General features: G+C 36.7%; 55 protein-coding genes (1 of these 55 running past the window's edge). 34 read left to right on the top strand and 21 right to left on the bottom strand.

What is annotated here, in order from left to right; all coding sequences use genetic code 11:
* From lhgO to CA730_RS04690, 20 genes are all read left to right on the top strand, one after another.
* A protein-coding gene (lhgO, locus tag CA730_RS04785; protein ID WP_096664641.1) for an L-2-hydroxyglutarate oxidase crosses the window boundary here: on the top strand, positions 1 to 969 show its 3' portion. 246 nt of this gene lie to the left of the window's left edge; the window shows 969 of its 1,215 coding nt (coding positions 247-1,215); the start codon falls outside the window, past its left edge; its stop codon occupies positions 967 to 969.
* A gap of 135 nt (positions 970 to 1,104) precedes the next feature.
* Positions 1,105 to 2,142 (top strand): NAD-dependent epimerase/dehydratase family protein, encoded by a 1,038-nt coding sequence (locus tag CA730_RS04780; RefSeq protein WP_096664638.1) that lies wholly within the window; start codon positions 1,105 to 1,107, stop codon positions 2,140 to 2,142.
* Positions 2,143 to 2,357: 215 nt separating this feature from the next.
* Positions 2,358 to 3,326 carry a glycosyltransferase family 2 protein gene (locus CA730_RS04775; protein ID WP_096664635.1) on the top strand — a complete coding sequence of 323 codons (969 nt, stop codon included), beginning with the start codon at positions 2,358 to 2,360 and terminating at the stop codon, positions 3,324 to 3,326.
* Positions 3,327 to 3,382: 56 nt separating this feature from the next.
* On the top strand, positions 3,383 to 4,396 hold the full coding sequence (locus CA730_RS04770; RefSeq protein WP_096664632.1) for a glycosyltransferase family 2 protein: 1,014 nt from the start codon (positions 3,383 to 3,385) through the stop codon (positions 4,394 to 4,396).
* A 159-nt stretch (positions 4,397 to 4,555) separates the two neighbouring features.
* On the top strand, positions 4,556 to 5,380 hold the full coding sequence (locus CA730_RS04765) for a phytanoyl-CoA dioxygenase family protein (protein ID WP_096664629.1): 825 nt from the start codon (positions 4,556 to 4,558) through the stop codon (positions 5,378 to 5,380).
* Between the two features lie 129 nt (positions 5,381 to 5,509).
* Positions 5,510 to 6,055 carry a dTDP-4-dehydrorhamnose 3,5-epimerase gene (gene rfbC / locus CA730_RS04760; protein ID WP_096671285.1) on the top strand — a complete coding sequence of 182 codons (546 nt, stop codon included), beginning with the start codon at positions 5,510 to 5,512 and terminating at the stop codon, positions 6,053 to 6,055.
* Between the two features lie 2 nt (positions 6,056 to 6,057).
* A complete protein-coding gene (locus CA730_RS04755) occupies positions 6,058 to 7,371 on the top strand; it encodes an NAD(P)H-dependent oxidoreductase (RefSeq protein ID WP_096664626.1) in 1,314 nt (437 codons plus the stop codon).
* Positions 7,372 to 7,752: 381 nt separating this feature from the next.
* Positions 7,753 to 8,847, top strand: a complete 1,095-nt coding sequence (locus CA730_RS04750) for a glycosyltransferase (RefSeq protein ID WP_096664623.1) — start codon at positions 7,753 to 7,755, stop codon at positions 8,845 to 8,847.
* A gap of 142 nt (positions 8,848 to 8,989) precedes the next feature.
* Complete coding sequence (locus tag CA730_RS04745) at positions 8,990 to 11,218, top strand: GumC family protein (RefSeq protein ID WP_096664620.1); 2,229 nt, start codon at positions 8,990 to 8,992, stop codon at positions 11,216 to 11,218.
* A 722-nt stretch (positions 11,219 to 11,940) separates the two neighbouring features.
* Positions 11,941 to 12,654: a heterocyst development glycosyltransferase HepC gene (gene hepC, locus CA730_RS04740; protein ID WP_096664617.1), complete on the top strand. Its 714-nt coding sequence runs from the start codon at positions 11,941 to 11,943 to the stop codon at positions 12,652 to 12,654.
* A gap of 128 nt (positions 12,655 to 12,782) precedes the next feature.
* On the top strand, positions 12,783 to 13,727 hold the full coding sequence (locus CA730_RS04735) for a hypothetical protein (RefSeq protein WP_096664614.1): 945 nt from the start codon (positions 12,783 to 12,785) through the stop codon (positions 13,725 to 13,727).
* Positions 13,728 to 13,793: 66 nt separating this feature from the next.
* Positions 13,794 to 15,623 (top strand): heterocyst formation ABC transporter subunit HepA, encoded by a 1,830-nt coding sequence (gene hepA, locus CA730_RS04730; RefSeq protein ID WP_096664610.1) that lies wholly within the window; start codon positions 13,794 to 13,796, stop codon positions 15,621 to 15,623.
* Positions 15,624 to 15,723: 100 nt separating this feature from the next.
* A complete protein-coding gene (locus CA730_RS04725) occupies positions 15,724 to 16,713 on the top strand; it encodes a glycosyltransferase family 2 protein (RefSeq protein WP_096664607.1) in 990 nt (329 codons plus the stop codon).
* 28 nt (positions 16,714 to 16,741) lie between these two features.
* Positions 16,742 to 17,944: a glycosyltransferase family 4 protein gene (locus CA730_RS04720; protein WP_096664604.1), complete on the top strand. Its 1,203-nt coding sequence runs from the start codon at positions 16,742 to 16,744 to the stop codon at positions 17,942 to 17,944.
* Positions 17,862 to 18,806 (top strand): glycosyltransferase family 2 protein, encoded by a 945-nt coding sequence (locus tag CA730_RS04715; RefSeq protein ID WP_096664601.1) that lies wholly within the window; start codon positions 17,862 to 17,864, stop codon positions 18,804 to 18,806. The genes CA730_RS04720 and CA730_RS04715 overlap by 83 nt, the downstream gene beginning before the upstream one ends.
* 84 nt (positions 18,807 to 18,890) lie before the next feature.
* Positions 18,891 to 20,315, top strand: coding sequence for an O-antigen ligase family protein (locus CA730_RS04710; RefSeq protein WP_096664598.1), 1,425 nt, complete (start codon positions 18,891 to 18,893; stop codon positions 20,313 to 20,315).
* A gap of 128 nt (positions 20,316 to 20,443) precedes the next feature.
* Positions 20,444 to 20,887: a hypothetical protein gene (locus tag CA730_RS04705; protein WP_096664595.1), complete on the top strand. Its 444-nt coding sequence runs from the start codon at positions 20,444 to 20,446 to the stop codon at positions 20,885 to 20,887.
* Between the two features lie 26 nt (positions 20,888 to 20,913).
* On the top strand, positions 20,914 to 21,387 hold the full coding sequence (locus CA730_RS04700) for a PIN domain-containing protein (RefSeq protein ID WP_096664593.1): 474 nt from the start codon (positions 20,914 to 20,916) through the stop codon (positions 21,385 to 21,387).
* Complete coding sequence (locus CA730_RS04695; RefSeq protein ID WP_197705499.1) at positions 21,377 to 21,592, top strand: hypothetical protein; 216 nt, start codon at positions 21,377 to 21,379, stop codon at positions 21,590 to 21,592. Before CA730_RS04700 ends, CA730_RS04695 begins: the two co-directional genes overlap by 11 nt.
* 27 nt (positions 21,593 to 21,619) lie before the next feature.
* Positions 21,620 to 21,844 (top strand): type II toxin-antitoxin system RelE/ParE family toxin, encoded by a 225-nt coding sequence (locus CA730_RS04690; protein ID WP_157750057.1) that lies wholly within the window; start codon positions 21,620 to 21,622, stop codon positions 21,842 to 21,844.
* 95 nt (positions 21,845 to 21,939) lie between these two features.
* On the opposite strand, the gene CA730_RS04685 is transcribed toward CA730_RS04690, so the two are convergent.
* Positions 21,940 to 23,526, bottom strand: coding sequence for a DNA methyltransferase (locus tag CA730_RS04685; protein WP_096664590.1), 1,587 nt, complete (start codon positions 23,524 to 23,526; stop codon positions 21,940 to 21,942).
* 197 nt (positions 23,527 to 23,723) lie between these two features.
* On the opposite strand from CA730_RS04685, the gene CA730_RS04680 reads away from it, so the two are divergent.
* The gene (locus tag CA730_RS04680) at positions 23,724 to 25,070 is read left to right on the top strand and encodes an nSTAND1 domain-containing NTPase (RefSeq protein WP_096664587.1); all 1,347 of its coding nucleotides are present in this window, start codon (positions 23,724 to 23,726) and stop codon (positions 25,068 to 25,070) included.
* Positions 25,071 to 25,468: 398 nt separating this feature from the next.
* A complete protein-coding gene (locus CA730_RS04675; protein ID WP_096664584.1) occupies positions 25,469 to 26,350 on the top strand; it encodes an aspartoacylase in 882 nt (293 codons plus the stop codon).
* Here the strand turns inward: CA730_RS04675 and CA730_RS04670 are convergent.
* Complete coding sequence (locus CA730_RS04670) at positions 26,333 to 27,442, bottom strand: glycosyltransferase family 4 protein (RefSeq protein WP_096664581.1); 1,110 nt, start codon at positions 27,440 to 27,442, stop codon at positions 26,333 to 26,335. The genes CA730_RS04675 and CA730_RS04670 overlap by 18 nt on opposite strands.
* A 59-nt stretch (positions 27,443 to 27,501) precedes the next feature.
* Positions 27,502 to 28,284, bottom strand: coding sequence for a PIG-L deacetylase family protein (locus CA730_RS04665; RefSeq protein WP_096664578.1), 783 nt, complete (start codon positions 28,282 to 28,284; stop codon positions 27,502 to 27,504).
* 802 nt (positions 28,285 to 29,086) lie between these two features.
* Here CA730_RS04665 and CA730_RS04660 point away from each other — a divergent pair.
* Entirely contained in the window at positions 29,087 to 30,880 is a 1,794-nt protein-coding gene (locus tag CA730_RS04660) for a WD40 repeat domain-containing protein (protein ID WP_096671283.1), read from the top strand.
* A 200-nt stretch (positions 30,881 to 31,080) separates the two neighbouring features.
* Here the strand turns inward: CA730_RS04660 and CA730_RS04655 are convergent, their stop codons facing one another.
* From CA730_RS04655 to CA730_RS04630, 6 genes are all read right to left on the bottom strand, one after another.
* Positions 31,081 to 31,614, bottom strand: a complete 534-nt coding sequence (locus CA730_RS04655) for a YqeG family HAD IIIA-type phosphatase (protein ID WP_096664575.1) — start codon at positions 31,612 to 31,614, stop codon at positions 31,081 to 31,083.
* 293 nt (positions 31,615 to 31,907) lie between these two features.
* On the bottom strand, positions 31,908 to 32,480 hold the full coding sequence (locus tag CA730_RS04650) for a DUF3727 domain-containing protein (RefSeq protein WP_096664572.1): 573 nt from the start codon (positions 32,478 to 32,480) through the stop codon (positions 31,908 to 31,910).
* Between the two features lie 127 nt (positions 32,481 to 32,607).
* Positions 32,608 to 33,099, bottom strand: a complete 492-nt coding sequence (gene ruvX / locus CA730_RS04645) for a Holliday junction resolvase RuvX (RefSeq protein WP_096664569.1) — start codon at positions 33,097 to 33,099, stop codon at positions 32,608 to 32,610.
* Complete coding sequence (locus tag CA730_RS04640) at positions 33,086 to 34,333, bottom strand: GNAT family N-acetyltransferase (RefSeq protein ID WP_096664566.1); 1,248 nt, start codon at positions 34,331 to 34,333, stop codon at positions 33,086 to 33,088. The genes ruvX and CA730_RS04640 overlap by 14 nt, the downstream gene beginning before the upstream one ends.
* A gap of 513 nt (positions 34,334 to 34,846) precedes the next feature.
* Complete coding sequence (locus CA730_RS04635) at positions 34,847 to 35,059, bottom strand: hypothetical protein (protein WP_039200714.1); 213 nt, start codon at positions 35,057 to 35,059, stop codon at positions 34,847 to 34,849.
* Positions 35,060 to 35,326: 267 nt separating this feature from the next.
* Positions 35,327 to 35,857: a DUF29 domain-containing protein gene (locus CA730_RS04630; RefSeq protein ID WP_231939976.1), complete on the bottom strand. Its 531-nt coding sequence runs from the start codon at positions 35,855 to 35,857 to the stop codon at positions 35,327 to 35,329.
* A gap of 44 nt (positions 35,858 to 35,901) precedes the next feature.
* Between CA730_RS04630 and CA730_RS04625 the strand changes: the two genes are divergently transcribed.
* Positions 35,902 to 37,668, top strand: coding sequence for a M61 family metallopeptidase (locus tag CA730_RS04625; RefSeq protein ID WP_096664563.1), 1,767 nt, complete (start codon positions 35,902 to 35,904; stop codon positions 37,666 to 37,668).
* Positions 37,669 to 37,806: 138 nt separating this feature from the next.
* Here CA730_RS04625 and CA730_RS04620 read toward each other — a convergent pair whose 3' ends face one another.
* From CA730_RS04620 to CA730_RS04605, 4 genes are all read right to left on the bottom strand, one after another.
* On the bottom strand, positions 37,807 to 38,547 hold the full coding sequence (locus CA730_RS04620; RefSeq protein ID WP_096664560.1) for a 2-phosphosulfolactate phosphatase family protein: 741 nt from the start codon (positions 38,545 to 38,547) through the stop codon (positions 37,807 to 37,809).
* Positions 38,548 to 38,732: 185 nt separating this feature from the next.
* Positions 38,733 to 39,113: a DUF423 domain-containing protein gene (locus CA730_RS04615; protein ID WP_096664557.1), complete on the bottom strand. Its 381-nt coding sequence runs from the start codon at positions 39,111 to 39,113 to the stop codon at positions 38,733 to 38,735.
* A gap of 8 nt (positions 39,114 to 39,121) precedes the next feature.
* Positions 39,122 to 39,604, bottom strand: a complete 483-nt coding sequence (locus CA730_RS04610) for a hypothetical protein (RefSeq protein WP_096664554.1) — start codon at positions 39,602 to 39,604, stop codon at positions 39,122 to 39,124.
* Positions 39,605 to 39,709: 105 nt separating this feature from the next.
* Positions 39,710 to 40,486: an ABC transporter permease gene (locus tag CA730_RS04605; protein ID WP_096664551.1), complete on the bottom strand. Its 777-nt coding sequence runs from the start codon at positions 40,484 to 40,486 to the stop codon at positions 39,710 to 39,712.
* A 148-nt stretch (positions 40,487 to 40,634) separates the two neighbouring features.
* Here CA730_RS04605 and CA730_RS04600 point away from each other — a divergent pair, with 148 nt between their 5' ends.
* Complete coding sequence (locus tag CA730_RS04600) at positions 40,635 to 41,783, top strand: DegT/DnrJ/EryC1/StrS family aminotransferase (protein WP_096664548.1); 1,149 nt, start codon at positions 40,635 to 40,637, stop codon at positions 41,781 to 41,783.
* A 95-nt stretch (positions 41,784 to 41,878) separates the two neighbouring features.
* Here the strand turns inward: CA730_RS04600 and CA730_RS04595 are convergent, their stop codons facing one another.
* On the bottom strand, positions 41,879 to 42,622 hold the full coding sequence (locus tag CA730_RS04595; protein ID WP_096664545.1) for a DUF561 domain-containing protein: 744 nt from the start codon (positions 42,620 to 42,622) through the stop codon (positions 41,879 to 41,881).
* A 292-nt stretch (positions 42,623 to 42,914) separates the two neighbouring features.
* Here CA730_RS04595 and CA730_RS04590 point away from each other — a divergent pair, with 292 nt between their 5' ends.
* Entirely contained in the window at positions 42,915 to 43,763 is an 849-nt protein-coding gene (locus CA730_RS04590; protein WP_096664542.1) for a CemA family protein, read from the top strand.
* Between the two features lie 84 nt (positions 43,764 to 43,847).
* The gene (locus tag CA730_RS04585) at positions 43,848 to 45,089 is read left to right on the top strand and encodes a hypothetical protein (protein WP_096664539.1); all 1,242 of its coding nucleotides are present in this window, start codon (positions 43,848 to 43,850) and stop codon (positions 45,087 to 45,089) included.
* 55 nt (positions 45,090 to 45,144) lie between these two features.
* Here CA730_RS04585 and CA730_RS04580 read toward each other — a convergent pair whose 3' ends face one another.
* Together CA730_RS04580 and CA730_RS04575 are read right to left on the bottom strand one after the other, a co-directional pair.
* Positions 45,145 to 45,852: a molybdopterin-dependent oxidoreductase gene (locus tag CA730_RS04580; RefSeq protein ID WP_096664536.1), complete on the bottom strand. Its 708-nt coding sequence runs from the start codon at positions 45,850 to 45,852 to the stop codon at positions 45,145 to 45,147.
* A gap of 25 nt (positions 45,853 to 45,877) precedes the next feature.
* Positions 45,878 to 46,471, bottom strand: a complete 594-nt coding sequence (locus tag CA730_RS04575) for a cytochrome b/b6 domain-containing protein (RefSeq protein WP_096664533.1) — start codon at positions 46,469 to 46,471, stop codon at positions 45,878 to 45,880.
* A 322-nt stretch (positions 46,472 to 46,793) separates the two neighbouring features.
* Between CA730_RS04575 and nblS the strand changes: the two genes are divergently transcribed.
* Complete coding sequence (nblS, locus tag CA730_RS04570) at positions 46,794 to 48,785, top strand: two-component system sensor histidine kinase NblS (protein ID WP_172891156.1); 1,992 nt, start codon at positions 46,794 to 46,796, stop codon at positions 48,783 to 48,785.
* A 23-nt stretch (positions 48,786 to 48,808) separates the two neighbouring features.
* Here nblS and CA730_RS04565 read toward each other — a convergent pair whose 3' ends face one another.
* Positions 48,809 to 49,180 carry a zinc ribbon domain-containing protein gene (locus tag CA730_RS04565; RefSeq protein WP_096664530.1) on the bottom strand — a complete coding sequence of 124 codons (372 nt, stop codon included), beginning with the start codon at positions 49,178 to 49,180 and terminating at the stop codon, positions 48,809 to 48,811.
* Between the two features lie 286 nt (positions 49,181 to 49,466).
* On the opposite strand from CA730_RS04565, the gene CA730_RS04560 reads away from it, so the two are divergent.
* Positions 49,467 to 50,000 (top strand): hypothetical protein, encoded by a 534-nt coding sequence (locus CA730_RS04560; protein ID WP_096664527.1) that lies wholly within the window; start codon positions 49,467 to 49,469, stop codon positions 49,998 to 50,000.
* 128 nt (positions 50,001 to 50,128) lie between these two features.
* On the opposite strand, the gene CA730_RS04555 is transcribed toward CA730_RS04560, so the two are convergent.
* The 4 genes from CA730_RS04555 to CA730_RS04540 all read right to left on the bottom strand — a co-directional run bounded on the left by CA730_RS04555 (position 50,129) and on the right by CA730_RS04540 (position 53,021).
* Positions 50,129 to 51,136, bottom strand: coding sequence for a DsbA family protein (locus tag CA730_RS04555; protein WP_231939975.1), 1,008 nt, complete (start codon positions 51,134 to 51,136; stop codon positions 50,129 to 50,131).
* Positions 51,137 to 51,207: 71 nt separating this feature from the next.
* The gene (locus tag CA730_RS04550) at positions 51,208 to 51,651 is read right to left on the bottom strand and encodes a DUF6691 family protein (RefSeq protein WP_096664524.1); all 444 of its coding nucleotides are present in this window, start codon (positions 51,649 to 51,651) and stop codon (positions 51,208 to 51,210) included.
* A gap of 17 nt (positions 51,652 to 51,668) precedes the next feature.
* On the bottom strand, positions 51,669 to 52,088 hold the full coding sequence (locus CA730_RS04545) for a YeeE/YedE family protein (RefSeq protein WP_096664521.1): 420 nt from the start codon (positions 52,086 to 52,088) through the stop codon (positions 51,669 to 51,671).
* A gap of 45 nt (positions 52,089 to 52,133) precedes the next feature.
* On the bottom strand, positions 52,134 to 53,021 hold the full coding sequence (locus tag CA730_RS04540; protein WP_096664518.1) for an alpha/beta fold hydrolase: 888 nt from the start codon (positions 53,019 to 53,021) through the stop codon (positions 52,134 to 52,136).
* Between the two features lie 141 nt (positions 53,022 to 53,162).
* Between CA730_RS04540 and CA730_RS04535 the strand changes: the two genes are divergently transcribed.
* From CA730_RS04535 to CA730_RS04515, 5 genes are all read left to right on the top strand, one after another.
* Complete coding sequence (locus CA730_RS04535) at positions 53,163 to 53,474, top strand: carbon dioxide-concentrating mechanism protein CcmK (RefSeq protein ID WP_096664515.1); 312 nt, start codon at positions 53,163 to 53,165, stop codon at positions 53,472 to 53,474.
* Between the two features lie 88 nt (positions 53,475 to 53,562).
* Entirely contained in the window at positions 53,563 to 53,910 is a 348-nt protein-coding gene (locus tag CA730_RS04530) for a carbon dioxide-concentrating mechanism protein CcmK (RefSeq protein ID WP_039199651.1), read from the top strand.
* Positions 53,911 to 54,423: 513 nt separating this feature from the next.
* A complete protein-coding gene (locus CA730_RS04525; protein ID WP_096664512.1) occupies positions 54,424 to 55,575 on the top strand; it encodes a HetZ-related protein 2 in 1,152 nt (383 codons plus the stop codon).
* A 120-nt stretch (positions 55,576 to 55,695) separates the two neighbouring features.
* Positions 55,696 to 56,616, top strand: a complete 921-nt coding sequence (locus CA730_RS04520) for a class I SAM-dependent methyltransferase (RefSeq protein ID WP_096664509.1) — start codon at positions 55,696 to 55,698, stop codon at positions 56,614 to 56,616.
* Complete coding sequence (locus CA730_RS04515) at positions 56,609 to 57,583, top strand: PrsW family intramembrane metalloprotease (RefSeq protein ID WP_096664505.1); 975 nt, start codon at positions 56,609 to 56,611, stop codon at positions 57,581 to 57,583. The genes CA730_RS04520 and CA730_RS04515 overlap by 8 nt, the downstream gene beginning before the upstream one ends.
* Positions 57,584 to 57,671 lie beyond the last annotated feature (88 nt).

Below are 57,671 nucleotides of genomic sequence, written 5' to 3'. Positions count from 1 at the left end.
GATCATGAAGTTTGTGGTAAAGTAATTGTTGCCAGTAATCAACAAGAATTACCTCGCTTAGAAAATCTCTACACACGCGGGTTAGAAAACGGCATTCCTGTTAAAAGAATCAGTTCAGAAGAAGTTAAAGAAATTGAACCTCATGTGAGTTGTGTGGGTGGAGTTCAGGTATTTAGTACAGGGATTGTTAATTACAAACAAGTTTGTTTAAAATATGCGGAATTAATTCGCAATCAAGGGGGAGATTTACGTCTTAACATACAAGTTTTGAAAATTGTCCGCAGTGGCAAAAATCAGGTATTAGAAACTAACAATGGCAGTTTTGAAACTCGATTTGTAATTAATTGTGCCGGATTGCATAGCGATCGCATTGCAAAATTAGGTAAAGCTAATCCTGAAGCTAAAATCGTTCCCTTTCGCGGTGAATATTACGAACTTACCCCCGAAAAACGCTATTTGGTGAAAACTCTCATTTACCCAGTTCCTAATCCAGATTTCCCCTTTCTCGGCGTGCATTTCACCCGGATGATTGATAACACTGTTCACGCGGGTCCCAATGCAGTTCTAAGCCTCAAACGTGAAGGTTACAAAAAAACCGACTTTGACTTGCGAGATTTTGCCGAAGTTATCACCTATCCTGGCTTTTGGAAACTAGCAGCAAAACACGCCGACGAAGGAATTCAAGAAATTATTCGTTCCTTTAGTAAAGCAGCCTTTGTCAAAAGTTTGCAAAAACTAATTCCCGAAATTCAAGCAAAAGATGTAATTCCCACCCATGCAGGAGTTCGCGCTCAAGCATTAATGAATAATGGTTCTCTGGTAGATGACTTTTTAATCGTTAATGGTGATAATTCCATTCATGTTTGCAATGCACCTTCACCCGCTGCAACTTCTTCCTTAGAAATTGGTAAAGCTATAGTTAAGCAAATACCAGAACCTACTCATTTGCACAGTTTAGTCTCTTCGTAGAATGAACTACATTTTTTTATCAGGCTTCGCCCTGCTTCGCTAACACGCAGAGGCGCAGAGAGTAAGGAAAGAGAATTTTATCTGCGGATTTTTCAAGCAACAACATATTTTTCTACCTCAAAAGTTTTAACAATCATGAAAATTTTAGTAACTGGCACAGAAGGTTATCTTGGTTCTTTATTGCCTTCTTTATTAATGCAAAAAGGACATGAAGTTCTGGGAGTTGATACTGGATTTTATAAAGTTGGTTGGCTATATAACGGCACTAACATCACAGCTAAAACCCTAAATAAAGATATTCGTGATATCAATCCCGAAGATTTAGAAGGCGTAGATGCTATTGTTCACATGGCAGAATTATCCAACGATCCTACTGGACAATTATCCCCCACAATTACTTATGATATTAATCATTTTGGTTCAGTTCGCCTAGCTAATTTGGCAAAATCAGTAGGTGTCCGCCGCTTCGTTTATATGTCCTCCTGTAGTGTTTATGGTGTGGCTAGTGAAGGCGATATTACAGAAGAATCTTCTCTGAATCCACAAACAGCTTACGCCGAATGTAAAACATTAGTAGAAAGAGATTTACAACCATTAGCTGATGATGATTTCTCCCCTACTTTCATGCGGAATGCGACCGCTTTTGGTGCTTCTCCCAGAATGCGATTTGATATTGTTTTAAACAACTTGGCGGGGTTAGCTTGGACTACAAAAGAAATTAAAATGACCAGTGATGGTACACCTTGGCGGCCATTAGTTCACGCCTTAGATATTTGTAAAGCCATTGTTTGTGCCTTGGAAGCGCCCAGAGATATTATTCACAATGAAATTTTTAACGTTGGTGATACAGGCAATAACTACCGAGTTAAAGAAATAGCAGAAATTGTTGCCGATGTTTTCCCTGGTTGTCAATTATCTTTTGGTAATAACGGTTCAGACAATCGCAGTTATCGAGTATCTTTTGAAAAGATCAACACAATTCTCCCCGGATTCAAGTGTGATTGGAATGCTCAAACTGGTGCTAGTCAACTATTTAGTTTGTTTAAGCAAATTGATATGAATGAAGATACTTTCTTGTCTAGAGGATTCACCCGTTTGAAACAATTAGAATATCTAATTCGCACAGAACAAATTGACAAAGATTTCTTCTGGAACAAACAGGAAAATTATTAATTTATTCCGAAAATATTGTAGGTTGGGTTGAGCGACAGCAAAACCCAACATGATTAATAATTTTGTTGGGTTTCCTTGCGTCAACTCAACCTACATTTCTACATTTCCTTAACCGAACATTATTGCATCAAGGTGGATTAAATTGAATTTTCTTAATTCAAGATATTCGATTTAAAAGCCTTTTTTAGACACCAAATAATATCATTATACCAGAAATGCAAAAGTTACTAACTATTGCTATTCCTACATACAATCGCGCCGCTTTACTAGATAAACAACTGGCTTGGTTAGCAACAGCAATCAAAGGTTTTGAATCAGAATGTGAAATTATTATTTCGGATAACTGCTCAACAGATAATACACCAGGAGTTTTGAAAAAATGGCAACCTGCTTTTAGTAATACTGTATTTATAGTGAATAGAAATCGGGAAAATATAGGGTTAATGCCAAATATTGCTTTTTGTCTTCAAGCTGCTGGTAGTAAATATATTTGGACAGTGGGAGATGACGATCCAATTCAGGAAAGAACTCTAGGTTATGTCGTCAATAAAATTAAAGAGAATCCCAGTTTATCACTGATGTTTCTCAACTGTTGTGGACGAGATAAAAACACAAATAAAGTTTTGGTAGAACACTGGTTTCCTAGCGATAGTGATGAAATTATTGTTGATAGTAAACCTGTATTTCAAAGGTATTTACAAGGCAGTTTTGGTGGCGTACTATTCATGACAGCTACCATTTATAATACCGAACTTGTGCAACAAGCTTTGCAAAACTGGACTACTTCTTGTAAAAATTTAGCATCCCAAGCATATTGGACCGGATTTTGTGCGGCTCATGGAAATATCATTGTTACTCAAGATAATTATTTGGAATGTACAATGCACGCTAGTTCCCTAGAAGAAAATCCTCGCTGGTCATTAATGATGCGATATGTCTACATCCCAGAGATTTATCTAAAATTGTTAAATTTAGGATATTCTGCTAAATTTTGTCAAGGAATGATTCTAGAAAATATTTTCAAACTGAGTGATTGGAAAATATTATTTGGTGCTTTTAGAAGATGGCCTATTTTAGCAACAAATATTATAATTTCTTACTTACAATTAATAGGTAAATTTATCTATCAGCTGAACTTTAATCAGAAAAAATCAGCAATAGATATCTCACGAATAAGTAATTAAATAAAAGATAAAATCCTCTTCTATTAACCATCTAAAATATTTTCGCATCAAAAATTATGAACAAACTACTAACTATTGCTATTCCTACTTACAATCGAGCCGAGTTACTAGATAAACAATTAACTTGGTTGTCCCAAGCTATTAAAGGATTTGAATCAGAGTGTGAAATCTTAGTTTCTGATAATTGTTCTACGGATCATACTCAATCTATTATTAGTAAATGGCAAAGTATTCTCAAAAACATCACATTCAAATCTAATAAAAATCCTGAAAACATAGGCGTAATGCGAAATATTTTTCATTGCCTAGGTTCTGCCACAACCAAGTATGTTTGGACAATTGGTGATGATGATCCAATTCAGGAAAGAGCAGTTGCCTATGTGATGGATAAAATTAAAAATATTGATGATTTATCATTATTGTTTCTGAATTTTTCTGGTCGAAACAAAATTACTGGTGAACCAGTACATCCACCAAAAATATTTGGTAATCGCTGGTTTGATGCCGATACAGAAGATGGTGAAGGTGATGGTAAAGCAATATTTGAACATTGTTTTACTAAAAGTGTAGGAGCAGTAATTTTTCTAACTGCTACAGTATATCGTGCTGATTTAATTAAACGCGCTCTCCAAATTTGGCCAACTGCTAGTAATAATTGGATATCTTTAGCGTATTTAGCCGGTTATTGTGCTGCTAATGGCAAAGTAATTGTGACTAAAGATATCTATTTAGAATGTATTGTTGGTGTTAGTTATTGGCAAAAAGAACCGAAGTCTGCACTTTTAATGCAATACCAACATATACCTGAAGTTATTTTAAAACTTGAGCAAGTTGGTTATTCTAAAGCATATTGTTGTCAGATGCTTTTACAAAACTACCATGAAGTAGACCTGAAAGTTTTTTTAGGAGCGATGAGAAGATGGCCTATATCGGCTATTAAGACAGTAGTTCCTTTTTTAGGTTTAGCTAGTGTAGCAGCATTAGAATTAATACCAATGAGAGAACTTAAAGTAGCGGAAGCAGAACTGGAGAGGACAACGACTTCAGAAGTCAGAAACTATAAGGGATAAATCAGCAATTGTTTGGACAAAATAAGTTTTGATTGGGAGGGATACAGCTAACCCGCCAAAACGACCGGGACTTTGTACTCAATATTGGGATCATACTTTTCCCAAACCAGAGTTATCTAAACAAGTTAATTAGGTTCAACGAGGAAGGAAATTTCTGTCATGCTTAACAAAATTTCAACTGTAAGTTCTGAGTTGAATTATCGAGTATCACTTTGGCATCATGGCGAAAATTTACCTGCTATTAGTGCAAAAGATAAATTGATTGTTGATACTTTAAAAAAATCAGGTGTTTACATCACATCTTTGGAAGATTTAGGTTTTTCATCTACGGCTAAAATGTTAGCTACTGCTAATAGTTGTACTGATAGGATGGTAAATCCTAGAGATATTCATGCAGGATACAAGTTACCACAAATTTATACGGTTACAGATTTACCGGAATTTTTTACTTGGGGAATGGAATCCCGACTACAAAATATCATTGAGCATTATATAGGGTTGCCTATCGCTTTTCATGGTGTTCATGTGCGGAAAGACTTTCCTAATGAAAAACAATCGGAAACTTTACTATGGCATAAAGATTCTGAAGATAGACGGATGATTAAAGTCATTATCTATCTAAATGATGTAACTGAAGAACATGGACCATTTGAATATATTCCACTACCTACTAATGCTTTAGAGCAAGTTAAAAATTATCAAGTTGATTATGAATTATGGCGGGTTAATTTTTTGGGAATTAACGATGATAAAATGATGAAAGTCATTCCTAAATCAGCTTGGAAGTCATGTCCTGGTAAAGCTGGAACTGTGATTTTTGCCGATGTAAGAAATATTCTACATCATGGGACTGTAAGAACCCAAGAACGGTCAACTATATTTTTCACATACACGGCTAAATCTCCTAAACGACCTGAACTTTGTACACAATATCATGATGATACCTTTCCCAAAATAAATCCCCAATTAGGATTAAAGGTATAAACCTAAAATGCACAAATTCAGGAGTCAGAATAATTGGTATCAACCACGATCATGCCAGTTTTATTTGCTGAATTTTGCCATCTAAAATCAAAACCATTCTATTATCTTCAAAAAACTTCCGAAATAACCATGATTTTTACCTCTACTAAACTCTCTGGTGCTTTCATTATTGACTTAGAAGAAAAGCCTGATTCTCGTGGTTTTTTTGCTCGGACTTTTTGCGCTGATGAATTTATTGCTCATGGTTTAAAACCAACAGTTGCCCAATGTAACCTTTCTTTTAATCATAAAAAAGGTACATTGAGAGGAATGCACTATCAAACTCTCCCTGCCGCGGAAACAAAATTAATTCGTTGTACTCAAGGAGCTATTTATGATGTGATTGTGGATATGCGTCCTGAATCTCCTACTTATCTAGCGCATATTGGTGTAGAACTGAGTGCAGAAAATCGTCGCGCCCTTTATGTTCCTGAAATGTTTGCTCATGGTTATCAAGCTTTAACAGATGGTGCAGAAGTTGTATATCAAGTGGGTGAATTTTACACTCCTGGATATGAACGGGGTTTACGTTATGATGACCCAATTTTAGAAATTTCCTGGCCATTGAGTGCAACAGAAATGTCTGATAAAGATCGGAATTGGCCTTTACTAGAATCTAGTTTGATAGGAGTTTAATCATGATTATTGTTGATAAAGCTTTACAAGCACGGGCGGCATTAGGTAAACCAGTTAAAGTGGCCATGATTGGTGCTGGTTTTATGGGTCGAGGAATTGCTAATCAAATTATCAACTCTGTGCCAGGAATGGAGTTGGTGGCTATTTCTAATCGTCACATTGATAACGCTAAACGAGCTTATTTAGAAGCAGGAATTGAAGATATCAAAATTGTTGCTAATTTAGCTGATTTAGAAGAGGCGATCGCTCAAAATGAATATGCAATCACCGAAGATGCCATGCTCCTGTGTGAAGCTGATGGCATAGATGCAATCATTGAAGTCACCGGGACAATTGAATACGCGGCTCATTTGGTGATATGTGCGATCGCTCATCACAAGCATATCATTCTCATGAATGCCGAACTAGATGGTACAATTGGACCGATTCTCAAAGTCCATGCAGACCGCGCTGGAGTCGTCCTGAGTGCCTGTGACGGCGACCAACCAGGGGTAGAAATGAACCTCTACCGCTTTGTCAAAAGCATCGGTTTAAAACCCCTCCTGTGCGGCAACATCAAAGGCTTACAAGACCCCTACCGCAACCCCACCACCCAAGCCGGTTTTGCCCAACGCTGGGGACAAAATCCCGCTATGGTAACCAGCTTTGCCGATGGGACAAAAATCTCCTTTGAGCAAGCCATAGTCGCCAACGGCACAGGCATGAAAGTAGCCAAGCGCGGGATGTTGGGATATGACTACAGCGGTCATGTAGATGAAATGACCAAAATGTACGACATTGACCAACTCCAAGAACTAGGCGGTATCGTTGATTACGTAGTTGGCACTAAACCCGGTCCAGGAGTATTCGTATTTGCCACCCACGAAGACCCCAAACAACGCCATTACCTCAACCTTTATAAACTCGGTGAAGGCCCCCTCTACAGCTTCTACACCCCCTATCACCTATGCCATTTTGAAGTTCCCCTCTCCGTAGCCCGTGCCGTCCTCTTCCATGATGCTGTGCTTGCACCCATCGCCGGTCCCGTTGTTGATGTCGTCACCACCGCCAAAATTGACCTCCAAGCCGGAGCAACCCTTGATGGTATTGGTTATTACATGACCTATGGACAATGCGAAAATTCCCCAATTGTGCAACAACAAAACCTACTCCCAATGGGTCTAGCTCAAGGATGTCGTTTAAAGCGTGATATTCCTAAAGATCAAGTCCTCACTTATGATGACGTGGAACTACCAGAAGGTAGACTTTGTGATCAATTACGCGCTGAACAAACAGTTTATTTTGCTCCTGCGAAAACTTTAGCACTAACAAAATAGTTTTCCAAAAATAGCAACCGTCAAGGCGGTTAGGATATGAATTGTTCGTGTTAACGTACCGTAGGTATTCATGCAACTTCATCCACAACAGGTTTTTACTCCTGACTCCTGACTTCTGACTCCTGACTCCTGCTATAGCATCAAGATAATTCAGAGGTTTCCTGATATTTTCATTTAACCTCTGAATTCACATATATACAATAAATAACAGAGATTATTTTCATAATCTTGCGAGGTTTTACATGATTCAACCCCTTATTAAACAACATAAAATAATTGATACAAAACAACTGATACAACCTAGTAATACAACATTAAAAATTCAATTACTAGAAAATAAATATTAAAACCAATAATCACTTACCCAATTATAAAGAAAAAATGAAAATAGCTCTCGTCCATGATTACTTAACCCAACGCGGTGGAGCAGAGCGCGTATTTGAATTATTGTGTAAACGGTATCCCGACGCTGACATTTTCACCTCATTATACGACCCACAAAAAAGTATTGATTTAGGTGAGCGAATTATCAACACCACATTTTTACAAAAAATTCCTGGTGCAACCAAATATTTTCGGATGTTAGCCCCGCTATATTTTCCCGCATTTCGTTCCTTGGATCTCCAAGATTATGACCTAATTATCAGCAGTAGCACCAGTTTTGCCAAAGCAGTACGGAAAAATCCCCAAGCAAAACATATTTGTTTTTGTCATAATGTTACCCGCTTTTTATGGGATACAGAAACATATTTACGGGAATACGGAGACTATAGATACTTTGCTCCTCTCATCGAAAAAATCTTTCAAATGATGAGAGATGTAGACCTGAAATATGCTCAAGAACCCGATCTATACATCGCTAACTCTAGTATTGTTGCCCAACGAATTCAAAAAATTTATCACAAACAAGCGATCGCCATTAACTATCCAATTGATACTAGCAACTTTGTCTTTTCCGATACTAAAGAAGAATACTACTTGGCATCGGCGCGGATGATAAGTTATAAACGTCTTGATATAATAGTCGAAGCTTTTAATTGGTTAGGCTGGAACTTATTGATATCAGGTGATGGACCAGAACAAGAAAGATTAAAAGCCCAGGCATTACCCAACATCCAATTTCTAGGTCATGTCAGTGATAAAGAACGTAAAGACTTATTTTCTAAAGCCAAATCAATTATTGTTGCGGCTTTGGAAGATTATGGATTAGTTCCAGTCGAGGCAAACGCCAGTGGTACACCAGTCATTGCTTATGGAGCCGGAGGAGTCTTAGACACTCAAATACCAGGTAAAACAGGTGTGTTTTTCAAAAGACAAGCACCATGCTCTTTACAAGCAGCTTTACTAGAAGCTGGAGGAATATCTTGGGATTACGAAACTATCCGTAATCATGCTGTTAGCAATTTCTCAGAACAGTCATTCTTTAGTAAAGTTGAGCAAGTTATTGATCAAGCTAGTGCAGCATGGCAAAAATAAATCATCATTAAAAGTTCCTAGAAAGCTTATATAATTTGCTTTTTAATTTTTAATTCTGCCTTGCAGTATTGGAGGTGTGCATCCCTAATTCATTTAATTTTTTAGGTGTTTGCGTAGTGTATCGCAGATAAGGATAATAAAAGTGGTTCAAACTAGTCTAAATCCCAATATAAATCCAGCATCAGAAATAGAACCAGGTTATGGACAAATGTTTGCAGTAATTCTGCGAAGATTTCCCTGGTTATTATTAGTATTGCTCAGTTCTACGGCTATTGCTGGCATCATTACATTAAAAACCCCACCCAGCTTCAAAAGCACCATGCAACTGTTAGTAGAACCTAACTATCAAGGCAAGAAAGAAACAGATAACACTGAAAGTCAATTTACTGATGCTAATATCGAGGTAGATACAGCTACTCAATTAAACTTGATGCAGAGTTCTGGACTGATTAAAAAAGCAGTTGATAAACTCAAAACTGAATATCCAGACTTAACCGTAATGGATTTAAAAAAATCCTTAGTCCTCACTCAAATTAAGACTCCAGAGGATAACGTTGCTACTAAAATATTTCAAGTTGATTATACTGATAACGATCCAGAAAAAACTCAAAAAGTTCTCAAAACAATTCAGCAAGTTTATTTAGAATACAATAAACAACAGCAGGATTCACGCTTGCAAAAAGGTTTACAAGTCATCAGAGATCAATTAAGAAAAGCTACTGACGAAGTAACCGCTTCCGAAGCAAATCTCCAAAGATTTCGCAGAAGTCAAAATTTAATTGATCCAGATGCTCAAGCTAAAACCGTAGAAACAGCTTTAAATACTGTCCAACAGGAACGACAAACAACTCGTTCCCAGTATGAAGAGGCCTTAGCAAAGCAAAAATCTTTGCAAGCACAACTGAACCGTTCTCCACAAAATGCCTTAGTTTCTTCGCGTCTGAGTCAGTCTACCCGCTACCAAGGCTTACTCAATGAAATTCAAAAAACAGAATTGGCTTTAGCACAAGAACGTTTACGTTTCACAGATGATACTCCCAGCGTTCAAAAATTAAACGAACAACTGCAAAGTCAAAAACAACTTTTACAAAAAGAAGTTAGCAGAACTTTAGGAGAAAAGACGAATCCTACCTTTAATTCTGGAGACAATCTTTTAGAACAAGGACAACTGGGACAAATTGATCTTAATCTCACAAGTCAATTAGTAGAAACCCAAACAACCATCGTTGCATTAACCGCCCGCGATCAAACTTTAGCAGCCAAAGAGAAAGAATTACAAGCCGACCTCAAGCGGTTTCCTTCTCTATTGGCTTATTACAATCGCATTCTGCCTCAACTACAATTTAGCAGAGAAAGATTAGAACAATTATTAAGAGCAGAACAAAAATTACGCCAAGAACTTTCTAAAGGTGGATTCAATTGGGAAGTAGTAGAAGAACCACAAGAAGGTTTTCAAACTGGTCCTAATATGAGACAAAATCTCTTATTAGGAGGAGTAATTGGTTTAATGTTAGGAGGAGTTGCTGCCTTTATTCGTGAAGCATCTGATGACGCTGTACATACCACTGCGGAATTAGAAAAACAAGCTGCTCTCCCATTATTAGGAACAACTCCTAAATTGCCACCTGCCAAACCCAGAGAATCCATGATAAAATTGCCATTTGGCAAACCAGAAGTTCTCGCACCTTGGACAATTCAAGTATTACAATCTTCTCCCCGTTGGGAATCACTGGATCTCATTTACAAAAATATTGAACTGCTCAATAAAGTCTCAGATCTAAGATCATTAATGGTGACATCCGCATTACCAGATGATGGTAAATCAGCCTTGGCATTGGGTCTAGCCATGAGTGCGGCTCGCCTCCATAAAAAAGTTTTACTAATTGATGCCAATTTACGCGATCCTAATCTGCACAAACAGTTAAATCTTCCCAATGAACAAGGACTTTCCAGTTTATTAGAAAGTGAAGTTAATCTACCTAATCATATCAGTGTTCCTTACTCTGGGTCGTCTTACATTGATATTTTAACAGCCGGACCAACTCCGACTGATCCTGCCCATCTTTTGAGTTCTCCCCGTATGATTCAATTGATGGCTGCATTTGAAGAAAATTATGATTTGGTAATCATAGATGCCCCTTCTGTTCTTGGGTTAGTAGATGCTATGCTCACCGCATCATCTTGTCGTAGTGTGGTGATGATGGCAAGTATTGGTAAAGTGACACGCACCCAACTTAATCAAGCTACAGGGATGTTGAGTAGGTTAAATCTGATTGGGGTTGTAGCTAATGGCGTATCTCCATCTGATAGCACCTATGTACCTTATGTAAAACCAAAACAATTAGTTTTACAACCAGCAATGGAAGAATAAAGCAGAATATTTGCTGACTATTTAACCAAAGAAAATATATTAACCCCTGTCTAATGCAGGGGTTTTTGTCTTGACTATTCAAGATAAATTATTTATTGAACTCTAATTAAGATGAGTTCGACAAAAATACAACGTTTTTCGCTCTCAGGATATACAATCGAGGGTGGGAAACCCTACGGATTTGAAGATAAAAACTGTACCTTATAAAAGCAGAAAGTGTTGTAATTTGACTCCAATGACCATTAACTATACAAAACATTTTTGTTGCATAACAAATACACTTTATACTTATTTTTGTTACCCGATAAGTAATTAATAATATGTTTTTGTAGGTACAAAATGATATTTATTTTAATTTAGTTACGATTAATTCATTTCACCATATCTTAATATTATAGAGCCAAAAATAATCTTTATTTAAAGAGTGAATAAAGAAGTTGTTTCTTGATGATTTATTTATCGAGATTCTTATATTCTAGAGATTGAAAACCATGATCAAAATCTCAAATACAAAACCGAAGTAATTTTAGCAGGATTGGAAAAATTTAGTATTTTCTCTGAGATGACTACTCTTGATCATAAATACAAGTGTCCCTAATTTACTGTTGTCATATTTAATCATTGCTATAGGACTCCTATACAATACTGTTCGATCAAGGAAATATTGATTTCCTGATTGTAAATATTAAGTCAATCTTTTACTAATTTATCACTGTTAATGTATGCTAATTTCAGTCATTTCTAGTCTAAATAATAACTCTATCTTCCCCCAGCAATCTGAAAATTTTAACTTCCTATCATGTACTTTGCAATGGCGCAGAGGAAAATTATTAGTGAAAGCTGCTGGAAAGTTACCACAACCCCATTTAGCTGCACTGGAAAATCAAGAATCTTTAATAGAATGTTTAAAACATTCTCCAGTTAGTTTAGTCAGCATAGATCCCAAAATCGGTGATTCTTTATTAAAAGTTTGGGCAAATGCTTGTCAAAAAGCTAATAAGCCCATATTTATGAACATTTCTGGGCATCAAAAATTATCGAAACAGCGTAATCAAATTTTCAAGAGTTTACAAATAATAATTGATTGGACTTGGGCTTTATTTTCACTGCTATGTATGAGTCCAGTCATTGTAGGGGGATTGATAACTATACAGATATATTCTCCTAAGTTTTTGTTTGATTATGAGTGGTATGTAGGAGAAAATGGGCAACTTTTTCAAGTTATTAAGTTTAGTGCAAGGGCTAAACAGGAAATGACAGATTTGAACATTACTTTGGGTACATTCATTTTGAATAATTTATCTAATGTATTGAATCTATTGCAGGGAAAATTTTGTCTCATTAATAATCGTTGCCTGTCGTTGGAAAATGCAGTTAAATTAAGTTTGGAATTACAAAATGATAAATTAAATAAGCAAGCTAAATTCTCAGCATAAACCGTTTGTAATTGAGAATAGATATATTATTTCTGTGTTGTCAAGCATTTTTGTCTAATTGATGAATATTTCCTGTTCTCATGTTGATGACAATGAATTATGTACCTAATTAAAAAATAAGAAATATCATGGAAACAGCAATTTGTACCGTATTTGAAAAAGACTATCATTATGGTGTGGGGGCTTTAGTAAATTCCCTGTATTATCATGGATTTAGAGGCATAATTTGGGCTGGTTATCGTGGAAATACACCGCGTTGGGCTAAGGCTCTAAAAACACAAAATGGTTATCAAGAGTTTTCTGTAGGTGAAGGTTGTGCAATCCGATTTGTCAAACTAACAACTCCAAAACATTTAGGTTTTTATAAACCTGATTTTATGTCACAATTGTGGGAAAAATATTGCCCAGATATTGATGCTTTGTTTTACTTCGATCCTGATATTGTCAATAAATGTAATTGGGATTTTTACGAAAATTGGGTAAGTCGAGGAATTGCTCTTTGTGGTGATTCTTGGTATCTTGTGTCGGGGAATCATCCTCGACGGTTAGCATGGAAAGAATTTGCCGAAAATAATGGTTTTGCTTGTGAGCGCGAGTTAGATTATCACTACAATAGTGGCTTCATTGGAGTTCATAAAAACTACAAGTCTATTCTAGATATTTGGCAAAAATTAGAAGAATTAGGTGAAATGGCAGGATATGCCAATTTAGAGGATCTTTATAACGGTAATACCTTTAATCATTATCCATATCTGTATGGAGATCAGACTTATTTAAACTTAGCATTGATGCTGACTAATTATCCTTTGAGTACCGTTGGACCAGACGGGATGGATTTTGTTCCTGGTGGTACTATCATGTCTCACGCTACAGTCCCACATATTAAACCTTGGCGGAAAAAACTACTGCTCAGTGCTTTAGAAGGTAGTTCTCCCACTATAACTGATAAATTATATTGGCGACATAGCCAAACACCTATTCAATTATATTCAATGGCAAAAATACTATGGCAGAAATTTGAAATTCTTTGTGGTTCTGCTCTTGGTCGTTTTATTCGTCGCGCTCCTATGTAAGCATATTGATTTTCTTGAGATTGGTGCTTCTATACTTAATTATCAAAATTATCGGTCAAAATTTTTATGGATTCCAAATTTCTACCGTCAACAGTGAAAATATTGCAGGCTACAAGTTTGTGGCAAAATAATCGGGTAATATTACGGGAATTTAAACACTTTCGAGTTGTGGCTATTTTAGCTATCATATTTTCGGCTTTAGCGGCAAGTTTTGAAGGGTTTGGTTTAGGATTTTTGCTGGTTTTCCTACAAAGTCTAACTACTCCTGGTTCTGAACCTGTGAAAACAGGGATAGAGTGGTTTGATATTTTGATTTTAGGAATTAATGGTTCAGCAACAGAGCGATTATATCGAATATCTGCTTTAATTGTTGTTACAACCTGTATGCGGGCATCCTTTAATTATATAGGACAGATTTGCATCCAGTTTAGTGAAATTAGCTTAGTAGATAATCTGCGTAAACGAATTTTTCAACAGTTAGAGGCTCAAACTCTCAATTATTTTAGTCATAAGAAATCTGGAGAATTAGTTAATATTCTTACCAGTGAAATGGAGAGAATTAGACAAATTTTTGGTGGACTAGCTTTTTTAATTACTAGAAGTTTTACCCTGATTGTCTATTCTATTTCTTTGTTTATTCTTTCTTGGAAACTGACTATAATCTCTATTTTACTATTTAGTCTTTTGGCGGTGGCATTATCTACTTTAAATAAACAAATTAGAGAACGCAGTTTTGCGATTACTTCTGCTAATGATAATTTTACTGCTAGGGTGCTAGAGTTTATCGAAGGTATTCGCACAATTCATGCTTTTTCTACTCAAGAATTTGAGCAAAAACGCTATTATCAAGCCAGTGAAAAAATTGTTAATACTTGGAAAAGTGTTTATTGGATTTCTTTGATAGTTAAGCCTTTGGCGGAGAGTATATCTACCCTAATTCTAATTGGTATGATTATTGTGGCTTTAGCCACAGGATTAATGAAAGTTTCGGCTTTGTTAACTTTCTTTTTTGTGCTGTTCCGCATTATCCCTATGACTCAGGATTTGAATGGGGTAGTAGCTTTTTTAAGTACCCAAGCGGGAGCGGTGGAAAATATCAAGGATTTGTTAAAAACTGATGATAAAATCTATTTTCAAAATGGCGCACTGAGATTTCCTGGTTTCAAAAGATCAATTGATTTAGTGTCGGTAGATTTTGATTATAGTTCTGATCAACGAGTTTTACATAATATTACTCTCTCGATTAAACAAGGTGAAATGACAGCCTTAATTGGTTCGTCTGGTGCTGGTAAAACTACACTTGCAGATTTAATTCCTCGCTTTCATGATGCGACTGATGGCTATATTTATATAGATGAAGTTGATATTCGCAAATTTGACATTAACTCTCTGCGTTCTAAGATAGCAGTTGTGAGTCAGAATACTTTTATTTTTAATACTTCTGTTTGGAATAATATTGCTTACGGGACACCAACAGCTACAGAAGCAGAAATTAAAGAAGCTGCACGATTGGCAAATGCTCTAGAATTTATTTTAGAAATGCCGGAGGGTTTTGATACGCAATTAGGAGATAGAGGTGTGCGGTTATCAGGTGGACAAAGACAAAGAATTGCGATCGCTCGCGCATTGCTGAAAAACCCCGAAATCCTGATTCTAGATGAAGCTACAAGTGCTTTAGATTCTGTGTCTGAGCGGTTAATTCAAGAATCATTAGAAAAGCTATCTGTTGGCCGTACAGTAATTGCGATCGCTCACCGTCTCTCTACTATAGCTAAAGCCGATAAAGTTGTAGTTCTAGAACAAGGAAAAGTCGTAGAACAGGGCGCATATCAAGAACTACTGCAACAACGTGGTAAGTTTTGGCAATATTATCAAATTCAAAATGAAGTGAGATAAACAATCATTGTCAGCATTCAGCTATCAGCGGTCAGTTAAAACCAGATTTTAGGGTTTTTCAAGTGCTTTTCCCATACTTTATTTTCTCATCCTCCAAGCAATGTTAAATATTAACTCCTCCGAACCTTTGGTAAGCGTGATTATCCCTACATATAATCGCCCAGAATACCTGAAACAAGCCATTAATAGTGCTATTAACCAAACCTATCAAAATCTAGAAATCATTGTTTCTGATAATTGTAGTTCCGAAAATCCCCAAGCACTAATTGAATCATTTCAAGACTCACGGATCAAATTTTGGCGACATGAAAAAAATATTGGGATGTTAGCTAATCAGTTTCATGGTTTTAAACTTGCCACAGGTAAATATGTAGCTAGTCTCCATGATGATGATATGTGGAATGAGGACTTTTTATCTAAACTTGTTCCCAACTTAGAAGCAAATCCCGATTTAATTTTGGCATTTTGTGACCAATATATTATAGATGGTGATAGTAAAATTAATGTGGCTGCCACTGAAAACAATACCCGCAGTTATAAACGTGATCAAATCACTCCCGGAGTTCATAAAAATTTTACTCAAATTGGCTTAATTGATAAAAGTATTCCCACTGCGGCTGCTTGTGTAATTAGAAATGGAGTGCTTAATTGGGATAATATTCCTTCAGAAGTTGACGGAATGTGGGATTTATATTTAACATATCTTTGCTGTATTTCTGGTTATGGAGTTTACTATGTTCCCGAAAAATTAACAAAATATCGAGAACATGAACAAACTGATACTATGCTCAGTGGTAGTCGCAATGTTCAAGCAAAAATCCGTAAAGGTAAAAGTGAGATATTCTGTTACCAAACTTTTATGGAAGATCAACGGTTACAGGAATTTAAGTCCTACTTTAAAACCAAATGGTTAGAAGCTAATACAACTTTAGGAATTGGCTTATTACGAGATCAAAAAATTACAGATGCCCGTCGTTATTTTTGGCAAACTTTAAGTGAACAAAAATTTAATTTACGCACTTTAGCGGCTTTAATTATTAGTTTTATTCCTGCCAATCTAACGAATAAAATTTGGAAAATTTCAATTTAATAATTTATTAAATCACAAGAGGTTATGAGTGAAAATTTGTATTGTTACCCACAAAATCAGAAAAGGTGATGGTCAAGGTAGAGTTAATTATGAAGTAGTTAAAGAAGCCATCCGTCGTGGTCATGATCTGACATTATTAGCTAGTGAAATTGCCCCAGATTTAGCCGATAATAGTGCCGTTAATTGTATTTTTATTCCAGTAGAAATGTATCCTACGGAATTTATTCGCAATTTCATTTTTGCTCAAAAAAGTGCCGATTGGTTGCGTAAAAATCGGGCTAACGTAGATTTAATTAAGGTCAATGGCGCGATTACTATGGGGGCAAGTGATGTCAATGCCGTGCATTTTGTGCATGGTTCTTGGTTGAAATCGCCTGTGCATATTTCCCATAAACGTAAAGATTTGTATGGGTTATATCAATGGTTATTTACTGCGGCTAATGCCTATTGGGAAAAACAAGCTTTTCGGCAATCTAAAGTTATTATTGCTGTCTCAGAAAAAGTTGCCCAAGAATTAGTAAATATTGATGTACCTCGTTCACAAATTCGGGTTGTTGTTAATGGTGTAGACTTACAAGAATTTGCTCCTGGTGTCAGTTCTCGGACGGAATTGGGATTACCTGAGAATGTTAATTTGGCATTATTTGCAGGTGATATTCGGATTTCTCGAAAGAACTTAGATACTGTACTTCATGCTTTGGTAAAAGTTCCTGAATTACATTTAGCAGTTGTCGGTGGTACTCAAGATAGCCCTTATCCGGCAATGGCAAAAGCATTAAATATTAGTAAAAGAGTGCATTTTTTAGGTTATCGCCGTGATATGCCCCAAATTCAACGGGCATCAGATTTATTTGTGTTTCCATCCCGTTATGAACCTTTTGGACTTGTAGTGATTGAAGCGATGGCTTCAGGTTTGCCCGTGATTACCGCCACTACTACTGGTGCGGCTGATTTAGTTAATCCCGACTGTGGCATCGTTTTAGACAATTGTGATGATGTTAATGCTTTAGCCGATGCGCTTGGGTTGTTAAATAGCGATCGCTCACTGCGTCAACAAATGGGTAAAGTTGCCCGGACTATTGCCGAACAACATAGCTGGTCAACAATGGCACAAACCTATCTAAATATATTTGAGGAGTTAATCACCCATGAGAAACACAGTTCTCATCCCCACCTATCGCCGTCCTCAAGACCTAGCCCGCTGTCTGAAAGCACTGCAACAGCAAACTAAATCAGTTGATCAGGCGATCGTTGTTGTCAGAGATACAGACACAGAAACCCAGCAATTTCTCCAACAATTTCCGCCTCACCTCCTCCCCTTACAGATTGTCACCGTCACCCAGCCGGGAGTCGTCGCCGCCCTCAACGCCGGACTGGCACAAGTACAGGGAGACATTCTTTCCATCACCGATGACGATGCTGCCCCCCACCCGGATTGGTTATCAAGAATTAATACTCACTTCAGCGTCAATTATGCCATTGGTGGCGTTGGTGGCCGTGATTGGGTGTATCAAGGAGACAAACTCGAAAATGGTTCTCGTCCCATAGTTGGTAAATTGCAATGGTGGGGGCGCGTCATTGGCAACCATCACTTAGGAGTAGGCGCACCCCGTGAAGTTGATGTCCTCAAAGGTGTGAATATGAGCTTTCGTACCCAGGCGATCGGCAAATTACGCTTTGACGACAGAATGCAAGGAACAGGCGCACAAGTACATTTTGAAATGTCCTTCGCCCTCACCCTCAAACGTGCCGGATGGAAAATAATTTATGATCCCAGCATTGCAGTAGATCACTATCCAGCCCAAAGATTTGACGAAGATCAACGCCACAACTTTAACGACACCGCATTAATTAACCTAGTCCACAACGAAACCTTAATTTTATTAGAACATCTTTCGCCCCTACGTCAAATTGTATTTTTATCTTGGTCAATTTTAGTTGGAACAAGAGAAAGTTTAGGAATATGTCAATGGCTAAGGTTATTCCCACAACAAAAAGAAATTGCCAGTAAAAAATTGCGAGCATCCTTACAAGGAAGATGGTTAGGATATCAAAAATATAGAAACATAGAAAAACACCATTTTGGCTATTAACTACCCCAACCCAGATCCCCGACTTCTTCAAGAAGTCGGGGATCTATCTCCTAACTAAACTTTTTATAGAATAATCAGATCAAAATGATTTCCAAACCAATACTTTTCAATACAGTTTTAAAAGAACAATTTTCTCCCCAAGATCGATCAGCCCAAAGTTGGATCATCATCCTGGGTTTTATCTTAATCACAACAGCTTGCTACTTTACCAGTACAGCCAGTTTGCACCTTGTTTTTCCCGCCAGTACCTTTCTAGTCGCCGTATTTTTGTACTTACGACATCCCATTCACTATATCGGTTTCACTTGGTGGATTTGGTTTCTCACCCCCTTGATTACTCGTTTCGTTGACTATAAAGTTGGCTGGGACCCCACCAGACAAATGTTAATTGCACCTTATTTAGTCGTATTCCTGACCATATTCACCTTTTTAAAATACCTACCTAGCAGTCTTCGTCAAGGGGGAGTGCCATTTCTTTTAGCAGCCATAGGAGTTTCTTATGGATGTTTAGTAGGTTTAATTTACAATCAACCACTCCCTGTAGTTCGGAGTTTTTTAGATTGGTTAAGTCCCATAATTTTTGCTTTTCACCTATTTTCTAATTGGCGAGATTATCCCAGTTATCGTCAACATCTGCAAAGAACATTTATTTGGTGTGTACTCATACTAGGAGCTTACGGTGTCTATCAATTTGTTGTCGCTCCTGAATGGGATAGATATTGGCTAATCCAATCGAAAATGTTTACCAGTGCTGGACACCCGATTCCTTTTGGAATGCGTGTCTGGAGTACATTACACTCACCTGGTCCATTGGGAACTGTCATGCAAGCTGGTTTACTATTATTATTTACCACCACTGGTCCATTAATTTTCCCCGCTTCTGCTGTGGGTTATTTATCATTTTTACTTTCCCAAGTGCGGACAAGTTGGGGCGGTTGGTTATTAGGAATAATTTTGATTTTTGGTTCAGTAAAACCTAAAATTCAAATGCGATTAGTTACCATAATTTTAGTAATGTCAATCTGTGTTATTCCCTTGGTAACTATCGAACCACTTTCTAAAGTTATTACCACTCGATTTGAAAGTTTTTCTAATCTCGAACAAGATGGTAGTTTCAGAGATAGATCCGCAACTTATGACAGAAACCTGAATTTAGCTCTTTCTAATGTTGTCGGCAACGGCTTTGGTAATGTCTGGAAAGTAAATGAAAAAACTGGACAAATAGAAGTAATTGTCATTGATAGCGGCATTTTAGATATGTTTTTTACCTTGGGTTGGATTGGTGCTATACCCTATATTAGTGGGTTGGTATTAATGCTAATTACCGTTAGTAATTATACAGAAGGTCGCTTTGATAGTTTTCTCAGCGCTGCCCGCGCTATTGGTATCAGTTCTTGCGCCCAGTTAATTATTTATAGCGGGATGCTGAGTATTGCCGGGATGATTATGTGGGGATTTTTAGCAATGGCTATGGCAGGTCATAAATACTATAGCAGGCCACAGAGTTAAATTAAAACCCCTGCTTAGAGTTTAAAAATTTTAGATTTTCACATTTTATTGATAAATTGTGATAAAATTTAGTACAAATATTTTCTGTCTGAAAAGTAGTTAAACTATTAAACAAGAGGTGAAATACCATGTTAAAAATACAACCTCCAACTGTAATTGATTTTCAACCAGCAATTGCTGCTAAAGATAAGGATGATAAATCTATTTTGATGATAGATGTGAGATTTTCAGGTATGTATTCTTCCCCAGATATTAATATCTTAAAAATGGAACAATACCAGCATATTCCTTTTTTAATGTTTGTTAATTCTAATGTCATGAGAATCTTTAAGAGTCCGACTTTTACAGAAGTAGCAAGATTGGACACGAAAAAGGTTTTAGAACATTATAATCCAAAAAGCATCGAAGGAATCATCTATCAATCTACTTTAATAACTTTAACTCAATCATGGTTAAGAGATTTAGCTTATCATTGGAAAAGTGAAACCCCTCCTTACATTGAGGAAATGAAGGAAATTGGCTTATTTACTCTTTTGTTTGATGGTACGACAGAGGAGTTAGAATTATTATGATTATTTATTTATAAACTAATTCAATTATGGCAATTGCCAAAGGAAGGAACAAAGAATTAGAAGATTTTGTCTATGATTCTTCAAATAATTTACAATTTGTCATTCCTAGTATTTGTTTAATGGAAACATTAGTAGCAATAGAAAGAGAAGAAAAACGTAGTCAATCTTTTTCTCAAACTATTCAAATAGAAATGAATGAAGCTAAACGAAATAAAGAATTAAATAACTCTCAATCTTTTGTTAATTATTTAGAAAGTTCTTTAATTGATTATGATGACATATTAACTGATTTCAAAAAACGTTTTTTGAATATTATCGAATATTTAAAAAATCATGGTGAATTGATTGAACCAAGCATTAAAATGTTAGCAGATGATATTGATGTTGATGATACTCCAATTCAGGAAATAAAAGAGAGTTTAATAACAGCATTACAAGAAGCAAAAGCAGGAAAAAGAATCCCTTTAGAAAAAATGTGGGAAGGAATTGATGCAGAATGATTCTTTTTTAATTAAAATTGATTTAACTCCTGAATATCAGAGAAATTTAAAACATTTAGCCAAAAAATACCGAAATATTCGTTCTGATACTCAATCTTTCATTACAGAATTGCAAAAAGGAAATTTATTAGGAGATACAGCACTTCCCGGTGTTATGAGGTACACATCTAGCGGGCAAGATGCCCGCACCACAAGAGTTTTATGATTCAACCTTGTACCTCATTAGAGCGGAATCTGCTGTAGATTAACTGGTTTTAATGAAGATGTTTATATTTATAAAGCTAGAATCAAAAATAGTAATCTTCAAAAAGGTAAAAGTGCTGCTTATCGGGTAATGTATTTACTTGAATCAGAAACCAGCATTTTATTGTTAACAATTTACAGTAAATCTGAACAAGAAAATATTAGTGATTATGAGATTAATTCTATTTTAGATGAGTTTTACAGAGATGAATAAAAAACGCCAATAAGAGAAATATTATAAATGTTGGGTTATGGCTAACGCCTCCTGTCAGGGATACGTTACCTCAACCCAACCTACTTGAAAAATTATTAAATATCTAAGTCCATCTCTATCTGATTAACTCTGATTTCTTTGTGTTTTTCTGCACTTTTAAGAACTTCAAAAGCTAAAGTCATCATGAACTTCTGTTTATTTTCAATAATGTCTTGAACTGTAACAATCTGAATTTTATCACAACTATGAGTCATGAGTTTGTTTTGATAAAAGCCAGCAGATTTGGCAGTTTTTAACATATCTTTTGTAGGATTTTCTAAGGTGATAAATATAGCTATACTCGCATTTTCTAAGGTCATTGTTCCTAGTAAATCTCGGATATCTCCTGATTTAACTTTGCCTGATTTAACTTGAAAAATTACCTTTTCTGGTTCACCTTTATCACCATAAAATAAAACAGTTCCATCTACACCTTTATCTGCACCTTTTTTAGTGTTAATTATGGCTCGATTATTAGTATAAGTTAAAATTGCCCATTTTTCAAATTCTTTACGAGTACGATCATCTGCTTTATTTGCTAATGCTCTTGCACTTTCTATATCTTTAGGAATACCATGAAGTTTGATGTTATCTACAAATTCTTTACCAAAGCTGTCTTCTAATCTTTTTAAAATTAAACTAATACTTTGATAAGTAATATCAATTCCTATCCATTGTCTATCTAATTTTTGGCAAACTGCAACAGTTGTCCCACATCCACAATAAGCATCTAATATTATATCATTTTCATTAGAACTGGCTTTAATTATTCTTTCTAATAATGCTTCTGGCTTTTGTGTTGGATATCCTAATCTTTCTTTTGATTGTGAATTTATCATATCAATATCCATCCAAAGATTTGTAAGAGGTATACCTTTTAAATCATGTAAATATTGTTTAAATTCAGGGTGTTTAGCAGTTGGTGAAAATCTAACTTTGTTTTCTTTTTTAAGTTGTTCTAATCTTTCTTGAGAATAAGTAGCCATTACTTGCCAACGATATCTACCATATTCATCTTCATATTTAAACCTTCTAAGATATTCGCTAGGATAATCTTCATACTGAATATCAAAATAATAATTTTTTGACGATTTAACATAAAAATAAATAATATCATTTAATGTTGAAAAAGATTTAGTAATTGCTTTTACCGTGTTTGTACGTCTTTTCCAAACAATTTCGTTTATAAATTCTCCACCCTGAGAACAAAAAACAGCATCTAATATTAACTTCAAATAGTGACTAGAGGTAGGATCACAATGTAGATAAAAACTTCCTGTAGGTTTCAAAACTCGATGAATTTCTGTTATTCTTAAAGTCATACTCACTAAATAAGCGAGTAAACTTCCTTTCCCTAAAACATTACTTAAACCTGTAATTAAAGCAATACATTGTTGAGTAAATAAACCATGATAATTAGTAATGATTTCATCTATTCCCCGAATAGCGTGATCATCCCATTCCCAAGTATCAATAAATGCTTGAGCTTGTGCTTTATCTTCTCCACCAATATTATTATAAATTTGATTATAATTGCGTTTAGAATTAAAAGGAGGATCAATATAACATAAGTCAACAGACTCATCTTTAATGTAACGTCTTAAAACTTCTAAATTATCGCCATAATAAAGTTGACTAACCATTGTTTTTGTGCAATCATTTTGCTTAAATTAAACCTGATTAATCATTCTTATACTTAATTACTTTTTTGTCATACTAGAAAATATGGGATATTCTCTGATGTTTTATTAAGAAATTTTAAGAAAATACCTGAAAAACCCTGATAATCTGGAAACGGATTGAGTTATAATGGCTACAAAGGTTAACTCATCTAAGTTTTATGACTGTTACAGAAATTTTACGATTTGTGGATAATTTAGTATTTACTAAGACTGATAAACATTTAGATGATCTCCAGAAAAAGATCATTGAGGAACTATTTAATGGTAAAACTTATAGACAAATTGCCAATATTTATGATTATGATGAGGGTTATATAGGTGATGAAAGTAGGAATTTATTTAAACTTTTATCTGAAATTTTAGGTCAAGATATTAATAAATCTAATTTTTGTTGGACTATAGAAAGAGTTGTAAATTCTAAAATTATTAATTTTGAAAAAAATAATATTAATTGGTGTTCTAATAATCAAATATCAAATCACCATCAACATAATAAGAATACAGAACAAGCTAAATCTTTTTATCATGATTTAAGTTTATCACCTAAAATTACTCGTTTCTATGGACGAGAACAAGAATTAAACCTTTTATCTAATGGAGTATTAAATCAACACACTCATTTTATCTCTGTTTTAGGATTATCTGGAATTGGTAAAACTACCCTTGTGAAAAGATTTATTGATCTAAATCTTCAACAATTTGAAGTTATTATCTGGAGAAGTTTAAAGTTTCCTAAATCCCTAGATTTACTTATTGATGATTTATTGAATATTTGTCAACAAGAAGCTAAAGCAACTATAGATGATAAATTAAAACAATTATTTAATATCCTTAAAAATAAAAAATGTTTGATTATTTTAGATGATCTGGAAAATATCTTTGTTAATTGTCAATTTGCAGGACAATATAAACCTGAATATCAAGATTATAAAACCTTCCTGCAAATGATTACAGAAATTGAACATCAAAGTTGTTTAGTTCTCATCAGTCAGGAAAAATGCCAAGAAATGATATCATTAGATAGTGAACTATACCCGATTCATTGTTTAGAATTATCAGGTTTAGATAATGCAGCTACAGAGATATTAAAAAATCAAGGATTAAAAAATGAGGAAAATTGGTTAAAATTAATCAACTTATATGAAAATCATCCTAAATATTTACAGTATATTAGCATCTTAATTAAAGATGTCTTTCAGGGTGAAGTTATCGAATTTATCAAAGAAAATAATTTAATTTTAACAGAAGATTTTAAATCTCTGTTTGATTTAATATGGATGAGATTATCTGAAGTTGAAAAAGAGATATTATTAAAAATAAGTCAAAATGAGCAACCTATATCTAGAGATGAAATAAAACAGTTTTTATCATTGTCATCAATGGATATAATTAACGGGTTACAATCATTAACAAGAAGATTTTTAGTAAGTAAATTAGAAAACGATCAAAAACTATATACTATCTCTGCCGTTTTTAAAGAATATCTCAGAATTTATCATCATTAATCATACTCCCTTCCTCTTGCTATTGGCATCTGGACTCAATACTATTCGGTTAAGGCTAAAAAATGAAAATACGTAGGTTGGGTTGTTCGCGTTAGCGTTGCGGAGCAATCGGAACATTCACGAAGTGTGGCGAAGCCATAACCGAACAGTATTCCATCTGGACTGTGAGAAAATTATTTATGCAGCATCTCAGCATAAATAGGACTTACGCAAGTGTCACACTGAAAATCTGTTGTAGTTGTAGGGTGCGTCAGATATCAATAATCTGTTTATTTGCAGAATTTATGCAGTCTGACGCACCCTACCAATGTGCCAGTTGCGTAAGTCCTGATAAAGTGGCTATGGACTGATAGAATGTGTTCACTTTCATAGCTAATTTGCTTGTAACCGGGGTATTTATGAATCAAATTCATCGGGTGGCGATTGTCGGCGGAAATCACGGTAATGAGTTAACGGGAGTTTACTTGGTGAAAAAGTTTCAGCAATATCCCCATTTAATTCATAGAGGCAGTTTTGAAACTTTATCATTACTTGGTAATCCTAAAGCTATTGCTGCACGGACAAGATATATTGATACGGATCTGAATCGTTGCTTTAATCAAGATAAATTATCAAGTTCAAAAATATCAAGTTATGAAGAATTAAGGGCGCGAGAAATTCAACAAATATTACAACCAGAAAATCAAAAATCTGTAGATACAATTATTGATTTACATACAACTACTGCCAATATGGGATTATGTATTATTCTAGGAAATTGGCATCCTTTCCTGCTCAAATTAGCTGCTGATTTGAGTGCAGTTAATCCTTTGGTGAAGGTTTATATTCATGAACAACCTCAAGGTAGTGGGTTTCTGCGTTCTTTGTGTGATTTGGGTTTTGCGATTGAAGTTGGTGCTGTACCCCAAGGAATTTTAAATGCGGAATTATTTCAAAAAACTGAACAACTTATTTATAGTGTGTTAGATTATTTTGAGGACTATAATCAAGGAAAATATTTACCAAAAAATAACACACTAACAGTTTATAAATCAATTGGTGTGATTGATTATCCGAGAAATGAAGTAGGGGAAATTCAGGCGATGATTCATCCCCAACTTCAGTTCCAAGATTATGAACCTTTGCATCCTGGTGATCCTATTTTTCTGACTTTCACAGGAGAAGAAATTTTCTATCAAGGAAATTCTCCTGTTTATCCGATCTTTATTAATGAAGCTGCCTATTACGAGAAAGGAATTGCGATGCACATTAGCGAACAGCAGTTAATTAAGATTGGCTAATTCTCTGGTTTCCATGACTCTGATGATATTGTCTTTTCTCATTAATTCACGATATACACTTAGTGTTTCTTCATTTACTCTTGCGGCACTAAATCTTTCTAAATTTTGCTGGGAGCAGAATTTCCACTGATCTAAAAGTTGGCGATCTCTCAATAATTGTGTCAAAGTATTAGCTAAGGCTGAAATATCCTTGGGTGGCACTAAAATCCCTGCTTGACTATAATCTAAAGTCTCAGGAATGCCATCTACATCACTAGCGACAATGGCACAACCAGCTTCCCGCGCTTCCGTTAGCACTAAGCCAAAAGATTCGCAGTGTGAAGCCAAAACAAAGATATCTGTTGCTAACATATAGCGTTGCGGTTCTGCCTGGAATCCTTCAAAATGAATGCGAGTGCTAACATCTGTATTTTGCACTATTGCCTCGAACATCGAACGATCTGGACCATCTCCTACTAAATATAAATGTGCTTGGGGAAAGTCTGTGGCAACTATTTTAAATGCCTCAATTAACTCATAAATACCTTTACGGGTATACATCCCAGCCACAGTAGTTATAGATGGATGTGGCATTTCTAACGGTTGATAATCTTCAAGTTTTTTATGTCGAGGACTTCCTAAAGTTCCATTACTAACCACTCGCAACTTTTGAGGTGGAATACCCCGTCTAATCATGGAATTAGCTACGGCTTTGCTAACAGCAATTACTTGATCAGCTAACCCCATGAGGATAGCACTATGTTGAAATTCATTATGGACAGTAGAAACTAAATGATATTCTCGATTCTTGCGAAAAATACCTGCTAAAATTGCCCCTGTCATCATGTGTACATGAACAATATCCGGTTGAAACTCTTTAATAATTTGGCGATAATGCCAAGCAGCTTTAATGATATTTAATGGTGTCCGACATTGATTTAAATGAAAATGTTCAACACCGTGATCTGAGAATAACTTTTCATATTCTCCACCAGCAGAAGCTACAGCAATATCCAGACCACTTTTTGCTTGTAAACAAGCTAAATCTACAGCAACATTAACAATTCCATTACCGATTTTTTGAACATGATTAGTAATATGTAGAATTCGCATTTAAATTTTCTCCACTGTAATTATTTATAGCCAATCTTCAGATGCTTACTAGTCCCAACTTACTCGGATTTAAAAAATATTTCTTCCGAATATAAAAATCGGTTAATAAATCCCCGAGGTAACATCTCAAGCTGGGAAGGATAAGCGGCAATAGCTTTTTGTTTTTTCTCTTTTACTGATGTTACTGATAAGCGATAAGCCGCGGCAATATCTTGTAACTTCAACAGAATAAATAATGGCGATCGCCAAAATACCCAAATAGGATATTGAAGTATTTCTGTATGAATTTGCGATTGGATAATTGCCTCTTTCACTAAATTATAAGTAGCTTCATGATCTTGATGACAGTCTTTACGGTGAGGCACATAAACCTCTCCCGGTTGATATAAATTTAGTAGTTCTGAAATCTCAGTAATTATCTGTTGCCTTTTCTCTATATTTAAAGAAGCTAAACTGCCATCTTGGTGATTTAAAAAATGAATCTCTGAAGGGGTTACCCCCAAAATATTTAACGCCATCAAAGATTCTTGTTGACGAATCTGGATAACTTGATTTTGCATAAGTGGATCTGAGCCATGAGAACCTCTACCATCAGTCAAAAAAGTTATGGCTACCTGTGTTCCTTCTTCTCTTTTCCGTGCAATCATCCCTCCACAACCAAAGGTTTCATCATCTTGATGAGGAGAAAAAACCATTACTGATTTTTCAGAAAAATTTAAAGGCTGACTTCCCCAATGCAAAATCCACCATGAAACTAAACTACAATGAATATATTGTATTTGATTTAACAATTTATTAGGAATTATTTTTTCTAAGGAGATTAGGTTTTTTTTATGATTCATAAATTTAAAATTGATTCCAGACAAAATCCCAGTCTTCTAGATAACAAATATTGAGGTTCTTCCGTACCTGTTATGCCAAATATGAGTTTATTTACCCCATCACCCATATAAATAAAGGGTTTCATTGTTTTTGATGCCAAATTTATATCAAATTCACCGATGAATTAACGTAAAATCCTTACGGTATAAGGATTTTAGGGTTTGACAAAATTATTTAGCATAGTAAGTACCGAATAACCAATATTGATGCTTCCCATAAATCAAAATAACTATTTTTATAATAGTCAAGCCCTAGACAAAAGTATTTATTTTTTTAATAAAGTTATGCTGAACATATCAATAAGAAAGTGTTTAAAAATCAGATAGATCGTAAAAAAATCTCTCAGTATTATGGACTAAAGAAGAGGACTAGCCAAGAATAAATTTAAACTACCTATATTTTACAGAAAGCTGGATTAGCTGACGACTAACGATTGAATGCTTACTATTTTCCTACCCAGAAGTGTTTCTATAGAAACAGTAAATTATCAGTTAGATTAGTTAGAATTTATGGAAATCATCGAAATCTCTATAACCTACTATATAGCGGTATGCACTTTTTATGAGATACAGTCAGCAAATCGTAAAGTAGGGGCGGGGTTTCTCCACCCTCGATTGTATTGCTTGATGTTTACCATTAAATTTAGCTAGTTTTCGTATTCCATTGGACTGTAATGATTACTAAATTTTAGCTGAAGTTATAAATTGAGTAATTATTGCATTAGTATAAGTTATCTTGGGTATGCAATGGTGTGCCACTATCATGCAGATGAATTGGATTAGTTTACTAAAAGCGCAACAAACTGACTTCTTAAACCGGGTAAAAAAACCGAAAACGGCGGATCTTTCTCTTTTAGAAAGTCGAGTTAAAGGTTATCACAGTGAGGTAATGGCATTTGCGGGGGATTCATTAACGAAAATTCTTGAATTTTCCCGTCAGCAAGCTGAAATACTCGCCAAAAATCCCCCACCGATACCACCTGAATATCCTGAATATCCTGATTGGATCATTCCTTTTCAGACCTATTTTCAACGCCAAGCAGAAGATTATCTTGTCCGTGAACAAATTGTTGATTGGATGATTACGGAACGGTTAGGAAAATTGGTGAGAAAAGTACCACAAGATACTTTAGGTAATATGGTTTTGGATGATGAGGGAAATTTACGTGGTGAAAGTAAGTTTACTTATTTGTTAGCAAATAACCCAAAAGTGAGTATTCAAATTCACGTAGCAGATGGAGAAAGTTTTAACGGCATTAAAAAAGATAAAATTCGTTGGTCTGTTAGTCAAGAAGATATCAATAACCACCAAGTATTGATTTTTCTGTGTTTGTTTTATCCAGGAAATACCCAGTCAGGATACCACAAGCAAACAGTGATTACTGGTTTTTTACCAACAAATCAACTAGATTTTTCAGACTCAAAGATTTATCTAACTCCTAGTAGTCTATTATATGCAGGAGGATTAAATTGGTATTTACAGTCTCTGGGTGGTAAGTCAGATGATGTGCCAATAAATGATGAGAAAATGATGGTAGAAACCATTCAAACCTTACCATCAGATCATCCCAAAAAGAAGATTATTGGTGATTGGGAATGCTGGCAAACATTGAAAGGACATACAAAAGGTATTAACTGTTTAGCCTATGCTATCAAAACTTTAGTAGTCCAAGATGCCGGAACTAAAAATGTGAAAACAATCCCGATGTTAGCTAGTGGTAGCAGGGGAGAAACAAAATTATGGGACTTATCAAAAGGTGAATTAATCGAGACATTATCAGAATATCCTTGGGTTATTTCTGCCAACGTAGATGAAGTTAATTCCCTGGCTTTTAGTACCGATGGACAAACATTAGTAAGTGTAGGTGCAGATTCCACCGTTAAAATTTGGCATACTGGGGCGTTGGATCTAATTGATATTCTCCATAAACATCATGGCGATGTCCGTTGTGTGGCATTTACACCTGATGGTAAGATGTTAGCAACTGGTGGTCATGATCGCAAGATTTTGTTTTGGAATTTGCGCGATCGCCAAGTCGAAAACACCCTATCCTTAGATGATACAGCAGCCCATTCCATGGTGTTAAGTCAAGATGGGAAAATTTTGATTACAGGTAGTTATCGCAAAATCAAAGTTTGGGAAACATCCTCAACACTCAATCAGAAAAATTTGCCAGATACACAACCAATATACACCCTGATGGGTCATTCTCATATTGTCAGTTCCCTAGCCATGAGTGCTGATGCTAAATTTTTAGTCAGTGGTAGTCAAGATCAAACTATTCGAGTTTGGAATTTAGCTACTGGGGAATTAGTTCACACTCTCAAAGGACATCGAGATAGTGTGAATACAGTTGCTTTAAGTCCTGATGAACAAATTATTGCTAGTGGTAGTGCTGATAAAACTATCAAATTGTGGCATTTACAATCTGGGGAATTATTAGGGACATTTGCCGGTCATGCTAATACAGTCACAGCTTTATCCTTTACTGCTTCTGGAGAAATGTTAGTCAGTGGGAGTTTGGACAAAACAATTAAAATTTGGCAGCGGAGTTAGATAAAAACGGCGGTCGTCTCTACAAGTTTGTGCCACTTACAAAACTGGTACAAATTTTTTATGAATAACTGCTTGACTGGCTGCTATTTTCGTGATGCCAAATTCAGGTTTAATTTTTAAACCTCTTACCTTTGCGCCTTTGCGCCTTTGCGCCTTTGCGTGAGGATAAATTCATACTTCAATTATGCAACGCCCAATTTTTAATGTCTAATAGCTTTACCTGTAATAGATGCGCCCAATATCTCTGATATCCAAACTTCAATATTACGAATAGGATGGGAACGGAGGGCTGTAAAATCGGGATGGATAATTGGTTCAACTAAAATTGTAAACATTCCCAAGCGATTACCAGCTAAAACATCTGTAAACAAGCGATCGCCTACCATCCCCACTTGATGTACAGGTAAATTCATCTCCTGCAACGCCGCCCGAATTTTCCGTCGGGAGGGTTTAGCCGCACCCAAATAATAAGGTAAATTAAGAGAACGGGCAATGCCACCAATTCGCGCTTCACTTAAATTATTACTGACTAACCACAATGTCGTACAAACCCGAATTTCTTCTATCCATGCTTGCAATTCTGGGAAAGTAGAACTTGTTGTCATCGGTACTAAAGTTTCATCCACATCTAATACTAGCCCTTTCAGCCCATATTGTCGGATAACATCTGGTGTCAGCGTCAAAACTGAACCTGCTAAAATCAAGTTAGGCTCTAATAGATGGTTGCGAGTCATAATTTTTTGTGAAGGCTAGGAGGTGGGGGCGCAGGGTTTGGGACTAGTACCGCAAGGCGTTCGTCAAAAGTCAAAAGCAATATTGGGCAAGCTTTTTGGCGATTAAGAATGGTTGATTTATTTACGCCGTGCTGTACTAGTCAGGATTCAGGAGTCAGAAAGGAAGAAAAAAAATTTCAGGTTTAGATTTATTAAGCAAACCCTAATTAAATTTAGATTTTTGAATAAGGCAAAAGGTAAGAGTAATTAAATTACCCATTACCCATTACCCATTACCAATCAGCAATTACCAATTACTCAACTTCGTTAAAAAGATGTTCTTCTAAGAGGGGTTGAAATTTACGGAACTCTTCAGGAGAAAGTAATTCTGGTTCACCTGTTTTCGTAATTCTGGCAAAAAAGAGCAAGGGGTCGAGGGGAGTATAAATTGCATACTCCTGTTCATCATGATAAAAAGTGGCAATTTCCATTAATTGCTCTGGTTCTAAACCATTTTCTTCATCTTCAATTTCTAAAGTAAAGAATTTCGATTCATCTTCAGGAGGCAACTCACCTGCTACAGTCAAAGCATAAGCAGTATTCTTGAGAATCAGGTTTTGCTCAGAAAGAACCGCTTGAGCAGTGCCGAAAATTTCCTCTATCATTTCATCATCTTCCACCAAGACGGCTTCTTCTTCGTCGCCATCGGCTTGCCAAGCAAAAATTTCTATTGGTGCATCTACAGGAAGGAGGAGAACATATTTTTCTCCCTCCACATCCAGGGTATGCTCAATGTAACATTCTAGTGTTCGTTTTAGCTCATCTGTTAAAATCAGAGAACTTTCGGAATCGTGATCATTGTCTTCAGGGAGTGGAGATGAATACATAGCTGAATTATGTAACTGTAACAATACTCTTATATATGGAAATCATTGAACCGCTAAATGACAGCCGATGTCAACCATAAATTGAGAGATAGAAGTAATAGTTTTTAGAATACCATGTTAAAAGGGATCACTCATCAGTAAATGTTACTGATCGCATTGCTGAACTGCGCCTAGCATCTAGCCACTGCTGTAAAATCAATGCAGCCGCCTTACGATCAATTAAACCCTTATTTCTTGATGGAGAGCGATTTTCAGCTATTAGCAGTTGTTCTGCTTGATAAGAAGTTAATCTTTCATCCATATATTCCAAAGGAAGTTTCAGCGCTGCTGCTAATCTAGCCGCAAATTTTTGGACATGACGAGCTTGAAAACCGATAGAACCGTCCATTGAATAAGGTAAACCAACAACGAGAATTTGCACTTGTCGCTCATTGACTATTTGCTGAATTTTCTCAACATCTTCGACAAAAGATTTACGCTCAATTGTGGTTATACCCGTAGCAATTAACCCTGTGCCATCACACCCAGCTAAACCAATGCGTTTACTACCAACATCCACACCCAACGCGGAAATAAATGATTTTGATGGCTGTTGGGAGCTCACGCTATTGTTGCTCATGGGGTTCATCTGTGGCTGAATCTGATGGACAAGGTCTGTCTATTATATTAGGGTTTTGATGATTGAAAGCTACAATTTCCGACTGAACTGGTGTAGCTCTTTCTGGCTGTACCTGCTGTGGTTGCGGCATCCATGACATCCCTCCAGGAATGGGTTTCCGGGTTGGTTGCAGTCCTTGTAACATTTCCTGCCACTGAATCCCTTCTAAGGAAACAAATTTCGATTCTCTCAGTTTATGCCAGACGGAACGAGACATGATCAGGGTATGTTCTTGACGTTTAGCCCCAATTCGCTCTAAATATTCTTCTCTTTCTGGCTGATAGTCTGAGGAAGCTAATTGTAATCCCTGTTGGGGGAAATCTTGGGCGATACGGGCTAATTGAGATAATAGTTCAGGATACAACCAAGTATAGGCAGGATGAACTGTCAGTGTGGCGATATGGGGTTTTGTCCCTGTGCGATCCAGTTGCACCTGAAAATAACCAATGGCTGCTTTCCGCTGGGGTTCAAAGACATAACCACTGACAACTTCGGTTTTTGTCATCCACTGCTTGAGGGCATCAGCAATAGCGCCAAACAAAGTGGTTTTAAAGTCGTGGGTGTGTCGGTCAAATACTTGCCTTACCAGAGGTGGCATTGATGCTGTATCTAGTTGATATAGTAAGGGAGCATCAGCATTGCTGACTGGTAAAAGGTTGGGTAAATCTGGCTCGGTTTGAATTAATTCTGCTAATAACTGGGGACTAATTTCCCAGTATGTCATTTCTGCCAGCCGTTGAAATCCATTGTGGCGATACAAGGCTAGGGCATCAACATCATTAATGTTAACTTCTAATATCCACGTCCGGGCTTCTAAAATGGACTCAAAGCAATGGCGCAGTAGTTGTGAACCTACTCCCAGGCGATCGCCCGTTCCTGCTAACATCACCCGATCAATTCGCCAAGTGCTGCGAGTTCGGTTAAAAGGCGAGACTTGAATCATTCCCAGTAGTGTCCTTCCCTGTTCGGCAACATAGACCCAGAAACGGTACTGTAAAGGATTAGGAAACCAACTTAAGAATTTGAGTAACCCATACCAGTGTTTTAACCATTGCATTTGCCGCATCGCCGCATCAGTTTCTTGGGAAGAAAGATGGGACAATGATTCTTGAGTTAAGCGATCGATTCCTTCCAAGTCCCTATGTTGGACTGGTCGGATAACAACGCTGAGATTTCGAGGGAGTAGTGAAGTCATTTTGATTCAAGCCGCCATTTAACCTTTACAAAAATATGATTGGTGATGTAATACTAGCAATCATTTTAATGGCTTTTTGCTCTTAGGTCTTGCTTCCAAAGAGTGATTTTCTTAACTAAATGCGTAAAAAAAATATAAAAAGCAGAAACTGTGAGTATACCTTTGAGGTGAAAACCACAATGTCTGCTTCTATTCTAGGGTAATTCCAGTGACATACTCCACACATTCCCTTATGCCTTGCGGCACGCTCGCGCGAACAGGTGAGTGTGGGCTTCTCGGCGACTCTTTTATGAAGACATTAACCGAGCTTTAAAGCCCTATGCCTTAGGGACTTTTTGAGATAATTTTTAACTTTTTTGATAGCCTGCTTTTGGTGCATTTAATTGAGTTACACCTACCCTTGAATATTATATCAAATATTTGAAAAAAAATCAAGAAAGTGTTCATGCCTCAATGCCTCCCTATCGGTTAGGTTAGAGGCTTCTACTGTTTAAGCTAAAAATACTTTTCAATCTATAGACCTTGGCGAGAAGCGAATTTTTCAAATTCCGCTTGGGTTTGATGTAGTAATTGTTGACGACTATCTTGGATTGTCTGTTTGAAGTTGGGAACTAAGTTAGGAACCAAGTTGCGAGCTTGTAGTGTCATATGCAGTTGTAGATGAGCAACGTATTCGCTTATATCTTGGTTATCTACAGTTGCGCCCGTTAGTACATTTGATTCCATTGCCACTGAGTTCTCCTTGATTGAATTAGTTGTAATTGCTTTACTAGACTAGATCATGAAGTTATCATGTTTTTTACTTAACTGCCTATTTCGCAATGAAGTGTAATGATTGGGAAAGAGGGAACAGCCAAGAATCAAGATACAGCAGTACAACCTTTAATCACAAAACCTTGCAGCGAGGCTGTTTTACTGCTGATAGCTGATAGCTGATAGCTGACCCCTGATAGCTGCCGTAAATAACCTGATTTCTTACCAAATAGGAATTTTTTAATCGTCCCAAAGTGTATAAGTTTCGTTAAAAACTTCATCCCAACTTAAAGCAATAATATCTGGTTTTTTGCCCATTTCATCTCTAGCATCCTGTTTTGCAGATAGAAAACATTTATTCCAAATTGATTCCAAAAAATCTCGATAGAGACTTGGCATTTCTTCTTGACTGGCAGTAATTTCTGCCCTAGCTGAACGAATAGAAATTACCCAACTAGCACTACGTTTTTCCGGTTGACATTTCCACTTAATTATATGCAGTATCAATCGATTTAATTGACTAATTACTGCTCTTTTTTCTGATCGCCCCATAGACTCGGCTAAACTTTCTAAAATATTATCAACTTCTTTCATTTTTCCCTCCTCTAGCAGTTGTTTTGCTTTCACTACAGCTAAATATGGTGATTGAAAAACGAGTTCGTCATAAGGTACTGTCATAATTGGTAACTCCTTGGCTTGTTTTTTCCCAAATCTTGCATATAAATACATCATATTATTAATTTTATATGCCTGGACTTGACGATGAACCATAGACTGTTGATTATGGATAAGTAACTCAAAAATCAACACACAAAATGACTTCAGAACTTTCTCCACAAATTCATTACTTGGTGGGAATGTCTCAACCAGAAACCCATCTGTTTGAGGTAACTTTACACATTGTCAACTATCCATCGGCAGTTCTTGATTTAAAAATGCCTGTGTGGACTCCTGGTTCATATTTAGTACGGGAATATGAGAGACATTTACAAGATTTTGCGGCTTTTGCTGATCATGAACCCTTATCTTGGCATAAAGTTAGTAAAAATCATTGGCAAGTAGAAAAAGGCGATCTTTCGGAAGTAACTATTCATTATCGGGTATTTGCTAATGAATTAACAGTCAGAACAAATCATTTAGATGCTACTCACGGTTATTTTAATGGGGCGGCGTTATTTTTCAGAATCCCTGGTTGTGAAAGTTTACCCATATACATCCGAGTGATTCCAGCTAACCCTCAATGGCAAATAACTACTGGTTTACCAATATTTGCAGAAACAAAAAATACTTTTGTAGCGGCAGATTTTGATACTTTAGTTGATTGTCCTTTTGAAATTGGTTTTCATAAATTATACAATTTTGAAGTTTTGGGGAAACCCCATGAATTAGCAGTTTGGGGAAAAGGAAATTTTCAACCACAACAAATGATTGCTGATTGCCAAAAAATCATTGAGGTGGAATCACAAATGTTTGGTGGTTTACCTTATGATAAATATGTATTTTTTCTGCATTTGCTTCAGCAGGGTTTTGGTGGTTTAGAACATAAAAATTCTTGTTCTTTAATTTATCAAAGGTTTGGATTTCAGAATCTGGATAAGTATGAGCCGTTTTTGCAATTGGTAGCCCATGAATTCTTTCATTTATGGAATGTTAAAAGAATTCGGCCTTTGGGTTTGGAAGTGTTTGATTATGATCAGGAAAATTATACACCATCTTTGTGGTTTTGTGAGGGAACAACCAGTTATTATGATTTAATCATTCCTTTACGGGCGGGTATTTATAACACCAAGGCATATTTGAATTATTTGAGTAAGGAAATTACTAGATATTTGATGACTCCAGGAAGGAAGGTACAACCTTTGTCGGAGTCAAGTTTCGATGCTTGGATTAAACTTTATCGTCCCGATGCTAATAGTGGTAATTCCCAAATCTCCTATTATATCAAAGGGGAAATGGTATCACTGTTATTAGATTTATTAATTCGCGTTCATCATGGGAATCAGCGGTCTTTAGATGATGTGATGCGGCAAATGTGGGAGGAGTTTGGCAAGGATGAAGTTGGTTATACTCCCGAACAGTTAGAGGGTGTGATTGAGTCTGTAGCGGGTATGGATTTAGGCGATTTCTTTAACCGCTATCTTCATGGTTTGGAAGATTTACCTTTTAATGAATATTTGCAACCTTTTGGTTTGCAATTAGTGGAAGAAAAGAATGAAGAACCTTATTTGGGTGTGAGGATAAATACTGAAAATGGTCGAGAGATAATTAAGTTTGTGGAAGCGGGTTCACCGGCACAATTTGCGGGAATTGATGCTGAAGATGAATTATTAGCGATTGATGGTATTAAGGTGGGAAATCAGCTAAATGAGCGCTTGAAGGATTATCGAGCGGATGATTCTATTCAGGTTACTGTTTTTCATCAAGATGAATTGCGGACTTATTCTGTTACTCTAGCTGCATCAATTCCTAGTAAGTATCAACTTAAGGTTGTGGAAAATCCTTCTTTCACAGAAATGGAGAATTTTGCCGGGTGGTTGGGTGTACCTTTGTGTGAATCAGGATGTCCAGGATTAAAGGATTAACAGGATGAAAAATTACTGATTATTATGTTTGATTTGGTAGAGAAAAGAGATGGGAAGAGAGTTTATTCTTTCTTCTTTCTTCTTTCTTTTTTCTCCTGACTGGGCGCAGGCCCTGCGCCCCTACCTCCTGACTAAAGATTAATTATTTTGACTTTTTAATACTCCTGGTTCTGTTTGAATTGGTAAAATATCTAGAATATCAGTTTGGGAACAATATTTAAGGTCTTCGTTACATTCCAAACGTAATAAGCGTTGACCATGACTAGCTTGATAGAGTAGTCCTTGTAAGTTATCTTGCCATTGGGAATAAAGAGCGATCGCACTAACCACTTCATCATTACCACTGATTTCTTGTTGGGCATAACTACTTTGTTGCACAATACTATGGGCGATCGCCCCCGCACATACTGTATCCTCTAAAGAATAACTGCCTTCCCAACCAGAACCCACAATCCAGACAGTTTCCGGTTGCTTTTCTAACAGAAATTGAACTACTGCTGCCCGATTAATCAAAGCTGCTGCCAGGACAATGGGGGCATTTTGGATTCGTTGTAAAGCCCTTGTCCCATTGGTGGTACTAATAAATAACCTTTTGCCGGCAACTAATTCTGGTATGCAATCCAAGGGTGAGTTACCCAACTCAAAACCAGCTACTTTAGCTCCACCCCTTTCTCCAGCCCTGAGTCGCTTTTCTGGAGGCCATTGTTCGCTCACTTCCATCAGTTGATTTAAATCGCTGAAAACCTGTACAGCTTCGCCCCCAGCGGCTAAAACCGTAGCCATTGTACTAGTTGCTCGCAGAACATCAACGGCGATCGCACATTCTGGAACTGTATCAGTTGGGGTCAATTCGGGAGTGTGATATACAAATATCTTCACGTGCTGGCTACACCTATTTTATTAAGACTGCGTTAATATTCTACCTACTTGATGTCACTAACTGATGATACTATTTATCAATACATAAGAGAGATAAGGCAATGGGTAAGAAGCAATAGAGTATTTTGAGGATGGTTTATACAATATCCCAGTGCCATGATCACAATGCCAAAATTACTTACTGATTAAAACTTGATGGTTGCACCAGCCACAGCTAAAGCAGCCCAACCCAGCATTAATGCCAATCCTCCTAATGGGGCAACTGCTCCTAAAGACTTAATACCAGTTAAACTGAGAGCATATAAGCTACCGGAAAAAATTACCACACCAATCATAAATAACCAACCACTGACTAAAAGCGTCCTTGGGGGATTTTCTAAATGACTGATGAGGATGGCGACTAACACAAGTGCCAGAGCGTGATACATTTGATAACGAGAGCCAGTGTCAAATATTTCTAAAGCACGTGCGCTAATTTTTTCCCGCAAAGCATGAGCGCCAAAAGCACCACCAGCAACAGACAAACCGCCAAAAATGGCGGCTATAGTTAAGAAAAACTGTGTCATTTGACCTATTAAACATCAAAATGATATGATACAGCCCCTTCTTCAGTTACTTGAAAATTCGCATTAAATTCTTTAGCTTTCTTATCTAAATATTGTTTAGCTTCTGCTGCTGGTAATTGGGACTGCATGGCAAAATTTAACAAAGTTACTCTTCCTTGATTTTGTAGTAACATTTGATAAAATTGCGCTTGCAATTGTTCGCTGTTTTGTTGTTTTAAGGCTTTTTTCTCTTGTTGACTTTGTTTATACAAACCTAATGCTAACCAACTTCCCAATATCGCGCTAGGAACACCAAAAATTATTCCTCCCACAATCGTATCTTTACTATTCTGAACCGCATTGGGAGCAGAAAATACCTGTTCCCCCTCCACCGGATATACTATTACTCCTGATTGCGCTGATTTATCTATTATTTCTGAAACTGATATTGCCAAAAACATGAATCCGAGTGTGAGTAGCCAACCAGCAGCCAGTTTTTCAGCCGTCTTCATAGTTGTAATTCAGATTTAGAGATTGCTTGTAATTTTAACCTTACTTATCTTCAGCTTCCAGTAATATTGCGAATTGTTGACCAAGAATTATTCACCAATCACCCATTACCTAACCAACTGCATGGCAGAATTAAAAAACTGCCGACATAAACCCTTGGTAATTAAAATAGTTGTTAACAAATTGCTGACAGCTACCATAAAAATAATTAAAATCTCATAGGACACAGCCTCTAGCGGTGTGACACCAGCTAATAATTGTCCATTGGTGAAGGTTGGTATTGTTACCATACCGACCAATATCATTTGATTCAAAGTCGGCATAATTGCAGCACGAATCGCTTCTTTGCGGTATGGCTTAATTGCTTGTTCAGGTGTTGCACCCAGACTTAAATGGGTTTCTATTTCTGTGGGAAATTGGTTGATACTACTAACTAAACGTTCTCCGGCTATTGCGGCTGCATTCATAGCATTACTCAGCAATATACCAGCTAGAGGAATGATATAACGTGGTTCATACCATCTTTCTGGTTGAATAATCAAAAAATTGGTGTAAACCAATGTTAAGGAGGTGCTGACAAAAATCGCACTTCCAGCTAAAGGTAAGACTTGTGGAATTTTTTGACTGATGCGGTTGCGAGTAATAATTACAGTAATTGTCAGAATTATTGCTAAAATTCCCAGTACCGCCCAAATATTGTTAACGGCAAAAATGAAGTCGAAAATGTATCCTAGTACAAGTAGTTGGAGGATAGTTCTACCAGTAGCTACGCTTAAATTTAATTCTAGTCCTAATTTCTCCCATGCCGATATGCCAATGGCGATCGCCATTAAACCCATCGCTAAAGCCAAATCTACCATATCTAACTTGATTAGCTCTGGCATAATTTATCTACCTCTTAACGATTGAAAACTTTAGCATAAGTAGTTGAAAAATTAAATCGGGTTGTCACAGGAGAGGGAAGAGAAAAATCTTCTTTCTGACTCCTGACTCCTGACTTCTTACTCCTGACTCCTTTACAAATAAAAACTCATGATTAAAAGTGTAAATTCGATTCCCGCCTTTGATATTAAACAACAATATGCCACCATTGAAACTGAAGTAAGTGCTGCTGTCTTAGGGGTTCTGGCTTCTGGGCGTTATATTGGTGGTTCAGCAATTACAGATTTTGAACAACAGTTTGCAGCTTATCATGGTGTGAGTGAATGCGTAGCTTGTAACTCTGGTACTGATGCTCTATTTTTAGCATTACGCGCTTTAGGAATTGGGGCAGGTGATGAAGTTATTACCACACCCTTTACTTTTTTTGCGACAACAGAAGTTATCAGTGCTGTCGGGGCAACACCAGTATTTTTAGATATTGATGCGACTACGTTTAATTTAGATGTAGAAAAAGTAGCAGCAGCGATTACATCAAAAACCAAGGCAATTATGCCAGTGCATTTATTTGGACTCCCTGTGGATATGACAGGATTAATGGAGATTGCCAAAGCTCATAATTTAAGAGTAATTGAAGATTGCGCTCAGGCTACCGGTGCAAGTTGGGAAAATAAAAAAGTTGGGAGTATTGGACATATCGGTTGTTTTAGTTTCTACCCTACCAAAAATCTCGGTGGTTGCGGTGATGGTGGGGCAATTACCACGAATGATCCAGCGATCGCTACTCAATTACGAGTTTTGCGCGAACATGGGAGTAAGGTAAGATATATTCATGAGGAAATCGGTGTCAACAGTCGTTTAGATGCCATTCAAGCCGTAATTCTGCAAATTAAACTGCGCTATCTTGATCTTTGGAACTCTAGACGTAAGCAAATCGCTGATTATTACTACCAACACCTCAGCCAAGTTTCTGATATCATTGTCCCCCAAGAATTTCCAGGGGGAGTTGGTGTTTGGAATCAATACACTATTCGGATTTCTGGAGAAAGACGCAATGGTGCCAGCGGTAAATATCGAGATTCTGTAAAAAACCAAATGCAGGAACAGGGAGTTAATTCCATGATTTACTATCCCTTACCCTTACATTTGCAGCCAGTGTATAAAAATTTAGGTTATCAATCAGGACAATTGCCAATAGCAGAGCAAGCAAGTCAAGAAGTTTTATCTTTACCCATGTTCCCAGAATTGGAGCAAGAACAACAAGATAAAGTCATTGATACGTTGAAAAATTGTTTATCTTGAATTGTTCAGAGATCAGGGGTGCAGGGGTGCAGGGGTCAAGGGGAAGGGAGAATGTTGATCTTACCTCTTACCTGTTCCCTGTTCCCTGTTCCCTCTTACGCAAATGTGCGAATATTTGCAGTAGCCAAAGCTTCTACTAAACTACGCACAGCAGCAATCATGGCAATTTCGCTATTGAGTTGGTTGATTGCCGAACCGACACCAACACCAGATGCTCCAGAGGCGATCGCTAAAGGTGCAGTAACATTAGAAATACCAGAAGCACACAGTACAGGCACAGAAACCGCACGGGCAATTTCATAAGCAGCAGCTAAAGTAGGAGCAGCCTTTTCAATTAAACCCAAAGTACCGGAGTGAATGGGATTGCTGCTAGTACCACCTTCAGTTTGAATAATATCAGCGCCCGCTTTCACCAAATCTTCAGCCAATTGTACCTGTTGGTCTAAGGTAAGAATATGGGGAACAGTCACAGATAGAGTAATTTCTGGCAGCAAGGCACGGGTTTGGCGAGTTAGTTCCAAAACCTCAGCAGCTTCAAATCTGCGCCCTTGGGCGTAAAAAGCATCAAAATTACCAATTTCAATCAAATCAGCGCCAGCAGCCACAGCAGTGACAAACTTCTCTGGTTCAACCGCAGATACACAAATAGGTAATTTAGTCAAGCTTTTCGCATATCTTACCAAATCCACATCAGCAGCAATATCCACAAAAGTCGCACCACCCAAATCAGCCGCTTTCACAGTCGCAGCCACACTAGCAGCATTGAAGTTATTCAAACCACTAATTACCTTGAGAACAGGATGAGCGAATGCACGTTTCAGGTTAGGATACATAGTCATAATTTTCTTTGCAGCTTATTTTCAGTACGAATATTTTTACACTAAATATAGTCATCCTACTTCAATTAGGAAAATATATTAAGATTTGTTGACAAATCACGCTTTTATCCCATACGGAGAAATGTTTTTACCATTGTTCTAAATTTTCAACCACCCTCTCAGTTAAATTAGATAAAACTGGTAATACACTACAATAAAATGGTATTTATTTTATAGTTGAATATTAACCTTTTTAATTGTTATAGTTGTAGGCATTGATCATGGCTACATCTAACCCCTGATTTATCCTACCATGAAAAAATCATCACGATCTAATCAAGATGTTTCCTCACAACAATTTACATTCTTAAAAACGGGCATATTTCCCATATCAATCGGGAAAACATTCCAAAAAATTCTCAGTGATATCTCTCCAAATGCCGATCAAGAATTTATTAAAAAATATCAAATATCCAGACAGCGGACAACTATAGCCGTCAAATTCGTATTATTATTGATAATAATTCCCCTGCTAACTCATCACCTATCCAAACGGCTGTTTATTCTTCCCATAGTAGAAAACCTGAGAAACGATAACTCCGGGCAAATTTTTCTCAATCAGGAAATGGAAGAAAAAGCCTTTCATGAATTAAAAATATTTACAGCAAAATTAAAGTTTGAAAGTTTACTAGATTCAGAAACTAAAATTTCTCCAGAAAATCGAGAATCCAAGATTAAAGCCAAAGCCATAGAACTAGCAGCAGAATTTCAACATAAAAGTACCAACGCCATTAGTAATATCTTTGCTGATATTATAGCCTTAATTGCTTTTGCCTTGGTCATTGTTTTTAGTACAAAAGATATTATTTCTCTTCAACACTTTATAGATCAAGTTGTTTATGGTTTAAGCGATAGTGCTAAAGCTTTTTTAATTATCCTATCTACAGATGTATTTGTCGGCTTTCACTCACCCCATGGGTGGGAAATAATTCTCGAAGGATTTACAGAACACTTAGGTTTACCAGCAAATAAAAATTATATCTTTATGTTTATTGCCACATTTCCTGTAATTTTAGACACTATAGTTAAATATTGGATATTTCGCTATCTTAGTCGTTTATCACCTTCAGCATTAGCTACCTTAAAAGAAATGGATGATTAATCATCTTAATTGGGCATATTTCCCATTGTCAAAATTTCTGAGAATGCTAAAATGGGGCATAATCATTGTTGGTCTTCATGAATTATGCGTATTCTATTTAATCAAAAATTCAAAATTACAGCAGTTCTTACTACTTTATTGATAATTAGTTTCACTAATAAGCAACCAATTCAACAACAACAAATTGTTAAAAGTGTATCATTATCCCAAATAGTAAATCCTGCAATTCAAGTATTTTCTGATGATTTATCTACGCCAAAACCGTCTAATATAAATGCCAAAAATAATGAAAAATCCACATTCTATTCAGTTATTAATGAATGGAAAAAATATCAATACAGTATAAATTCTAATCGAGTATTGACAGCAGGAAAATTACCAAATAACCCCATAAATTTTAATCAAGCTGATTTATTAACCGTACTCACGAATACTAGACAATATTTTCAAAAATACTCTCAAGAAGATCCCGATATTCAACGCACAGGGATCTTAGTAACTCAAGGAGTTACCGTTAAAGATATTCTCAAAACATTAGATTTTATGATTGTCGTCTTAGAAGAAGACATTTCTAATAAGCGGACAACTCGGTTACAAGATCCTAACTTTATTAACGCCAATTTTCGCGTAATTAAATGGTCTGCCCATAACCCAGAAAATCCTCAACAAAAAAAATTAAGAATTACTAAATATGCAGCTTTTATTCATCCCGGTTCTCGACAAAAGACTTCTAAATATAATACACCAATTTACGCCATTAACGAAGAAGTAAATCAAAATAAATTTTACACTCAATATACAAAACAAGACGTTTTATCAGGTATTTATGAACCTGGAGGTAAGGAATTTGGCAAAGTTAAACCTATTGCTTATTTAACTCGCAATGGTTTAGAAGCAGCACTAATGCAGGGAACTGTTCTAGTTAATTTTACTGATGGGACTAAAGAGTTTTTAAACGTAGACAAAAATAATGGAATGTCCTATATTCGAGGCTTAAAAGCCACTGCACAAAAGCGGTATTGGTATTTTCAAGAAGTTGATGCAATTAAAGGTTATGGATATAAAATAGATGCTAAAATATCCATTAAACCAGGAGTAACATTTGCAGGAGATGTGCTAAACATTGGTTTGGGCAGAATAATTGTCACTGAAGACAATCAAAAACGGTTAAAAATGGGCGTAATTGCCGATACAGGTGGGGCATTTTTACCTAACCTCTATCAACTTGATTTCTTAGCAGGAACTTTTGCTAGTGAAAAAGATTTTGAACAATATATTCAAAAATTACCTGAATATACAAATGCCTATATTTTAGTAAAAAAATGAAAACGTGATATAGATCCCCGACTTCTTTGAGAAGTCGGAGATCTGAGGATTACATTTACAATCCAGCAAACCATTCATAACCCATATCTTCCCAATAACCTTTAGCATTTGATAATTTACTGGTGAGGGTAACTCGTGTTACCCATTTACTTTGTTTATAACCAAGTTTAATGGGTGAAGCTAATCGCAAAGGCGCACCATTTTCCACAGGCAAAGCTGCACCATTTTTTTGATAAGCTAATAGGGTTTGTGGGTGTAAAGCTGAGGCTATATCCCAACTTTCATAATAACCATCTGCTGATTTAAAATAGGCATATTTAACCTGAGATTTAGGTTGAGAAAGGGCGATAATTTCCCGCAAACGAATGCCACCCCATTCCACAATTGCTGCCCAACCTTCTACACAAACATGACGAATAATCATGGAAGTGAGAGGTAAGGCTTGAATATCTGCCATACTCAAACTCAGAGGATGATTTACTTCACCATCTATAATTAAACGATATTTTTCTAAATCAATAATTGGTGTAGATTTAAAGCTATTAACTATTAATTTGCTTGGTTCAATTTGACTAGGTAAAAATTCTGGAACTGGCTTTTGAGGTTGAAATATTAACTCTTCAAATTTCTGATTGAGAGGTTCAGAAAGTGTTCCTACAAAATCTGCAAACATGGGTGTACCACAACCACCCAGTAATAAACTCATACTCGAAAAACCGGAAATTTGTAAAAACTTTCTCCGTGCAAATTCATGATTATTCATTTTAATTCCTCAATGCTGATAGTTTTTACCAAAACATAGATTTTGTTAAGGCATTGCCGCCTACATTCTGCCCTAACCGCCAATGAAACCAGACAAATACTACCACTATCGGTACAGAAGCAAAGTGGACAATTCTTAATGCTTGCCAACTGCCAAAAATATCAACTATCCAAGAAAATTGAGCAGGCTTATACATTCCTATACCTGTAAATATTGCTAGTAATAAAATAGGAATGATGGCTGTATAAATAATTCGATGCCAAGCATAGTTTAAACGTTGGTGATTCTGGGTTTTTTGTAATGCCTTGATATCTTTGTCGCTAACAAATCTATTTTTCCAGCGTTGGGTAACAACAATATAAATTCCATAGCAAAACAGATTGAGAGAAAATAGCCACATGGCTGCAAAATGCCAATGTCTACCTCCAGCCAACCAACCACCTAAAGTAAACAGGGGGAAAATAGTTAATCCACCACGTCCACCAAAGACAGGGTTGGCATTGTAAATTTGCAAGCCGCTGGTGATCATAATAAATAAACTAATGATATTGCCGGCGTGAAAAATTTTCGCAGCGATCGCTTGACTGGGTAATTTGCGGGGTATTTCAGGAGAAGTCATAAATAGGATAGAAAAATTTTAATTCGGTTAGGTTATAAGTATTTGGGAAATAATTTACTGAGCTAGAATGTGAGTTTAAGTGGGAAAGTCAAAATATTCTTGATGTTGAACTTGAGATTATTACTTATTTTACATTGTAATAGTCACATCACATAACCTCTGTTTCAACTTAGTTTTCACGATTACTCCAAAAACATAGTTAAATTAGGAAAGAAGAGGTAATAGGACAAAATTTACACATATTGTCTTTCCGTTCCCTTTTCCCTGACGACCCAATTGAATTTAATTTTGTCCAACTACTTACTAACACTTGTATTTTAAGATGCTGGCTATTTTCAGAAATTTACGAGATGAATTTGTCTCTGGCGTGTCAAAAGCGATCACATCCCTCGCCGCAGGTATCGCCAATTGGTGGTCAGAATTCACCCTTCAGACTAAACTCCTAGCTGTTGCCACCCTCATGGTTTCCTTAGTCATGAGTGGTTTGACCTTCTGGGCTGTAAACACAATTCAGCAAGATGCACGTCTCAATGATACCCGCTTTGGTCGTGATCTAGGACTACTTCTGGGGGCAAATGTAGCCCCCCTCATTGCCGATCACAATTTAACTGAAGTTGCCCAATTTTCTCAGCGTTTTTTCAGTGCCACTTCTAGCGTGCGTTATATGTTATACGCCGATGAAACTGGGCAAATCTTTTTTGGTCTTCCCTTTTGGGAACCAGAGGTAGAAAACTCCCTCACCATTAAGCGCCATATCCAACTACCAGAAGATTATCCTGGCAATGAAGACCAGCCAATGGTTAGGCAGCATAACACCCCCGATGGCGCAGTTACAGATGTATTTGTGCCTTTAATAGTCAATAAAAAATACTTAGGTGTGTTAGCAGTTGGTATTAACCCTAATCAAACCGCAGTCATATCTACTAATTTCACCCGTGATGTTACCATTGCTGTTTTTATCACAATTTGGGTCATGGTGATTTTAGCAGGAGTCATTAATGCTTTAACTATTACTAAACCTATTAAAGAATTGCTAGTAGGCGTTAAACAAATTGCGGCTGGAAATTTTAAACAACGGATAGATATACCACTAGGTGGTGAACTAGGAGAACTAATTTTCAGCTTCAATGAAATGGCAGAACGGCTAGAACGTTATGAAGAACAAAATATTGAAGAATTAACTGCCGAAAAAGCTAAATTAGAAACCTTAGTTTCCACCATTGCTGATGGTGCAGTCTTGATTGATAATAATATGCAAGTAATATTAGTCAATCCCACCGCCAGACGGATTTTTGCTTGGGAAGGTGTGGATGTTGTTGGTAGTAATATACTGCATCACTTACCCCATAGTGTCCAAATGGAAATATCCCGGACTTTGTATGAAATGGCAGCCGGTGAATGTGAAAGTGCCGAATTTCGTATCCTCCTAAAACAACCTACTCAACGCACAATTCGCATTGTTTTAACCACAGTTCTCAACCTGCAACGAGAAAGTATTAAAGGCATAGCTATCACTGTCCAAGATATTAGCCGGGAAGTAGAATTAAATGAAGCAAAAAGCCAATTTATCAGCAACATTTCTCACGAATTACGCACACCTTTATTTAACATTAAAACCTATATTGAAACCCTGCATGATTATGGCGAAGATTTAGGGATTGATGAACGCAAAGAATTTCTGCAAACAGTTAATAATGAAACTGATAGACTCACCCGTTTAGTTAATGACGTTTTAGATTTATCAAAACTTGAATCAGGTCGAAATTACTCCTTTGATAAAGTAGATTTACCACAAGCCATAGAACAGACATTACGTACTTATCAACTTAATGCCAAAGATAAAGGCATTGAAATATACCAAGAACTTAATCCTGATTTACCTTTTGTTCTGGGCAATTATGATTTATTACTGCAAGTATTTGGCAACTTAATTGGTAATTCTCTTAAATTTACTCTAGCTGGTGGTAAGGTAGTTATTCGTGCCTATCAACTAAATGCTAATTCTTATTCTCACCATCATGCTGGTAAAGTGAGAATTGAAATTAGTGATACAGGAATTGGTATCGCACCAGAAGATCAACAAGCAATTTTCGACCGATTCTTTCGTGTAGAAAATAGAGTTCATACTCTAGAAGGAACAGGTTTAGGTTTATCAATTGTCAGAAACATTATGGACAGGCATCATAGTCAAGTAAATTTGGTGAGTGAAGTTGGTATCGGTACTACTTTTTGGTTTGATTTAGAAATATTTGAGGAAGAGATTTTATCAACTGTGGAAACTATGCCAGAAACCTTAGAATTAAACCAAGTTTAAGGAGACAGCTAATACCATCAGAATCAAGTATTAAACAAGGTTATTAATAAACAAACTAATAACAAAGCTAGTATTAATAACAGAGTTTGATGGCGTTTTATCCAATTATTAACCCTGATACTCAAGCTATAATGAGAATTTTGCTTTTGCAATTCTAATGTACTTTCTTCCATATTTTGATAGAGAGTACAATCTTGAGCATAGGGATATTGGGAAAAATTACAAGTATGATCAAAATGATAACTACAACTGTCGCATAAATAATCATTTCCTTGGGCGCGGTGCAAGGGAATACCAGGATGTCCGTAAGCTTTCAGCAATAAGCGACATTGAGGACAAGTAATTGCTTTACTATCAATAATTTGATGACAACGAGGACAAGGTATAGTAGCCAAAATAGAAAAAGGATAGATAAGTAAACATCTTAATTTTACCTATTATCTGGACTAATACACCAGGAGTCACCGAGTCAGGAGTAAAACTGGCTTAGTGTCTAGCTTTGCAGTTATATCCTGTACCTCATCAATCATTATTCCTGAAATCTTATTCTATACAGCTAATCCTCCATGAACTAAAATAATTAAATATCCAATTTTTCCAATAAATTGGGAATCTAAGATCTTATTGTCACTTCAAGACGTATACTTAAATAATGACGGCGTAATTGGAGTTGATAAAGTAATGCCTAAAAAAAATCTCTCTAACTTAATACAAGAAGAAACCACAAAATTTACACCCCTACAAGGTGAACCTGTAATTGAAGTTTCGGCTGAAGCAGTATTAGAAACCCAAGTACCAACAGATAATACTCCTGTTATTCCCATCAATAATCAGTTAGAAATAGAAGCCAGTATTAAAGAATTGCAGCAAACAGTTTCTACATTAAAACAAAAAGAATCCACTTTAATCAAAAAAATTAGTGATTTACAAACAGATTTTTCAGAAAAAGAAGCATTGGTAGAACGTTTAACGAGGGAACTTTATGAGACAAAACAAACCGCATTACAATTAGCAGATTCTAATTCTCAGTTGCTAGAAGAAATCAAGGTTTTAAAACAACCTACTCAACCATCTTATCCACAGATGAGTCAACAAGCTAGTCAAATTTCCAAATCCATCCAATACAAAAAATCTCATAGATCAATAGAAAGACTGCAAGAAAAGCCCAATCAAGATAGTGCGGATTTTTCCCAAAATACTTGGTTATATGACTAAAGCGAGAATAATACAGTACTTACGCAACTGGCACATTGGTAGGGTGCGTCAGATACCAACAATCTGTTTATTTACAGGATTTATCCAGTAGTAAAGCGCCCTAAAACTAGAGAGAAATTTTCACATATTTAGCACCACGATGCTTCTCCGGGTACATTGGAAATTAATTCCCGAATATTAGATTCCATAACCCGATAGCCCACATTGCCATTAAGCCGTTGTCGTCCCTCATTAAAAATCATTGTCGGGCTAACAGTCACGTTATAATCTTTCACTTCTTGAAAATCTCTCGACAGTTCGGCATAGGCTGCACCACTATCAATTTCTGCTTGAATTTGACTGATGGGAAATTCTAAAGCTTCGGCAATTGACCACTGTACCTTGCGATGGGAAATATCCTGTAAATCCTGAAAAAAAGCTTGACGTAAAGCAGTAATAGCTGTTTCGCAACAACTTTGTGTTCCTTTGCTTTCTATTAATCCTTTGCTTTCTAGTAAATGAATAGCTTTGAGGAATAAATGACTTGAGGTGGAGGAATGGGGAGTGACATTTTTCCAAACTTCTGGATGTACACTGAGGTGATTAAATCTTGCTACTACTTCTTGAACGTGGTTACTATAACCTGCTAATCCACCGCGATCGCGCCAACGGTTTTCTAGTTTGTGACGGGCATCTCCAAATACGGAAACAAAGTGATAATTAATCACTATTTGGTTTTTAAATCTAGATTTCAATTCATCAATCCGAATTTGAGCAATATATGCCCAAATACAAAGAATATCAATAAAATAAGTAATCTGAATTGGTTCGGTAATAGCTGGTGGGGCTGCTTCAGTTACTAATCCTGGTAAGGTTGATATTCCCAGTAAATCGAGTTGCATCAAAGCCAAAAACTGTTCAAAGTTAACTATATGGGTGTCTTGACTGCCGGTAATGGTGGCGATCGCCATAGGAATCTGCTTTTCTGACTGTCTACATCCCATTGAGTGGATGACTTCACCTAATTCAGCCACATCTAAAGTTTTGCTGTTATCTACATCAAATTGTTCAAAAACTCTTTTCCAGAAAGAGATTTTTTCTTCAGGGATTAAATTAATCAATAATTGCAAATTTTCTGTATTTAGTGGTAAACTCATTGATTTATTTTCCTCAATGTTATGTACTGCAATATTTGTTGAAATTTTTTTATCAACTTATTACTAATTGGTTAACTATTAAGATTTGACTGTTGATTCAAATCTCTATAAAACTTATAAGTTAAAGAACCTATAATTAAGCCAATTAAAAACAATACAGGATTGAGACTGCCTAATACTAAAGCGGTAATTCCCGGTCCGGGACAATAGCCAGAAATCCCCCAACCAATACCAAAAATTGCTGACCCTACAACTAAAGATGAATCAATATTTTTCTGAGTAGGTAAATAAAATTTATCGTCTAATAACGGATTAGGAAGTTTTAATACAAAGCGAAAGGAGATTAAAGTTACAGTCACAGCACCTCCTAAGACGAACAACAGTGTCGCGTCCCAAACTCCAGCTAAATCTAAAAAACCAATAACTCGTTCTCTATCTATCATCTGAGAAAATCCTAAACCCAACCCGAATAATAAACCTGAAATAAAAACTGTCAAATATTGTTTAGTATTCATGGGTCCTTTACTCCTTATTAATTTAACAAATGACGGACAATAAATACAGTTACAAAAGCACTGGCAAGAAAAGTCAGAACAGCTACAAGCGATCGCACTGACAAGCGACCTAAACCACACACTCCATGTCCACTGGTACAACCGCTTCCCATTCTCGTCCCAAAACCAACGATAAGGCCACCAATAATCATAGTTAAGGGTGCAAACTTGGAAGTAGGAGTCGGTTGGGTTGACAAAATAAATTCATAAATAGCACCACCAGCTAACATTCCTAACATAAACAACCAGCGCCAAGCATCGTTTTTATTAAAACTGATAGCACCATTAATCATGCCACTAATTCCGGCTATCCGACCATTAAATGCTAAAAGAATAGTGGCACTGATACCAATGAGGATACCCCCAATTAGACCGTTAATCCAGTTAAATTCAGCCATAATAATTTACTATTTATCCTCTTATAAAATTTATGAATTATGAAATTAATTCACAAATTCTAATATATTTTGAGCGACAATTTGCGGTTGTTCTAAATGAGGAATATGTCCACAATCTTTAATCCAAATTAGCTTACTTTGGGGAATAGCTTTGGCAAACTTGGGCGCATCCCCAGTTCCCAAAATTTTATCACTATCGCCCCATAAAATTAAGGTTTGTTGTTCAATTCGGGCAAGTTGGGGAAATTTAAAAGCACTATAACCGCCACTTTTGGTAAAGGCGATTAAGGCTTGAGTCCAATTAGTCATTTGTAAGTGTAATTCTCCGCAACACAAAGCATCCTCAGAGATGAGATTAGGGTTTTTATATGCGGTTCGGCAAATGCTTTTACGTACCTTGGGATTTCGCAAAAATTCTGTCGCCCAATAGTCCAAAGGTGGGAATATATATTTACTTAATGGGGAATTACCTTTTAATCCCGCACTATCTATTAATACCAGTTGTTTAACTGCTTCTGGATAGGTGAGGGTAAAATCTATAGCCGCAGCACCACCCATTGACGCACCCACCAAAATCACAGGTTGGTTAATCAGGGTTTGCCAAAACGAGTGGAGATGGTTTTTAATGGCTTTAGAACTATAAGCAATCCCCGGTAATCTATCTGTAAAGCCAAATCCCAATAAATCTACAGCCCAAACTGCGTTTTTTTCCGCCAGCAACGGCAAAAGTCGGCGATATTCTAACACCGAACTATCAAAACCATGAATTAATAAAATCGGTGTACCACCGTGACCTTTTTGGACATAAGTGGTATTAATGCGTTCATTGGCGGTATGAGCAATAATCGCCTGACTTTGGATATTTTCAGCCAAAGCGATGGATGTTGGTTCTGTGAGTTGACCAACTGCGGCAGGAAGAAAACTTGGAAACATAAAGTCTAGTTTACATCAGTGCGGCTCACCTTAGCTAATCCCAGTCACCAATTAAAAAAGAAAATTTCCCCAAAAATTAAAATAGGTACACAATCCCCGTAAAATAAGAATCGGTTATCCCAAAAGTAGGAGATTCAAGCCATGCCAATGGCAGTTGGCGCAATTGAAACATTAGGTTTTCCTGCGGTTTTAGCATCAGCAGACGCAATGGTTAAAGCTGCTGGTGTCACCATTGTCTATTACGGTATCGCCGAAAGTGGTCGGATGATAGTTGCTGTCAGAGGCCACGTTGCGGAAGTACAAACAGCCGTAGCCGCTGGAATTGTTGCTGGTGAAGAAGTTTATGGCGGTGAGGTTATTACCCACTACATTATTCCCAATCCCCCGGAAAATGTGGAAACAGTCTTACCTATCCACTTCACCTCCAAATCTGAACCTTTCCGTATTTTCTAAGTAAGTTCGCTATCAAAAATTGAAGCATTCCTTCATAAAAATAATTTGTAGCAACCGATAACTTTATATTCATAACAGGAGATTAAAAATGTCACTACAGGCTGTTGGATCATTAGAAACCAAGGGTTTTCCCGCCGTACTCGCAGCAGCAGATGCAATGGTAAAAGCCGGTCGAGTTACCCTCGTTGGTTATATCAGAGTTGGTAGCGCTCGCTTTACCGTCAATATTCGTGGTGACGTTTCTGAAGTCAAAGCCGCTATGGCAGCAGGTGTGGATGCTGTAGAAAAAGTTTATGGTGGTACTCTCGAATCTTGGGTAATTATTCCCCGTCCCCACGAAAACGTAGAAGCTGTATTGCCAATTGCTTATACAGCAGACGTTCAACAATATCGAGATTCTGTGGAAAATCCCATTATTGGTGCGGCCAGAGGCTAATTGGTATTTTCGGCTGGTAATGGGTAATGGGTAATGGGTAATAACCGGGAATTTTAGATTTTAGATTACAAAAATTTGGTATGAGTCCCCGTGCTTGAGGACGGAAAAATACTCACTGCGCTGCGTACGCTTCGCTAACGTCAATCCAAAATCCAAAATCGTTAATCCAAAATCAAGTGACCTCCTATTCCCTCTTTCCCTAACTAGCACAACACGGCGTAAGTAAACCGACCATTCTTAATCGGTAAAAAGCCTATAATGTCTTCGTTTTGACTTTTGACTTCTGCTCTGCGGTACTAGCAATATCATGATCTTCAAAACGGCTGAATCTTGTAGATGAAATCCATTAATTCATCCGTCTTAATCTGCGTTTATCTGCGGTTAATTATTTTTGAAATCTTATTGAATGTAGCTTCATCTTAATTTGGTATTGGGGTCTATTGAACGAATCAAATAGGAGTTATTACCTGCTACTAAATCGCTAAATCTAATTTCGAGGAGCGCAATATCGCTATGACAAAAGATGGGGAAAATCTAGCTGAATATTGGCAACAGCGACTAAGTACAGAATGTCCAGAACAAAGTCAGGCTACCAGACAAAGTATTCTTGACTGGCTTTTGGGAGTAGATTTAGAAAGGTTTAATTTACTTAACCCAAAAGAATTAGAAATTGCTAAACAAGCAATGGAATATCGGTGGCGAATTCTGCACAAACGTTATTTAGGTATGGGCAGAGAAAAGGCTTATAGTCAACTGATTAGCCGATTGGGTAGTGTAGTGGCGGTTAGAAACAAAATTCAAACGTGGATATCCCTGAGCCGCGATCGCCAACGTAGTGTTGTCGATGTCCTGCAAGAAGTCCTTCAAGAACTGATGCAAAGTGACTCATATATCCAACAACAAATGACTCACATTGCCGCATTAACAACGGACAAAAGATTGCGGGACACATTACTATTTGCCAGTATCGAAGAATATTGTTTACGTCCAGTTCGGAATCAACCGATCTTAATGTACCGCTTTGTTAACTACCTGCGACGGATTCAGCGGGGAGGCTTGACACAAGTACCTAGCAGCGAATTAGTGAAACTTGTTTCCGAGGAAATTCTCGCAGAAAACAACGACAATCCAGTTAGCTTAGTTGATAATCAGGCGATCGCTCAATATCAAGAAACCCAACACCTAGAAGAACAAATAGTCAACCGTCAACTCGTACAAGAAAAATTTGAACAATACCTATTAGAAAATATTGGACAACACGCAGTAGACTGGTTGCGCTTATATCTGCAAGGCAAATCCCAAGAAGAAATTGCCAAACAACTCCAAAAACCCATCAAAGAAGTATATCGTCTCCGGGAAAAACTCAGTTATCATGCCGTCCGCGTTTTTGCCATCAAAGGTGAACCAGAACTAATTGATAACTGGCTATCCATCTCCCTAGAAGAACATAATCTAGGGCTAACAGAAACCCAATGGCAACAACTCCCAGAAACAATCACCCCTCTAGGACAACAAATCCTCAACCTCCGCAAAGCAGGTAACTCCATAGAAACTATAGCCCAACAACTACAACTTAAAAATCATCAAGTTCTAGGTGAATGGACAAAAATTTATCTTGCTGCCCAAACTCTGAGAATTCAGAATTATAGCAGGAGTCAGGATTAAAAACCTTTTGTGGAAGGAGTTTCATCATTAATTCAGAAAATGCTAAATTTAACCAGGTATAGACTCAAATCCAGCCAATATGTCATAAGTTAAAAAGAGTGTTCCCGATAAAATTGATTTATGACTACTACGATCAAGACCGAACCTGATTTAGCATCCCGTTTCGTCAATAGCATCTTAGCCATTAAACCCGTAGCTAATCTTGCTAAACACCAAGCTAGACAAATGATGATTAAACGGGCTGAAAAAATTGGTGTATTTTGGACAAAGGAAGTAGAGAAACTGCAAACCCGTGATTGGGGAAGCGATTTAGCGCAAGTCCAAAATCCGCAGCTAAACTACCCAGATTACTACGTCACCTCATTCCACGCCTATGAAACGGGAAATCTCAGTTGGCAAGCTGCTTTTGAAGTAGAATCTGCGGCTCATGCTGTCCACTCTAGGATTTGGCAGAAACCGGAAAATCAAGGTGACGCAAAACTCCGCCAAAGCTTCCACGATATCCTCAAAAATTCTATTTCTGAGCAGCCAAAAGATGTTATAGACTTAGGGTGTAGCGTCGGGATGAGTACCTTTGCCCTACAGGCAGTTTATCCCCACGCCAAAATTACAGGTTTAGACTTATCTCCTTACTTCCTAGCTGTAGCTAACTATCGTAGCCAAGAACGTCAAACCCAAATTAACTGGGTACATGGTCAAGCAGAATCTACAGGCATAGCAGATGCTTCCTTTGATTTAGCTTCGATTTTTTTGATGTGTCATGAATTACCCCAATCAGCAACTCACCAGATTTTTGCTGAAGCTAGACGTATTTTGCGTCCCGGTGGCCACCTAGCAATTATGGACATGAATCCCAAATCGGAAATTTACAAAAAAATGCCAACTTATGTTTTGACGCTGCTCAAAAGTACCGAACCTTATTTAGACGAATATTTCAGCTTTGATATTGAACAAGCCTTAATTGGGGCAGGTTTCCAAGCTCCTACTATTACTAGCAATAGTCCTCGTCACCGTACTATCATTGCTCAGGTGAGTGGCTAATTTATATTTAGTGTTGTGGGCAGTTATTCCCCCCCTGCTGTTTTTGTGGTTTTATTACCGCAGAACTCCTGCTGCCCCACCTTGGTTCAATTTATGGGTTTTGTTTATTATTGGTGCTATTTCTGGTTTTGCTGCTCTGGGCTTAGAATGGGCTATGGAAAATGTGGCTAACCTGGTTTTAGATTGGCAACAGATACAGCGTCATTTTTCTGGGGTTGTTTTTCGGCAAATATTAGCGATCGCTCCCATTGAAGAAGGTTGTAAATTAGTAGCAGTTATTCTGCCCATTTCCTATTTACAACGTCAGTATCATCTCCGAGCTACTACAGTTTTTTTATTTACCATAGCCGTAGCTTTAGGTTTCACAGCCGAAGAAACCTGGATTTATTTATCTCACGGCACGTCTTCAATTCTCGACCGGAGCATTGGTACACCAGTCCATGCCATGTTTTCTGCTCCTTGGGGATACGCTTTAGCAATATATATTTCTGCCGATAAAAGGTTAAATCGAAACCGGCACTTGATTTTTATTGCTTGGTTAAATTCTGTTTTCTTTCATGCTTTAGTCAATATTTTATCTATTTCTGTGAGGTTTTCACGACCCACAAATTTACTCATTTATTGTTTATTTCCTGTACTATTATGGCTGTTTTGGCGGTTAGAACAACTACTGCGAAAACTCCATAAAAAACATCCTTTACAGTTAATTTCTGGACGTACATCTTCAGCCCGCACTTGGGAAAGAGGTTTAGTATTGTTAATCCTATCACTAGGCGGAAATTCTCTATTTGGATTACTGATTATCTCCAGAAAAATTAGTCCTTTGCGGTGGGAACTTTGGTTTGATCCGAAAATTTTCTGCTTTATAGTCCAAGAACTATTATTCAATTTTGGTTTAGGACTTTTAGCTTGGTTAATTTATCGCTATTTACGTAGTTTAGCCAGTCGTCGGCATTTGTTTAACTGATAATCTGCTAAAGAGCATTATGAGCAATGCGTCCTAAAAGAGCAACAAACAAAAAATTGACAAAATAGGGTTAATCATCATAATTTTT

This window comes from Dolichospermum compactum NIES-806, assembly GCF_002368115.1.
Classification (GTDB): domain Bacteria; phylum Cyanobacteriota; class Cyanobacteriia; order Cyanobacteriales; family Nostocaceae; genus Dolichospermum; species Dolichospermum compactum.
Note: the sequence above shows the minus strand (reverse complement) of the source record. Positions and strands in the feature narration are given on the sequence as shown.

Excerpts from the sequence above, each read along its gene's own strand:
- CA730_RS04780 (WP_096664638.1), top strand. The coding sequence starts at position 1,105 with ATGAAAATTTTAGTAACTGGCACAGAAGGTTATCTTGGTTCTTTATTG.
- CA730_RS04775 (WP_096664635.1), top strand. The coding sequence starts at position 2,358 with ATGCAAAAGTTACTAACTATTGCTATTCCTACATACAATCGCGCCGCT.
- CA730_RS04770 (WP_096664632.1), top strand. The coding sequence starts at position 3,383 with ATGAACAAACTACTAACTATTGCTATTCCTACTTACAATCGAGCCGAG.
- CA730_RS04765 (WP_096664629.1), top strand. The coding sequence starts at position 4,556 with ATGCTTAACAAAATTTCAACTGTAAGTTCTGAGTTGAATTATCGAGTA.
- rfbC (WP_096671285.1), top strand. The coding sequence starts at position 5,510 with ATGATTTTTACCTCTACTAAACTCTCTGGTGCTTTCATTATTGACTTA.
- CA730_RS04755 (WP_096664626.1), top strand. The coding sequence starts at position 6,058 with ATGATTATTGTTGATAAAGCTTTACAAGCACGGGCGGCATTAGGTAAA.
- CA730_RS04750 (WP_096664623.1), top strand. The coding sequence starts at position 7,753 with ATGAAAATAGCTCTCGTCCATGATTACTTAACCCAACGCGGTGGAGCA.
- hepC (WP_096664617.1), top strand. The coding sequence starts at position 11,941 with ATGCTAATTTCAGTCATTTCTAGTCTAAATAATAACTCTATCTTCCCC.
- CA730_RS04735 (WP_096664614.1), top strand. The coding sequence starts at position 12,783 with ATGGAAACAGCAATTTGTACCGTATTTGAAAAAGACTATCATTATGGT.
- hepA (WP_096664610.1), top strand. The coding sequence starts at position 13,794 with ATGGATTCCAAATTTCTACCGTCAACAGTGAAAATATTGCAGGCTACA.
- CA730_RS04725 (WP_096664607.1), top strand. The coding sequence starts at position 15,724 with ATGTTAAATATTAACTCCTCCGAACCTTTGGTAAGCGTGATTATCCCT.
- CA730_RS04715 (WP_096664601.1), top strand. The coding sequence starts at position 17,862 with ATGAGAAACACAGTTCTCATCCCCACCTATCGCCGTCCTCAAGACCTA.
- CA730_RS04710 (WP_096664598.1), top strand. The coding sequence starts at position 18,891 with ATGATTTCCAAACCAATACTTTTCAATACAGTTTTAAAAGAACAATTT.
- CA730_RS04705 (WP_096664595.1), top strand. The coding sequence starts at position 20,444 with ATGTTAAAAATACAACCTCCAACTGTAATTGATTTTCAACCAGCAATT.
- CA730_RS04700 (WP_096664593.1), top strand. The coding sequence starts at position 20,914 with ATGGCAATTGCCAAAGGAAGGAACAAAGAATTAGAAGATTTTGTCTAT.
- CA730_RS04695 (WP_197705499.1), top strand. The coding sequence starts at position 21,377 with ATGCAGAATGATTCTTTTTTAATTAAAATTGATTTAACTCCTGAATAT.
- CA730_RS04685 (WP_096664590.1), bottom strand. The coding sequence starts at position 23,526 with ATGGTTAGTCAACTTTATTATGGCGATAATTTAGAAGTTTTAAGACGT.
- CA730_RS04680 (WP_096664587.1), top strand. The coding sequence starts at position 23,724 with ATGACTGTTACAGAAATTTTACGATTTGTGGATAATTTAGTATTTACT.
- CA730_RS04675 (WP_096664584.1), top strand. The coding sequence starts at position 25,469 with ATGAATCAAATTCATCGGGTGGCGATTGTCGGCGGAAATCACGGTAAT.
- CA730_RS04670 (WP_096664581.1), bottom strand. The coding sequence starts at position 27,442 with ATGCGAATTCTACATATTACTAATCATGTTCAAAAAATCGGTAATGGA.
- CA730_RS04665 (WP_096664578.1), bottom strand. The coding sequence starts at position 28,284 with ATGAATCATAAAAAAAACCTAATCTCCTTAGAAAAAATAATTCCTAAT.
- CA730_RS04660 (WP_096671283.1), top strand. The coding sequence starts at position 29,087 with ATGCAGATGAATTGGATTAGTTTACTAAAAGCGCAACAAACTGACTTC.
- CA730_RS04655 (WP_096664575.1), bottom strand. The coding sequence starts at position 31,614 with ATGACTCGCAACCATCTATTAGAGCCTAACTTGATTTTAGCAGGTTCA.
- CA730_RS04650 (WP_096664572.1), bottom strand. The coding sequence starts at position 32,480 with ATGTATTCATCTCCACTCCCTGAAGACAATGATCACGATTCCGAAAGT.
- ruvX (WP_096664569.1), bottom strand. The coding sequence starts at position 33,099 with ATGAGCAACAATAGCGTGAGCTCCCAACAGCCATCAAAATCATTTATT.
- CA730_RS04640 (WP_096664566.1), bottom strand. The coding sequence starts at position 34,333 with ATGACTTCACTACTCCCTCGAAATCTCAGCGTTGTTATCCGACCAGTC.
- CA730_RS04635 (WP_039200714.1), bottom strand. The coding sequence starts at position 35,059 with ATGGAATCAAATGTACTAACGGGCGCAACTGTAGATAACCAAGATATA.
- CA730_RS04630 (WP_231939976.1), bottom strand. The coding sequence starts at position 35,857 with ATGGTTCATCGTCAAGTCCAGGCATATAAAATTAATAATATGATGTAT.
- CA730_RS04625 (WP_096664563.1), top strand. The coding sequence starts at position 35,902 with ATGACTTCAGAACTTTCTCCACAAATTCATTACTTGGTGGGAATGTCT.
- CA730_RS04615 (WP_096664557.1), bottom strand. The coding sequence starts at position 39,113 with ATGACACAGTTTTTCTTAACTATAGCCGCCATTTTTGGCGGTTTGTCT.
- CA730_RS04610 (WP_096664554.1), bottom strand. The coding sequence starts at position 39,604 with ATGAAGACGGCTGAAAAACTGGCTGCTGGTTGGCTACTCACACTCGGA.
- CA730_RS04605 (WP_096664551.1), bottom strand. The coding sequence starts at position 40,486 with ATGCCAGAGCTAATCAAGTTAGATATGGTAGATTTGGCTTTAGCGATG.
- CA730_RS04600 (WP_096664548.1), top strand. The coding sequence starts at position 40,635 with ATGATTAAAAGTGTAAATTCGATTCCCGCCTTTGATATTAAACAACAA.
- CA730_RS04595 (WP_096664545.1), bottom strand. The coding sequence starts at position 42,622 with ATGACTATGTATCCTAACCTGAAACGTGCATTCGCTCATCCTGTTCTC.
- CA730_RS04590 (WP_096664542.1), top strand. The coding sequence starts at position 42,915 with ATGAAAAAATCATCACGATCTAATCAAGATGTTTCCTCACAACAATTT.
- CA730_RS04585 (WP_096664539.1), top strand. The coding sequence starts at position 43,848 with ATGCGTATTCTATTTAATCAAAAATTCAAAATTACAGCAGTTCTTACT.
- CA730_RS04580 (WP_096664536.1), bottom strand. The coding sequence starts at position 45,852 with ATGAATAATCATGAATTTGCACGGAGAAAGTTTTTACAAATTTCCGGT.
- CA730_RS04575 (WP_096664533.1), bottom strand. The coding sequence starts at position 46,471 with ATGACTTCTCCTGAAATACCCCGCAAATTACCCAGTCAAGCGATCGCT.
- nblS (WP_172891156.1), top strand. The coding sequence starts at position 46,794 with ATGCTGGCTATTTTCAGAAATTTACGAGATGAATTTGTCTCTGGCGTG.
- CA730_RS04560 (WP_096664527.1), top strand. The coding sequence starts at position 49,467 with ATGCCTAAAAAAAATCTCTCTAACTTAATACAAGAAGAAACCACAAAA.
- CA730_RS04555 (WP_231939975.1), bottom strand. The coding sequence starts at position 51,136 with ATGAGTTTACCACTAAATACAGAAAATTTGCAATTATTGATTAATTTA.
- CA730_RS04550 (WP_096664524.1), bottom strand. The coding sequence starts at position 51,651 with ATGAATACTAAACAATATTTGACAGTTTTTATTTCAGGTTTATTATTC.
- CA730_RS04545 (WP_096664521.1), bottom strand. The coding sequence starts at position 52,088 with ATGGCTGAATTTAACTGGATTAACGGTCTAATTGGGGGTATCCTCATT.
- CA730_RS04540 (WP_096664518.1), bottom strand. The coding sequence starts at position 53,021 with ATGTTTCCAAGTTTTCTTCCTGCCGCAGTTGGTCAACTCACAGAACCA.
- CA730_RS04535 (WP_096664515.1), top strand. The coding sequence starts at position 53,163 with ATGCCAATGGCAGTTGGCGCAATTGAAACATTAGGTTTTCCTGCGGTT.
- CA730_RS04530 (WP_039199651.1), top strand. The coding sequence starts at position 53,563 with ATGTCACTACAGGCTGTTGGATCATTAGAAACCAAGGGTTTTCCCGCC.
- CA730_RS04525 (WP_096664512.1), top strand. The coding sequence starts at position 54,424 with ATGACAAAAGATGGGGAAAATCTAGCTGAATATTGGCAACAGCGACTA.
- CA730_RS04520 (WP_096664509.1), top strand. The coding sequence starts at position 55,696 with ATGACTACTACGATCAAGACCGAACCTGATTTAGCATCCCGTTTCGTC.